The organism is Lentilactobacillus parafarraginis DSM 18390 = JCM 14109, assembly GCF_001435895.1.
Taxonomy (GTDB): Bacteria; Bacillota; Bacilli; order Lactobacillales; family Lactobacillaceae; genus Lentilactobacillus; species Lentilactobacillus parafarraginis.
In genome coordinates this window covers 1-42,000 of the sequence record NZ_AZFZ01000022.1, presented here as the reverse complement: position 1 = coordinate 42,000, position 42,000 = coordinate 1, and the positions used below count along the sequence as shown (strand labels likewise).

At 47.2% G+C, this 42,000-nt stretch carries 33 protein-coding genes, 1 pseudogene and 1 other annotated feature; of the genes and pseudogenes, 18 read left to right on the top strand and 16 right to left on the bottom strand.

Annotated features, from left to right (window positions below):
* The first annotated feature begins 315 nt into the window (after window positions 1-315).
* Together FD47_RS06820 and FD47_RS06815 are read left to right on the top strand one after the other, a co-directional pair.
* Window positions 316-591, top strand: a complete 276-nt coding sequence (locus tag FD47_RS06820) for a type II toxin-antitoxin system mRNA interferase toxin, RelE/StbE family (RefSeq protein ID WP_225352820.1) — start codon at window positions 316-318, stop codon at window positions 589-591.
* A gap of 233 nt (window positions 592-824) precedes the next feature.
* Window positions 825-1,568, top strand: a complete 744-nt coding sequence (locus FD47_RS06815) for a sulfite exporter TauE/SafE family protein (protein WP_056980325.1) — start codon at window positions 825-827, stop codon at window positions 1,566-1,568.
* A gap of 82 nt (window positions 1,569-1,650) precedes the next feature.
* On the opposite strand, the gene purB is transcribed toward FD47_RS06815, so the two are convergent.
* Complete coding sequence (gene purB, locus FD47_RS06810; RefSeq protein WP_008211199.1) at window positions 1,651-2,946, bottom strand: adenylosuccinate lyase; 1,296 nt, start codon at window positions 2,944-2,946, stop codon at window positions 1,651-1,653.
* A gap of 228 nt (window positions 2,947-3,174) precedes the next feature.
* Between purB and FD47_RS06805 the strand changes: the two genes are divergently transcribed.
* The 3 genes from FD47_RS06805 to FD47_RS06795 all read left to right on the top strand — a co-directional run bounded on the left by FD47_RS06805 (window position 3,175) and on the right by FD47_RS06795 (window position 6,706).
* Window positions 3,175-4,458 carry an adenylosuccinate synthase gene (locus tag FD47_RS06805; protein WP_054734162.1) on the top strand — a complete coding sequence of 428 codons (1,284 nt, stop codon included), beginning with the start codon at window positions 3,175-3,177 and terminating at the stop codon, window positions 4,456-4,458.
* A gap of 159 nt (window positions 4,459-4,617) precedes the next feature.
* Window positions 4,618-5,589, top strand: coding sequence for a GMP reductase (locus tag FD47_RS06800; RefSeq protein WP_008211196.1), 972 nt, complete (start codon window positions 4,618-4,620; stop codon window positions 5,587-5,589).
* A 148-nt stretch (window positions 5,590-5,737) separates the two neighbouring features.
* Window positions 5,738-6,706, top strand: a complete 969-nt coding sequence (locus FD47_RS06795; RefSeq protein WP_054734160.1) for an aldo/keto reductase family protein — start codon at window positions 5,738-5,740, stop codon at window positions 6,704-6,706.
* A gap of 84 nt (window positions 6,707-6,790) precedes the next feature.
* Here the strand turns inward: FD47_RS06795 and FD47_RS06790 are convergent, their stop codons facing one another.
* Window positions 6,791-7,405 carry a hypothetical protein gene (locus FD47_RS06790; RefSeq protein WP_056980323.1) on the bottom strand — a complete coding sequence of 205 codons (615 nt, stop codon included), beginning with the start codon at window positions 7,403-7,405 and terminating at the stop codon, window positions 6,791-6,793.
* A 324-nt stretch (window positions 7,406-7,729) separates the two neighbouring features.
* Here FD47_RS06790 and FD47_RS06785 point away from each other — a divergent pair, with 324 nt between their 5' ends.
* Genes FD47_RS06785 through FD47_RS06775 form a run of 3 tightly spaced genes read left to right on the top strand, consistent with a single transcriptional unit; the run spans window position 7,730 to window position 12,287 of the window.
* Complete coding sequence (locus tag FD47_RS06785; RefSeq protein WP_054734170.1) at window positions 7,730-9,406, top strand: ABC transporter ATP-binding protein; 1,677 nt, start codon at window positions 7,730-7,732, stop codon at window positions 9,404-9,406.
* The gene (locus tag FD47_RS06780; RefSeq protein ID WP_404820075.1) at window positions 9,406-11,313 is read left to right on the top strand and encodes an ABC transporter ATP-binding protein; all 1,908 of its coding nucleotides are present in this window, start codon (window positions 9,406-9,408) and stop codon (window positions 11,311-11,313) included. The genes FD47_RS06785 and FD47_RS06780 overlap by 1 nt, the downstream gene beginning before the upstream one ends.
* A gap of 14 nt (window positions 11,314-11,327) precedes the next feature.
* Window positions 11,328-12,287, top strand: a complete 960-nt coding sequence (locus FD47_RS06775; protein ID WP_056980321.1) for a hypothetical protein — start codon at window positions 11,328-11,330, stop codon at window positions 12,285-12,287.
* A 287-nt stretch (window positions 12,288-12,574) separates the two neighbouring features.
* Here the strand turns inward: FD47_RS06775 and apf are convergent, their stop codons facing one another.
* Entirely contained in the window at window positions 12,575-13,198 is a 624-nt protein-coding gene (apf, locus tag FD47_RS06770; RefSeq protein WP_054734156.1) for an aggregation-promoting factor, read from the bottom strand.
* Window positions 13,199-13,629: 431 nt separating this feature from the next.
* Window positions 13,630-14,187: a GNAT family N-acetyltransferase gene (locus FD47_RS06765; protein ID WP_056980319.1), complete on the bottom strand. Its 558-nt coding sequence runs from the start codon at window positions 14,185-14,187 to the stop codon at window positions 13,630-13,632.
* Between the two features lie 141 nt (window positions 14,188-14,328).
* Between FD47_RS06765 and FD47_RS06760 the strand changes: the two genes are divergently transcribed.
* Complete coding sequence (locus FD47_RS06760; protein ID WP_054734151.1) at window positions 14,329-14,718, top strand: hypothetical protein; 390 nt, start codon at window positions 14,329-14,331, stop codon at window positions 14,716-14,718.
* Between the two features lie 216 nt (window positions 14,719-14,934).
* Here the strand turns inward: FD47_RS06760 and trxA are convergent, their stop codons facing one another.
* The 4 genes from trxA to FD47_RS06740 form a co-directional block, all read right to left on the bottom strand.
* Window positions 14,935-15,258 carry a thioredoxin gene (gene trxA, locus FD47_RS06755; RefSeq protein WP_056980317.1) on the bottom strand — a complete coding sequence of 108 codons (324 nt, stop codon included), beginning with the start codon at window positions 15,256-15,258 and terminating at the stop codon, window positions 14,935-14,937.
* A complete protein-coding gene (locus FD47_RS06750; protein ID WP_054734165.1) occupies window positions 15,233-15,994 on the bottom strand; it encodes a TerC family protein in 762 nt (253 codons plus the stop codon). The genes trxA and FD47_RS06750 overlap by 26 nt, the downstream gene beginning before the upstream one ends.
* 185 nt (window positions 15,995-16,179) lie before the next feature.
* Complete coding sequence (locus FD47_RS06745) at window positions 16,180-16,797, bottom strand: glycoside hydrolase family 73 protein (RefSeq protein ID WP_056980315.1); 618 nt, start codon at window positions 16,795-16,797, stop codon at window positions 16,180-16,182.
* A 16-nt stretch (window positions 16,798-16,813) separates the two neighbouring features.
* A complete protein-coding gene (locus FD47_RS06740) occupies window positions 16,814-17,794 on the bottom strand; it encodes a linear amide C-N hydrolase (protein ID WP_054734148.1) in 981 nt (326 codons plus the stop codon).
* Window positions 17,795-17,955: 161 nt separating this feature from the next.
* Here FD47_RS06740 and FD47_RS06735 point away from each other — a divergent pair, with 161 nt between their 5' ends.
* The 3 genes from FD47_RS06735 to FD47_RS06725 all read left to right on the top strand — a co-directional run bounded on the left by FD47_RS06735 (window position 17,956) and on the right by FD47_RS06725 (window position 22,771).
* Entirely contained in the window at window positions 17,956-20,664 is a 2,709-nt protein-coding gene (locus tag FD47_RS06735) for an MMPL family transporter (RefSeq protein WP_056980313.1), read from the top strand.
* A gap of 318 nt (window positions 20,665-20,982) precedes the next feature.
* The gene (locus tag FD47_RS06730) at window positions 20,983-21,453 is read left to right on the top strand and encodes a C40 family peptidase (RefSeq protein ID WP_008211179.1); all 471 of its coding nucleotides are present in this window, start codon (window positions 20,983-20,985) and stop codon (window positions 21,451-21,453) included.
* Between the two features lie 193 nt (window positions 21,454-21,646).
* Window positions 21,647-22,771, top strand: a complete 1,125-nt coding sequence (locus FD47_RS06725; protein WP_056980311.1) for an acyltransferase family protein — start codon at window positions 21,647-21,649, stop codon at window positions 22,769-22,771.
* Window positions 22,772-22,940: 169 nt separating this feature from the next.
* Here FD47_RS06725 and FD47_RS06720 read toward each other — a convergent pair whose 3' ends face one another.
* Both FD47_RS06720 and FD47_RS06715 read right to left on the bottom strand, forming a co-directional pair.
* Window positions 22,941-23,366, bottom strand: coding sequence for a GNAT family N-acetyltransferase (locus FD47_RS06720; RefSeq protein WP_056980309.1), 426 nt, complete (start codon window positions 23,364-23,366; stop codon window positions 22,941-22,943).
* 29 nt (window positions 23,367-23,395) lie between these two features.
* Entirely contained in the window at window positions 23,396-24,058 is a 663-nt protein-coding gene (locus FD47_RS06715; protein WP_054734142.1) for a histidine phosphatase family protein, read from the bottom strand.
* A 404-nt stretch (window positions 24,059-24,462) separates the two neighbouring features.
* On the opposite strand from FD47_RS06715, the gene FD47_RS06710 reads away from it, so the two are divergent.
* Entirely contained in the window at window positions 24,463-26,607 is a 2,145-nt protein-coding gene (locus FD47_RS06710; RefSeq protein WP_056980308.1) for an LTA synthase family protein, read from the top strand.
* Between the two features lie 17 nt (window positions 26,608-26,624).
* Complete coding sequence (locus FD47_RS06705; RefSeq protein WP_054734139.1) at window positions 26,625-27,407, top strand: potassium channel family protein; 783 nt, start codon at window positions 26,625-26,627, stop codon at window positions 27,405-27,407.
* Between the two features lie 134 nt (window positions 27,408-27,541).
* On the opposite strand, the gene FD47_RS06700 is transcribed toward FD47_RS06705, so the two are convergent.
* Together FD47_RS06700 and FD47_RS06695 are read right to left on the bottom strand one after the other, a co-directional pair.
* The gene (locus FD47_RS06700) at window positions 27,542-28,561 is read right to left on the bottom strand and encodes an NAD(P)/FAD-dependent oxidoreductase (protein WP_056980306.1); all 1,020 of its coding nucleotides are present in this window, start codon (window positions 28,559-28,561) and stop codon (window positions 27,542-27,544) included.
* Between the two features lie 2 nt (window positions 28,562-28,563).
* Window positions 28,564-29,682, bottom strand: coding sequence for a PrsW family intramembrane metalloprotease (locus tag FD47_RS06695; RefSeq protein WP_054734133.1), 1,119 nt, complete (start codon window positions 29,680-29,682; stop codon window positions 28,564-28,566).
* 150 nt (window positions 29,683-29,832) lie between these two features.
* On the opposite strand from FD47_RS06695, the gene FD47_RS06690 reads away from it, so the two are divergent.
* Both FD47_RS06690 and FD47_RS06685 read left to right on the top strand, forming a co-directional pair.
* On the top strand, window positions 29,833-30,789 hold the full coding sequence (locus FD47_RS06690; RefSeq protein ID WP_040537562.1) for a nucleoside hydrolase: 957 nt from the start codon (window positions 29,833-29,835) through the stop codon (window positions 30,787-30,789).
* Between the two features lie 189 nt (window positions 30,790-30,978).
* Window positions 30,979-34,302, top strand: coding sequence for a S8 family serine peptidase (locus FD47_RS06685; protein ID WP_225425012.1), 3,324 nt, complete (start codon window positions 30,979-30,981; stop codon window positions 34,300-34,302).
* Window positions 34,303-34,414: 112 nt separating this feature from the next.
* On the opposite strand, the gene FD47_RS06680 is transcribed toward FD47_RS06685, so the two are convergent.
* The 3 genes from FD47_RS06680 to spx form a co-directional block, all read right to left on the bottom strand.
* The gene (locus tag FD47_RS06680) at window positions 34,415-35,410 is read right to left on the bottom strand and encodes a ketopantoate reductase family protein (RefSeq protein ID WP_054734123.1); all 996 of its coding nucleotides are present in this window, start codon (window positions 35,408-35,410) and stop codon (window positions 34,415-34,417) included.
* Between the two features lie 76 nt (window positions 35,411-35,486).
* Window positions 35,487-35,722: a binding site (T-box leader), on the bottom strand.
* Window positions 35,723-35,787: 65 nt separating this feature from the next.
* Entirely contained in the window at window positions 35,788-36,588 is an 801-nt protein-coding gene (locus tag FD47_RS06675; RefSeq protein ID WP_056980327.1) for a Cof-type HAD-IIB family hydrolase, read from the bottom strand.
* A 285-nt stretch (window positions 36,589-36,873) separates the two neighbouring features.
* A complete protein-coding gene (gene spx / locus FD47_RS06670; protein ID WP_008211526.1) occupies window positions 36,874-37,269 on the bottom strand; it encodes a transcriptional regulator Spx in 396 nt (131 codons plus the stop codon).
* Window positions 37,270-37,475: 206 nt separating this feature from the next.
* On the opposite strand from spx, the gene FD47_RS06665 reads away from it, so the two are divergent.
* Together FD47_RS06665 and FD47_RS06660 are read left to right on the top strand one after the other, a co-directional pair.
* A complete protein-coding gene (locus FD47_RS06665) occupies window positions 37,476-39,428 on the top strand; it encodes a cation:proton antiporter (protein WP_056980304.1) in 1,953 nt (650 codons plus the stop codon).
* Between the two features lie 65 nt (window positions 39,429-39,493).
* Window positions 39,494-41,050 carry a bifunctional metallophosphatase/5'-nucleotidase gene (locus FD47_RS06660; protein ID WP_056980302.1) on the top strand — a complete coding sequence of 519 codons (1,557 nt, stop codon included), beginning with the start codon at window positions 39,494-39,496 and terminating at the stop codon, window positions 41,048-41,050.
* Between the two features lie 397 nt (window positions 41,051-41,447).
* Here the strand turns inward: FD47_RS06660 and FD47_RS06655 are convergent.
* Window positions 41,448-41,552, bottom strand: a pseudogene (locus FD47_RS06655) (putative holin-like toxin); the annotation flags it as partial.
* Between the last annotated feature and the right edge of the window lie 448 nt (window positions 41,553-42,000).

Genomic DNA, 42,000 nt, shown 5'->3' with positions numbered 1-42,000 from the left:
CGCTTTTAGAGATCTCAAACAGTTTCTAAGGGAGCAGTCCAAAAAATCACAAAATGTTCACACTTTCGTCCTTTTTTGGTTAAATTTATCCTGTATATTAAGAAGCATAGAGAAAGGAGCTAAGCTAACTTGTTAGCGAGGTTCATTCTCCTTAAAAATTGTAATAAGTTAACCCCCATTAATTTGTTACTTTTCATATTCATATTCCCCTCAGAATATTGATACAACAAGCCAAGGCTCCCCCAGCCTTGGCTTGTTTGATGCGTTCAATTTGGATTTGGCATGTGATAAGGTATTAATAACCCCCTTTAGGAAGTGAGTCAAACGAAGTACACACCGAAATACCAATCGCGCTTCAAAAAGCACTACCAGAACATGATCCGCGCCAATCGTTATTCAGAAGCAGAATTCAAAGCCGTTGAAAACGTCCTATTAAGCGGTGCCCATCCTGATGAGCGCTACGACGATCACGTGATTAAGAGCCGCAAGCCGCAGCGAGCCCTATTTATCAAGGGCAGCTGGCTGTTAATTTATGAATATCAAGATCATACGGTTCGCTTTTTAGATACCGGTCGTCACGGCGAAATTTGACGGCAAATCCATCGTTTTGTACTAAAATTAAAAGCAGCCATCAGATGAGTGGTCGGGCAATCATTTCCCGAATCATCTGATGGCTGCTTTTTGGGTCTGAATTAGTTAGTTGACGACGGTTCCTGTAGGGGCCTGAATAGCCGCCTATTCCATTTTTTGGTGTTAGGATAAAGTTATTATTGGTACGCCCAGACATCACTAACCCAGCTTGACCGTTGATAGGGGGGACGAAAATGGCTTCAATAATTTATTTAGTACTCATGAGTCTTCTTGCCGGCATTTTAACCGGAATTGTTGGCATGGCCGCCCTCACCCTTTACCCGGTGCTACTGTCAGTTGGGGTTCCACCAATTACCGCCAACGCCACAATCACCGTGGCCCAAGTGGGTGGCGGCATCGGGACCGTGTTGGCATCACTTCGGGAACTGCGGCATCACTGGCGCCAAGCCATTCAAATTGCCATTCTCAACACAATTGGTGGTGTCTTGGGAGCGACCATCCTGATTCATAGTTCGAATACCGGCTTTAAGAAGGTCGTTCCGGTATTTATCATGCTGGCTGGGGTCATGATCTTAACCCCAAGGCGTAAAAATCAGCAGCCTGTCAATAATACTTTGATCAGCTTTCTAAGTTGGCTGGGTGTTTTTCTGGTGGGAATCTATACCGGCTTTTTCGGTGCGGGGGCCGGGTTATTGATGATTGCGGTCCTTTCAAAAATCATTGATGATAAATACACCATCTACAATGCCATGCGCAACTTTGCGTCGTTTACTAATAACGTCGTGTCGGCCACCATGTTCATTTTGACGATTCCGATTGCCTGGGCGGTGATCATCCCCCTGCTCATCGGTCTGTTTACCGGCGGCTACATCGGACCAATTATTGTCCGATATATTCCGTCAAAGGTAATCAAAACGGCCGTTGGCATTTTTGCGATCGGATTAGCACTGGTTTTGGGGTACCAAGCTTATTTCTAACCATCAAGATTACTTATCAAAAAAGAGCGTCTCCCATTTTGCGGGGACGCTCCTTCTCGTTATTTCAAATTTATTTGCTTGATTATTCTAAACCCACCCGGGCAAAGATTTCATCCACGTGGCGAATATGATAGTGGTAATCAAATGCATCGGCAATTTGGTCTTCCGACAAGGCATCGGTAATTTTCTTGGTACCTTCAACCAAATCACGGAACTGAATACCCTCATCCCATGACTTCTTAGTTAATGGTTGAACCAGGTCATAGGCCTGTTCCCGGGTCATCCCGGAATCAATTAGCTTGAGCATCACCCGCTGGCTGTAAATCAACCCATAAGTGATTCCCATATTTTTCTTCATTCGTTCTGGGAAGACGGTGAGGCGTTCCAATATTCTGGAGAAGCGGTGCAGCATGTAGTCCAGTAAAATCAGCGTGTCGGGAATAATAATCCGTTCAGCTGATGAATGGGAAATATCCCGTTCGTGCCACAATGGCACGTCTTCATAGGCGGTAATCATGTGGCCGCGGACAACCCGAGCCAGTCCGCAAATATTTTCCGAACCAATCGGATTCTTCTTGTGGGGCATTGCTGAGGATCCCTTTTGACCGGCGTCAAAGTGTTCCTCAACTTCATGAATTTCCGAACGTTGTAAGCCGCGAATTTCGGTGGCAAACTCTTCCAAACTGGTGGCAATCAATGCCAAAGTTGAAATGTAGTCCGCGTGCAAGTCCCGTGGCAGAATTTGGCTGGTAATTTCCTGGGCGTGCAGCCCAAGGGAATCACAAACGTACTGTTCAACAAACGGTGGCACGTTGGCAAATGTCCCCACGGCTCCGGAAATTTGACCAGCTTCCAATTCTTTGGAAGCCGTGGCAAATCGGCGCTTATTACGGTTCATTTCGGAATACCACCGGGCTAATTTCAAACCAAAGGTCGTGGGTTCGGCTTGAACGCCGTGAGTACGGCCAATCATGACCGTATCCTTGTACTTCTTAGCCTGTTTGGCAATCACGTCGATAAAGTGGTCAATATCCTTTTTAATGATGGCGTTGGCCTGCTTGATGCGCACGCCGTATGCCGTATCAACAACGTCGGTACTGGTGACACCATAGTGGACCCACTTTTTCTCAGGTCCCAATGATTCGGAAACGTCCCGGGTAAACGCAACGATGTCGTGATGGGTGACGGCTTCAATTTCGGCAATCCGATCCTTATCAAAGGTCGCGTTCTTCTTAATCTTCTCAACGTCCTCGGCTGGGATCTTGCCAAGTTTGGACCAAGCCTCGTCAATGGCAATTTCAACTTTCAGCCAGGCAGCGTACTGATTATCAAGTGACCAAATATGGCTCATTTCTGGTAAAGAATATCTATCTATCATAATGGTTCCTTTCCACTAAATATTAACAACCCCATTTTATCATATTGTTCATGTTTTGGCCATATTCTTTCTATTATAGTGGCCTTTTGTTCGCTTTTAATTTTAAAGTCGAACGATTGAAATATCCCGGTTTAAAATCATTAACATTTTTGGTTGACATTCCCATGCAAGTTGGTAGAATTAAAAATGCTGGGTTGATTCCCAGCAATAAAATTTAGAGGTGTTCATATGTCATCTATTGTGGTTGTTGGAAGCCAATGGGGTGACGAAGGAAAGGGTAAGATTACCGATTTCTTCGGTCAAGACGCCGACATTACCGCTCGCTATCAAGGCGGCGACAATGCTGGTCACACCATTGTATTGAATGGCAAAAGTTATCATTTACAGCTGATTCCTTCCGGGATTTTTGATCAGGAAAAATACAGCGTAATTGGTAACGGCGTTGTCGTGAACCCAAAGTCATTGATCAGCGAAATTGATCAATTGAAGAAGGACGGAATCAGCACCGAAAACTTGCGGATTTCCAACCGGGCTCACGTCATCATGCCTTACCATATCCTTCTTGACGGATTGCAGGAACAGAAAAAGGATTCCAAGATTGGGACAACCAATAAGGGAATCGGTCCTGCATATATGGATAAGTACGAACGAATCGGAATTAGAATTGCTGATTTAATCGACAAGGACAGCTTCGAAGAAAAGCTTCGCAGCAACCTAAAGATTAAAAATGAACTATTAATCAAAATTTACGATGCGAAACCACTGGCATTTGAACCGATCTTCAATGAATACAAGGAATACGCTGATCGGATTCGCCCTTACGTAATCGACGCTTCCTATTTAATTAACAACGCATTGGATGACAACAAGCATGTTTTGTTTGAAGGTGCTCAGGGCGTGATGCTGGACGTTGACCACGGGACTTACCCGTTTGTTACATCATCCAACCCGACTGCAAGTGGTGCCGCTGTTGGTACTGGAATTGGTCCTAACCGGATTGATAACGTCATTGGTGTCTGCAAAGCCTACACATCCCGAGTTGGCGAAGGTCCTTTCCCAACTGAATTGAAGGATGCAACTGGTGACCACATTCGCGAGGTCGGTCATGAATACGGCGTCGTTACCAAGCGGCCCCGCCGAATCGGCTGGTTTGACAGTGTTGTCTTACGGCATTCGGCCCGCGTGTCCGGCTTCACCCATTTATCACTCAACTGTCTGGACATTTTGACCGGGATTAAGACCCTCAAAATCTGCACCGCTTACAAACTTGACGACAAAGAAATTGATGATTACCCGGCAACTTTGAAGGAACTCAACAAGTGCCAAGCCGTTTACGAAGAATTACCCGGCTGGGATGAAGATATCACCAAGGCAAAGACCCTGGCTGATCTTCCTGAAAACGCTCGGAACTACATCAAACGGATTTCAGAATTGGTTCACGTGCCGCTAGCCACCTTCTCGGTTGGCCCAGACCGTGAACAAACCAATGTGGTTGCCCAAGTTTGGAAGTAACAAAAAGCTGCAAGGCACGTTTTACTATGCTTACTAAAAGATAGTGTATAATAGTTAGGGATTGGCGTTCACTGTTGCCGATCCCAGTTCAAATCGCATCTGGGAACTTCTTGCGGTTTGGATCACTGACCCCGCTCATATTTCGGAGGTAAACTAATAATGGAAGTTTTTGATTACGAAGATATTCAACTGATCCCCAACAAATGTATCATCAAGAGTCGTTCTGACGCTGACACATCAATCAAATTTGGCCCCCGGACGTTCAAGATCCCGGTGGTTCCCGCCAACATGGAAACCGTGATTAATGACGACCTGGCTATCTGGCTGGCTCAAAACGGTTATTTCTATATTATGCACCGTTTCCAACCAGAAAAGCGTGAAGGCTTCATCAAGATGATGCACGAAAAGGATCTCTACGCATCAATCAGTGTCGGCATCAAAGACGATGAATACAAGTTCATCGATCAACTGGTTGCCGATAACCAAAAGCCGGAGTACATCACCATTGACGTTGCTCATGGTCATTCAGATTTTGTCATTCAGATGATTCACTACATTAAAGACAAGCTGCCCGACAGCTTCCTGATTGCCGGGAACCTTGGCACCCCGGAAGCCGTTCGGGAAATCGAAAACGCTGGTGCCGATGCTACTAAAATCGGCATTGGTCCGGGTAAAGCCTGCATCACCAAGCTCAAGACCGGTTTCGGAACTGGCGGTTGGCAATTAGCCGCCCTGCGTCTCTGCTCAAAGGCCGCTAGAAAGCCAATGATCGCTGACGGTGGCATTCGTTTCAACGGCGATATCGCCAAATCCGTTCGTTTCGGCGCTTCAATGGTCATGATTGGGTCTCTCTTGGCCGGTCACGAGCAATCTCCTGGTAACGTCATCAGTATTGATGGCAAGAAGTACAAACAATACTGGGGTTCCGCATCCGAAAAGCAAAAGGGTGCTTACCGTAACGTTGAGGGCCGCCAAATGTTGGTCCCTTACCGTGGTGAAATTTCCGATACCCTGTTTGAAATGCAGCAGGATCTTCAATCATCAATTTCGTATGCCGGTGGTAAAGAATTGAAAGATATTCGCACGGTCGACTATGTCGTTGTTAAAAACTCGATTATGAATGGTGACTAACCAAAATTAAACCGTAAACTAGCAATCAACTCCAACGGGTTGATTGCTTTTTTCTGTTCCAAGCAACGGCCAAATAATTAGTTGACCTCAAGTGCACTCGAAGTTGTACGATAACATTGTAGTTAATTTCTAAAAAGGAGTAACCAACATGAAATATCGTCAACTTGGTAAACAAGGACTGCGAGTCAGTGAACTGGCACTTGGAAGCTGGATGACCGACGTTAGTAATGCCGATAAACAGGACTTAGCCGACCAAAGCTTAAAGTTAGCGTTTGAAAAGGGTATCAATTTTTTTGACTGTGCCGACGCTTACAGCGGTGGTGCTGCCGAACGTTTCTTAGGTCGAGCCCTCAAGGAGTTCCCCAGAAAGGAAATCGTCCTTTCCAGTAAGGTCTACTTTCCAACTGGTCCGGGTGTGAACGACCGCGGCCTATCCCGCAAACACATCATGGAATCGATTGATCAATCCCTTACCAACCTGCAGACTGACTATCTCGATTTATACTTCTGCCATCGATTTGACCCCAACACGCCATTGGAAGAAACCCTCACCGCGTTAAGTGATTTGGTCGATCAGGGCAAGATTCTCTATTACGGTGTCAGTGAGTGGCGACCGGTCCAAATCTTGGAAGCCCAATTAGTGATCCAAAAGCTTGGTCTGCACCCGCTGTCAGTTGTTCAACCCCAATATAATATGTTTGACCGGTACATTGAGCATGAATTGATGGACGTTTGCGGCAAATACGGTTTAGGCATCGTGCCCTTCTCGCCCCTGTCACAGGGCCTGCTAACCGGCAAATATCGCAAGGGCCAACCAATTCCGGCTGGTTCACGGGCAACCTATCAGGATCAAATCCAGGCACTGTTAACCGACGACAATCTTGATAAGGTGGAAGCCCTCATTAAGATGGCCGCCGAACTGGATACCGATTTGGCAACCTTTGCATTGGCTTGGGACTTACGTGATCCCCGGATCAGCAGTTTGATTACGGGTGCCAGCAAGCCTTCCCAACTGAAGAACAATTTGAAAGCCATCGATTTAACCATCCCCGATGATTATTTCGAACGCGTTGATCAACTATTCCACTTCAAAAAATTTGAAAGAAAAATTGGGTGATCTGATCACCTATCTTCCACAAAGGGCGTCTCAAACTGTGTGAACCGCACAGTAGAGACGCCCTTTTCGTGGCGATCAATCAATTTAATTATGCACCATATCCAAAACGGCGCCATTGGGATCAATTTCAAAACGCAAAATGACCTGCTTGCTGGCGGTTAACGGCAATCCATCGATATAGACTTCCCGGTGGGTGTCTTCGTGGAGTCGTTTGAAGCCCCCAACCTTAATGGCGGCATTCAGGCGCGCGGCTGCCTTACCATCGGCGGTCACCGGCCCGTTTGAAATTGTCTGAATTTCAATGCCTTCAGCAAGATGTTCAAAGTGAATCTGGTCGGCAGAAATATCGCCGAGATCGGTCTTCTTAATTGCCGCGTTAAACGCCGCCTCGTCAATAAACAACGGCTGCTTAATCCAAATCTTGAAGTCCTCGCCATCTCCTGCCGGCTGCCAGACCGCTTGCACAGGATACGGAACATACCCCTTGAAGTTTTTGACCGGAATGTCGGTTTCCGGTCCCCCACTGATCGTTTTGGCAACCGCGGCTGCTGCCCGGGCCAGCGAGAGAAACGATTCATCAGCGGTGTGATCCGTGGCATGGCCGGTTGCCGTGATATAACTGCGCTCCGTTAAATCAACAAAGCTCGGTGTCTCGCCGCGACTGTACTCGTCCGGCTCAAATGTTTCCCAATTAAACATCATTAACTCCCCCTTTTACTTGAACGTGACCTAATTTGATGTCAATATAGGCTCAAATCATGTCAAAAGCAACTAAATCGTTTGCGGTTCATGCGCTGGTGATTGACGATTTCAACGAATTATTGTAAGCTAAGTTAACAAAAGTATAAGAATATATAATATTCGTCAAAGAAAAGCTTTTATTTCGGCTTAAAAGGTGTAAACTAACGGGTGTTTATTATTTCCAAATTTCCAAACCAAACGGGAATCGAAAGGAGCAGGAATCTTGCTAAAATCGCAAAGGGGCGAATTTCCTACATTGCAGTCCTCGGGGCTGTCTTTTTTATGGCAATTCAGGTAGTCGCCACTCTGAATTTACCCAGTCTAACCTCTGACATTGTTAACAACGGGGTCGCGACTGGTGACATTGGGTACATCTGGAAGGTCGGCTTTAAGATGGTCGGCTTCTCGCTAATTAGTATCTTAGCGGCCATCTGTAACGTCTTTTTGGCGTCGACAACCTCCCAGACACTGGGTAAAAATCTTCGAAGCGACATCTATCGGAAAGTCATTAACTTTTCAAATGACGAGTACGATCAGATCGAAACTTCTTCATTGATTACCCGGACCACCAATGACGTGGTCCAGATTCAAAACGTCGGCATTATTATGTTACGAATGATGCTGATGGCGCCAATCATGTTAATCGGGGCCAGCTTTTTGGCCTACACCAAGGACCACCAGCTCACGACCGTCTTTCTGATTGTCTTACCAGTCATGGCGTTATTTATCGGGTTTCTTCTCTACTTTGCCGTGCCAATGTTTCGGGCTATGCAGACCAAGACCGATAAAATTAACCGAATCTTTCGTGAGGGACTGACCGGTGTCCGGGTAATTCGGGCTTTCCGGCAGGACCAATTTGAACAGGACCGTTTTGAAGATGCCAATAAGGATTACACGCAAAACGCGATTAACGTCAACGTCCTAATGGCGCTGGCTTTCCCAGTCATGACCATGATTATGAGCGGGACCAACATCGCGATTATTTGGTTTGGGGCTAAACTCATTGGGGCTCAATCCATGCAGGTCGGCAATCTGATTGCGTTTATGACTTATGCCATGCAAATTCTCATGAGTTTCATGATGCTGTCAATGGTCTTCATCTTCATCCCCCGGGCCCAGGCATCTGCCAAACGAATTCAAGAAGTTCTGAATCTGCACTCAACATTAAAGGTCAAGGAAAACCCGGCGACCTTCAATCCAGACGCGCCGACACATTCCTTGAAATTCGATCACGTCACCTATCGCTATCGCAACGCCGAAATGCCAGCCTTAACCGACATTGACTTTGAAGCTCATAGTGGCCAGACCGTCGCGATCATTGGCGGTACCGGATCTGGGAAGACGTCGCTGATCAACCTGATTCCACGGTTCTACGACGTTGAATCCGGCAAGGTTGAACTTGACGGGATTAACGTCAATGATATGGCTCTGGATAAGCTCCACGAAGCCGTTTCACTCGTGCCGCAAAAGGCGACCCTATTTACGGGAACCCTTCGTGACAACATGAAGTATGGCAAGGATGACGCCACCGATGACGAGATTTGGCACGCCTTGGACATTGCCCGGGCGCGGGACTTCGTTGAAGCCGATCCCGCCGGCCTCGATCTCCACGTTGAACAGGGTGGCGGCAACTTTTCCGGCGGCCAGCGCCAACGATTAGCCATTGCCAGAGCACTGGTCAAGCAGTCGGCCGTCTATATCTTTGACGATTCATTCTCAGCACTTGACTTTAAAACCGATGCTGAATTACGGGCCGAATTGCGCCAAGATGCCCACATTCAACAAAGCATCACGGTCATCGTTGCCCAACGAATCGCCACGGTTGCTGACGCTGACCTGATTTTAGTACTGGACAACGGGAAATTAGTTGGTAAGGGCACGCATGATGAGCTCCGCAAGACCAACAAGGTTTATCAAGAAATTATCAACTCACAAATTCGAAAGGAGGATGACAAGTAATGGCAAAGGAAAATGACGCTTCATCGGCGGATACCAACAACACCAATCAGCCACGCCCAATGGGTGGCGGCGGTCGGGGCGGTCCCCGTGGCGTGGTTGAAAAGCCGAAAAACTTCTGGAAAACCACTAACCGGCTGATGCGCTACATGTCGGATCGAATTATCGGTCTGATTTTGGTACTGATCTTTGCGATTACCAGTGTGATCTTCCAAATCCGGACGCCTAAAATTCTTGGCCAGGCGACCACCGAAATTTATAAGGGCGTCATGAAGGGGGCCGCCGAACAAAAGGCCGGCTTCAACCTCGGTAATCTGCCGATTAACTTTGATAAAATCGTTCACATCATCATTATTGTGGCGATTATGTATTTAGCATCGGCAATTTTCAGTTACGCCCAGCAGTACATTATGACGTTGATTTCACAACGAACCGTTTACAAACTGCGGCGTCAAATGAAGCAGAAAATGCGGCTAGTACCGATTCGCTACTACGACACCCACAGTAACGGCGATATCATGAGCCGGGCGGTCAATGATATGGATAACATTGCCAGCACTCTCCAGCAGAGTTTGACCCAGGCGGTTACCAGCTTGGTCACCTTTGTCGGAACGTTGTGGATGATGTTTTCAATCAGCTGGAAGCTGACGCTGATTGCATTCGTCACGATTCCGCTGAGTTTAATTGTCGTCGGCATCGTTGCCCCAAGATCCCAGAAGTTCTTTGCGGCCCAGCAGAAGAGCCTTGGCCTATTAAATAACCAGGTTGAGGAAAACTATGCCGGCCAAAACGTCCTCAAGAGTTTCAATAAGGAAAAGGACACCATCGCCAAGTTTGAAGTTCAAAATGAAAAGTATTATCAGTCCGCGTGGAAGGCCCAGTTCATTTCTGGCATTATCATGCCACTGATGATCTTTATGAACAACATTGGCTACGTGTTCGTTGCCATCATTGGGGGAATTCAGGTTGCTCACGGCAACATCACCCTGGGTAACGTGCAGGCTTTTCTGCAGTACACCAACCAGTTCTCTCAACCAATTTCTCAGTTAGCCAACCTGATGAACACCATTCAGTCAACGATTGCGTCAGCTGAACGGGTCTTTGCCGTCATTGACGAGGAAGAAATGAAGGATACTAAGAAGAATCGGCCAGTGGAGAAAGATTCCGACAACATCGTTGCCCTCGAACACGTCCAATTCGGCTACGAGAACGAAGACCTGTTAATGACCGATTACAACCTGGCTGTTAAACCAGGCCAACAGGTGGCCATCGTTGGTCCGACCGGTGCCGGGAAAACCACGATTATTAATTTGCTGGAACGATTCTACGACGTTTCTGGGGGCGCCATTCGCGTTAAAGGCGTCGACACCCGCGACATTGATCGTGAAGAACTTCGCTCGCATTTCGCAATGGTTCTCCAGGACACCTGGCTGTTTACCGGAACGATCTACGATAACATTAAGTACGGTCGTGAAGACGCGACCCACGATGAGATCATCGAAGCCGCTAAGGCCGCTCACGTGGATGAGTTCGTTCGAAAGCTACCGAACGGCTACGACACTGTCTTAAACGAAGCGGCCTCCAATATTTCTCAGGGACAGCGGCAGCTGCTCACGATTGCCCGGGCGTTTGTTGCCAATCCAGAAATTTTGATTTTGGATGAGGCGACAAGTTCCGTTGATACCCGGACCGAAGTTCAGATTCAGCACGCCATGAGCGAACTGTTGAAGAACCGGACCAGTTTCGTGGTGGCTCACCGGCTTTCTACGATTCAAAATGCCGATAACATTATTGTGATGAACCACGGATCAGTGGTCGAAACCGGGACCCACAACGAGTTGTTGGCTAAGAACGGCTTCTATGCCGACCTGTACAATAGTCAGTTCTCAGACAATGTGTCATTTAATTAGGAGGCGCCACGAAAATGAAAAAGTTAGTTAAAATTGGAATGGCTGCCGCCCTGCTGGTTTTGGGACTGGCTGGCTGCGGCCGGCCAAATCTGGCGGTCGACCACCATCATTTGAATCCGGATGGTCTCGGCGTTGTCATTAAGGGTCAAAGCAAGCATCAATCAGTCAGCTACCAAGTCGATAACGGCAAAAAGCAGACTGAAAAGACCCACAACGGCACCTTTGCCCTCACCGTTCCTGCAAAGACAACCACCCAAAAAGTCGTTTTCACGGCCGGGGGGACCAAAAAAGCCGTCACGGTTGGCAAAGCCCAGTCAATTATCACCTACCCAAAGCTCCAGCAAAAGTATAATCAGGCGATCACGGCGATGGCGTTATCTCAATCTGACCGCCAAAAAGCCGTTACCATGCAAAAGCAAGCGGCCGCACTCAAGCAACAGCAACAACAATTGGTCGCAAAAATTACGGCTGACAAGAAAAAGCTTGCTGCTGGAGACACCAGCGCAGCCGCCGATTTAAAGGCCCAAGCGGCCAAGGGGGCCCAGTTAAAAGCTCAGGGCAAGAAGCTGCAAGCGGCCGGTGCCAGCGTTCAGGCAGCTATGAAACGGGCCAAGAGCAAGGTCAGCGACCAGCTGCTTCCAGCAAACGGCAAACCCGGCGTCCACAATTTAGTCACCACCAAGGACGTCACAATCCGAACCAATTTGGATCACAACCAGGTGGTCGGCGTTGCCCTTATGGTGCCGGTTTCCGCAATGAAGAATAAGCAACAGGCCAAGAAGTTCATCACCTCCTTCTCAGTTCTGGCCGACAGTGCAGGCGCTAACGCTAAGAAAATTATGAAGGACTTTCAGAAACAGGCCAAATCAAGTAAAACCAGCCAAACGACGAACAAAACGCTCCGTTCAAATGGCATTAGTTTCCAGATTGGCTATTCAGCGACAACGTTATATATCTATATGACCAAAAAGTAGCTGGTAATTCATCAATCGCGGGGTTGAGACAAGGGTATCGATTGTCTCAATCCTTTTCTTGTATATTCGGATATGCCATTGTCAAAGCAGGCGACCAATCCCGGTTGGCAGCCATCTGCGGCCACCTACCACGAAACTAACTCCTGTCCCCTACTGGTTAACCGGCCGGTGCGCTTAACGGATAGCTGCGAATCAACTCACTAAATTTCGACAAAAAAATCGGCCACCACATCACTGTGATGAACCGATTTTTTATTGACTGAATTTAAACTGGATTAAGTTAAATCTTAGTACCAGCCATTTGCTTGCCAGAATGACTTGGCAGCTGACCATGAGCCGTAACGGCTTGAAACGTACTGGTTAGCAACCTTTTCCTGGTTAGCAGCTGAATAGTCACCGTTAAGGTATGAAGCACTCAATTGGTACTTACCAACGTATTGACCGTTCCGTGCTGAGTATGAACCACCTGATTCATGAGAAGCGATCCAAGCTTTTGCTGAACCACCGTCTGATGCACCAGTTGATGCAGTTGAATAATTAGCATTGCTGTTGCTGCTAGTGTTTGTGTTAGCAGTTGTACTTGCGTAATTATTAGTTGATTGTTGTGCTTGGCTGTATTGTGGTTGAGTATATGATGATTGAGTCGTTGTAGTCTGTTGTGCTGGTTGCTGGGTTGATGTTGCTTGACTAGTTTGACTGCCATCAGGGATGTTCAACTGTTCGCCAACAACGATCACATTTGAACTGTTCAAGTTGTTTGCTTGGTTAATTGCATCGATGGAAACATTGTACTTCTGCGAGAGACCCCAAACGGTATCGCCTGATTGAACTGTCACAACAGTTGAAGCTGATGCATACGAGAAACCTGCGAAGAAAATACCAACAGCTGCTGCTGAAGTTGCGAGAATCATAGAGAATACTTTTTTCAAAATTACACACTCCTATAGAATACTTGTGTCTGTGTCTAGAATTTGCTGACCTCATCGATCAACAATGCATAGTTTATCCTTACGGTGTAACAACGGTGTAACAAACAAATAACACGCGTATTAAGCTTAACCAGCCGTGTGTAAATAATGTAATGGTTCGGTAATCTTTGTTAAATGCTCATTTATCGAGAATTGCCTCAACGGTCATCTCATCATAATCGTAACGCTTTCTTGATTTTGGCTTATGTTTCATTTCTCATCGTTCTCTCGGTAATCCGGGGGTGAAATTTTGTGTTTTTTGCGAAAAATCGGGCTAAATTTTGAAAATTAGCACAAAAAAAGCGGCTTTTCAGCCGTTTTTTATCAAAATAACGTCATATCTTTTAAGCATTTAGGCCCAAATTCTGGCAAAATTACGATTCAAGCCGCCGAATACCATAGAATTCTTCTGGATAATAGATTTTACCGCTCTTGTTAAACAGGCTGCCGTCAGCCAATGGTTTAATCAGATTGGCACTGATATCAACCGGCATTGTTGAGAAGATGTTGAAGTTTTCCGCCGCAACGTATCCCAGTTCATAGAAGAAGTCGGTATTATCAACCGCACTCACCGCTTCAAAGCCAGCCAGCTGGGCGCGGCTCTCAAGCTCGTAGATCAGTCCCTGACCAACGCCTTGATGCCGATACTTCTCGGGAACGGCGACTTCAACAATTGACACGATCTTGTGACGATGGTTAACTGAACGGATAGTGACTGGAATCATCAGGGCGTGCCCAATGATTTCATGGTGGTCCTTGGCAACCACTTCAAAGTTTTCGTGGAAATCATCATAAAACCGAAGCCGGTCAACCATGTCCACTTCATCACCATCACTGTTAGTCTCCTGATTGGCGTAACTTTCCGCAATGACTTTCCGAATGGCTGAATAGTCGTCCTTCTGTGCGGTTTCAACTGAAAAATTTGCTTTAATTTCAAAAACCTCCTATATAATAGAACTAACGTCTGTTCACCAGACAAAGTTCCTGCCCAAAATCCATCATCACATTTGAGATGCTTTGATAACATTATAAGGGACAATCGCATTAAAAAACAATGAGAAAGTTGGATAAATATGTCAACGAAAGTCAAATTAGCCATTCTTTGGCTCATTATTTACATCATTTTCGCCGTCGGTGCCCTTTATCTGGGAGTTCTCGCCCCAGCCAAAATCGGCATCACTTGGAGCATCTTTTGGTACATCGCCGCGGCCTTGATTGCCTATTACCTGTGGTTTAAAAATGTCGTGTATCAACGCGTCATGTACTATGCCCGGGCTTTGAAGCTCAGTCAGTCTGATTTACGAGCACTGATTCCCAACCTCAAGCAAAGCCAGGTTGTCCCGGATCCGAATCGCAAAAATTACTTTGCCCCAATCTTCAACTTTCCCCTCCAAGGGTTGGACATCCTCGACAAAAAGTTACGCCAACAGGCTTCCGAGCGGCAGATTCCGCCATTCAAATAGTGTCTAAAATAGCAGAGGCCGGGACAAAACTCAAAATTTTGTCCCGGCCTCACAGTTTATCCGAATGTTACCTAGCTGAATCATGGGCCAGAAAGCAGCTTCCGGCCGTATAAGGGGATTATCCAAATATCCAAGCCCAGGATATTCGGATAATCCCCTTATACTCTCAGTTTAGGAGGTATGTCCCACACTCTGCTATATTTTATAAATCACCATTTATTGAACTTCGGCTAACTTTTTGTCGAAGTAGGCCGCCAACTTGGCTTTCGGAAAAATACCGCTCACTTTCTCAGCGGCCCGGCCATTTTTAAAAATGACGAGGCTGGGCACGCTCATCACGTGGTAGCGTTCCGCAATTTCCTGATTGCCATCAACGTTCATCCGCCCGAAATGAATCCGATCACCATAGCTCTTTTCCAAATCTTCAAGAATCGGATCCAAGATCTTGCAGGGGCCGCACCACGGCGCCCAGAAATCGATGATGGTTAATGCATTGGCGGTTTCGGCAGTTAAGTTATCCTTCGTTATCTCGACGCTCATCTGTAGCCCTCCGATTTTTGCGAACGTAATGAATAATCAGCGTAATAATGACAGCGACGATCACAACGACCCCGAATAACGGGGCTGGGATCTCGATATCAATCATTGGAATCGACAGTAACAGCTTAATCGCAATAATGCCGATTAATACGTAAGCCATTGGCTGAAGTTCGGGGATCTTGCCCATTAACTTCATAATCACTTCAGCAACCCCCCGCATGGCGAGGATGCCAATCATCCCCCCAATTAAGACGATCACCGGGTTCGGCGAAATGGCCAAAGATGCCAGTACTGAGTCGACGGAGAAAACCACATCCATGAACTCAATTTGAATGACCACTGACCAAAACAGAGATCGCCCCCGCTTATTTTGGCTGGCAAGCTTGTGGGTTCGAACAACCCGCGTCTTTCTGAAGAAGCTGTACACCAGGTACAGTAGGTATGCAGACCCAATGACTTTAATTTCCCAAAAATGAATTAGGTAGGTGCCCAGGCCGATGATTAAAAATCGGAATAAGTAGGCGCCCCATAAGCCGTAAAACAGTGACTTTTCCCGCTGAATTTTCGTTGGCAGCGCCTGGGTTTGCGCCGCAAGGACGACGGCATTATCAACTGAAAGCAAACACTCAATCGTTACCAGCGACAAAATAATCAGCCAGTCACCGCCACTGGTAATGACGGTGCTCCAATTATGTGGATCAAAAAACGGACCATATAGGTCAGATACCCAATTCAACAATTTTAGCAAGACCTCCCAGATTAGTGGCCACCATCCGCCCCTTGATTCTCAAAACCGCTTATGGTGACCGTCTCGACGAAGCGGCATCCCATCACCATTAAAATCGGAATGGTACCACCGTCATTTTTCTCTGTACATTACCATATATTATTTTTAATCCAAGAGCAATAGGCAGGCATCAACTAATCGTCGTTGAGCGCTTTCAAATCGTATTTTCCCAGATGATATTTCACGATCAGCCGATTAAGTTTCGCCGCGTAATGCGGATCAGTCGCGTACCCATTTTCCTGAAGCAGGCGCGTGGTCGTTCGGTAACTCAGAAGATTGGTTCGCCGCACAAATTTACGGTGAACCAACCGGTTGTGATCGATGATCGCTGCGGCAACGCTGGGATACTTTCTGAATTGTGCCAAAACGCGAACTGATTTGCCATTTTCAACCTCCCGCGTATAAAACGTGACCGATTGGCCCTGATAGGTCCCCTTGACGCCAAAGGGATTATGGGCCTCGGAATAAAGATCTGACGTACCGAATTGTGACTCCAAAGCTGCTTGGGCGATCACCACACTGGGTAAAATTTGCCGGTTGCGCTGAAAGTTGCGAACGGCTGGAACCGCGATTGACCGAATAAAGGCATCCTTCTGTTTAATTGTCACGTGGACGCCGCCAGTTTGGGTCACCTCGGGGATTGCCCGCTTAGGCGTGGCCATGTTTCGCTGATGCCGAATTGTCAGGCCCGCCCCGATGACAATAACCGTCACCAATAGTAACAGGCTCGTCCAGCCGATTTTCTTCCACAAAGTTCACTCATCTCACTTAATTGAATTCCTGAAACGTCACTTCATTGGCAACGTCAAAGAAGATGGGTTCAGTCCGTTGAATCATATCGTCAGTCAGTTGGATCTTAACCACCGACTTTGCGTGGTACGGCTGGTAATAATAATTCCGGCTTTCGCACGCCACCGCTGCCCGGTACACCGAGTACGTTGGCTGGTGAGCTGAACTCTTGGGAACGTTGACCGAATCTAACAAATGCCAGCAGTTATCAAACGCTGCCGTCTCGTCATCAGGGAGGTCAATGCGCTCCTTTAAGTAGGCTGCCCGGATAAACCGGGATCCTGGCGAATACGATCCCGGCGGAATTGACTTACCGGAAACGTTGCCGGTCGTCACCCGCGGCGCATTCAGCGGCACCGTCCCATTTTCAAAAGCGGGGGTAAATTCCAAATACTTCTCGAGGCGGTTAATCTGGCGGTCAAAGTGATTGCTGTTGGTGAGAACCCCCAGGGGATTTTCAATGATTTCAATCGGCTGGGTTACCGGTTCAACCACCACAATTCGGCCGGTGGGGTCGCACGCCGCAAAGTGGAGTTCACTGTGCCCGTACTTCAATAAGCTATGAGTATCAGCCATCAGCTCAATATTTTCGATGTCATCGATAATTTCTTGGACCGAACGGTAGTTGGCAAGCAAATGAAAGGAAAGTTCAAACGGCGCTAAGTGCATCTTTCCGGGTGTCGGCTCTTCGACCAACTGGCTGCCATTGGTAAAGGTTAACTTCTGAACCGCCAGGCCGAATTCATTCACCCCGTCAGAGGCATCGATTCGCTGGCCGTGTTTTCCGCCGGAGCCCAGCAGCGCGTATTTCGTCACGTATTCCTGATTATCGAAAACGGATCGCCATTGGTAATGGCGGGGCGCAAAAAATGGCTTGGCACCGAGTCGCGGCCAGTCCATTGTCCGGGCAAGCACGTGGCTGCCGTCAATCTGACCAATTTGTAAAATGCTGGTACACACGAGACTTCACCTCTTCTATCTTCATTAAATCGTTTAGTTTCCATTATAATTGAGCTGCACGGCGATTTGCTATCGCAACCACCGTCATAAAATGGTAGAATTTTATTAAATGGGAAATAACTCTTATCGATTTTTTAGTACATATTACAGGGGACGACTTCATGCAGGGTATAATGTCAAAATTTCATCAAAATCGCGTGTTCACGCTGTTAGTATGGCTGATAATTGTCTTTATTGCAATTATTTCCGCTCCAAGTATAACTAATACATTACAGCGGTATAGTCAGCCAACTTTCAGCGCCAATTCACAGCCGCAAAAAGCGGCAAATTTACGCGATCAGTGGGGGTACCAGTTAGGCCATTCACAAACGATTAACATCGTCTATGAGAATCCAAGCGGAAAATTAACCTCAAAACAAAAGCAGACCATCCAGTCAACGATTGATGGTTTAAAAAAACATCAGTCTTACTATAGTATTAAACGCATCGTCACGCCAAGCACAAATGTGTCGGGGCAGGCGCAAATGCTGTCTAAGGACGGGTCAACCCAGGTCGTTTCGTTAGATATTAACCCGAAGAACGATCTGCGGATTCTCACCAGTGAGCTGGTGACCCAGGTTAAAGTTCCCGGGCTAAAATCGTTCGTTACCAGTCCGGAGATTGTCCGGGACGTCAATAACCAGACCACCGCGCAAGTCACAAAGATCGTATTAGTCGCGTTATTTATTGCGTCGATCTTGATTGTGGGCATCTACTTTAGGGCAATCTTAGCCGCTCTAATTTCGTTTATTACCTTATTTACGGCGTTCGTTACTTCTTACAGCATTTCACTAAACCTGGCCAGCCACTTTAACTGGGCCTTCACCCAGTACGTGCCGTTAGAAATTGGGCTGGCGGTACTGGTTCTGGGCACCATCTGGAATATCTACATTTTCCGAAAACTCAAGAGTGTCCTCACCGTTGAACGGGAACCGCGCGCCGCAACCAAACAAACCATTCAAGGATTGCGATTCCCAATCACGATCGTTGGCGGCGCTTTGACCATCCTATTTGGTCTGTGCGGCCTGGTTCACTTTGATGAAATTCAAGCACTCTGGGCTTTGGCAATTACCTACCCCGTCCTGATTTTGGCAACGCTCACCCTCAACGCCGTCTTCACGGCTGCATTGGGCGAAAGTATCTTCTGGCCAACGACAACTTTGAAGCCCGCCATGAAGGCTTCATATTGGAATAAAGCCACCGAATTTTCACTCTGGCAGCCAATTGCCGGCTTTTTGGTGGTTCTCTATATTACCCTGCCATTTATTTACTTCTACCACAATAGTCTCAACTTTTCGCCCATGACAAACCTGACGGAAACCAGTCAAGCTGTCAAAGGGGCCCGTGTTCTGCAGGCTCACTTTAGCGAGGGCAAACCAACCCCGGTCACCATCTATCTGAAAGCTGATAAACCGCTGACCAATGAGAAATCCCTTCAAAGTTTAGATGAGCTGACCACCAAGTTACAACATACGGCTGGCGTCAGCGATGTCTATTCGTTGACGCAGCCCGGCGGCATGCCAATTGAAAAGTACTACGTTGCCAATCAGCTGGAATCCATCGGCTTAAGCTCTAAACAGGCCACTGGCCAACTTTCCCAAGCATCCAACGGAATTACGTCCAACGCTAATAATTTGGATCTAAAATCCTTGAAACAACAGGTCAGGTCAATGGCTGCCCTGGTCAAGAAGAGTCACCAGATCGTTCAAAGCAGCAGCAGCCTGGCATCCCAGGTCAATAACGCCGCGGCGAATGCCGGGACCTCAGTTCAAGCCAACGCTTCAAAGAAGGTCCAGCGTTATCAGCGCCAGATTAATCAGTTGAACCAGTCACTCCAGAACGTTTCTTCCGGCGTAAGTCAGCTGGCCGCCGAAGGGCAGGTTATTCAAAATTACGGCGAGAACAGTTACAACAATCTTCAGAATTATAGTCAACAGATTAAGCAAATCCAGCAGGCGTTAAAGAAGGTCAACCGCCAAGTCACTTCGTCAACCAGCCAGTTAAATCACATTTATGATTATCTCAGCGGCTTACAGAAGTCCGGTGGCGCCAACGTCTACTACATTACCAAGGCCCAGCTTGCCGACACGGACTTTCAACAGACAATGCTGAATTACACCAGCCAGAACCAGAAGATTACCACCCTTCAAGTCGTCTTCAAGAACGCGCCGTCAAGTACGACGAATATTAAGCAGGTCAATCGACTTAAGCAGCAGATCAATCTTCAGCTGCGCGGCACCGCCCTTTCAGATGCTCAGGTTGCCATTACCGGTGAACCAGTCACCCAAGCCATGACGCAATCCAAAATGAGCCACCACTTTCTGACACTATTCCTGATTCTCATCATTGGCATTCTTGCGGCCGTCTTTACCGTCAGCCGGGCAATTCTTCAACCGCTTTACTGGACCGTGACGTTTGCCATGTCCGCGCTCACCGGCTTCCAGCTCACCTACCTGACGATGCATTTCATTGCTGGTATTAAGCAGTTTGACTGGCAAGTGCCAATTATGGCGGCCACGATTTTAGTCGCGTTTGGCGCCTGGCAAATCATCGCTCTTGGATTATCATACCGATATACCGAACTGTCACTTCTGGACTGGATTCGGCCAACCATGGCGAGTTACGGACAGATTGTCCGGTATATTCTGTTAGTCATCGTGATCCTGGCAATCGCGTTAACCTTTGGCGCGTCATTTGGCATGATCGAGGTCGCGCTGATCGTCATCTACACCGCAGCGGTCTTCTACCTCATCTTGCCAATGATTGTCTCATCGATGGGTAAATTAGCCGTGACCCTCCCGAATAAAAAGCACATTTTGAAGAATAAGTAGTCAATCCGCTCGCAAAATTGTTCACAAATTGTAACATTCACCGGAAATATTGGGAATAAACCCGTAAATTTTCGTTAAAATGCTTCATTCAAGTCGAAATTGTCACGAAACGTCTGAGAATCTCAGGCGTTTTTTTATTTATCCGGATAACTTTAATCCCACTATGGCAGTGTTTTCACCAGTACCTTTCAATAAGCCACCCACCAATGTTTCAGCCGGAAATCTTCTTTAACTGCATTGATAATTGTTTGTCACAGAAATGCAACACTAGATTGATAGAATTGTACTTGTAAATTGATAGGGAGTTGTTGAAAAATTATGAAATTACATAAGCAAATCATTTTAGTCGTCGTTGCATTCTTCGCATTACTAACCGCAGGATTCAGTACAGCCTCAGCAGCAAAGGCTGACGACGATGCCTCATATTCATCACTGTACACCGTCGCAAAGCAGAATCTCGGCAAGCCATATGTATGGGGTGCAACCGGACCTTCATCATTTGATTGCTCAGGCTTCACAAGTTACGTTTACAAGAAGGGCGCCGGTGTTAAGCTTCCCCGGACTGCTCAAGCACAATACAATGCCGAAAAGAAAGTTTCATACAGCAACCTCCAGAAGGGTGACTTGGTATTCTTCGGCGGCAGCACTTCATCAATCTCGCACGTTGGCATGTACATTGGCAACGGCAAGATGGTCGATGCTCAAAACCGTGGCGTGATCACTGAAAACGTTAAGGCCCCTTGGTGGCATTACGTTGGTGGCGTTCATGTAACTGACCTCGATGACTAGTCACTTAATCTAACCACAACTTAAATTAATATCGCGACAAACTAACTTTTTACTCAAAAGGCTGGGATCAGAATTGGTCCCAGCCTTTTATAATGCCCACAATTTGTGGCAGCGGCCGTAAATCAGTTAGCCACTTGTCAAATTTCACACAATTCAACTACAATTAACCTAATAACAAAACGGAGGGAGAACTATGGAAAAACCTGCTCAGCGCCCTGACATCGGTGACTACCTAAAATTGGTTTCCTGCTGCGCTGTGATGCTGCAGACCATTTTGGCGTTTGCACTCACAGAACATCCATCCGAAACTCACCAATTTGACATTGGCATCATTTATAACTTGATTAAATTCACGGCGCCCGCATTCATTTTCGCAATCCTGTTTACAACTTCTCGACTCACGATGACGCCCCAAATAACGTATGGAACCTATCTCAAACAGCAATGGCACGCCACCTTTGCGCCAACGATTCTGTGGACCGGCGTTTACTTGATTGTGACGCCCGAACTTCAGCAGGTCCGTCATTTCCACGACCTGCGCACATTTCTCTGGCAATTTATCAACGGCAACGCGGCCCCGCACCTCTGGTACAACACGATGATGATGCAATTTGTTATTTTGATGCCGGCATTCTGGTTTCTCGCTCACTGGATTCATCACCGGCGGGGCCGGGCCAGAATGGTTATCGGCATTACCACCGTCATTTATCTGAGCTGGCTGGTATTCTACGATCAGCAGGTCTTTCACGGCCCTCACATGCATAGCTGGTATTTACTCGACCGCGTCTTCATCAGTTTTCTTATTTATGGCGTTCTTGGCATGCTGGCCTGGGAATTCCGTCTGTCAGCCAACCGAATTTTTCGAGTTTGGTGGCCAATGATTTGCCTATTATTTTTAGGGAGCTTTTATTGGACCAACCAAGCCCTATTTAACTTTGGCTACCCGGTGCGGCTCACAAACGCTCCTTACTACAAGCCATCAATGATGATCTATGACTTAACGGTCATCACCTTAATCGCGGCGTTTGGCATCTTCCAAATTGATAATCAACCCAAGATTGCAAAAGTTGTCCATAACCTCGCGAATTATGCCTACAAGGCATTCCTGGGCAACGCTTTTTGGATCTACCTCCTATGGATGGGTCCCGGCCGCAGCCTGACAACCCGCCACCTTTGGATTGGCATTGGGCTCATTTACATTGGCACGTGGCTGTTATCATTTGGATCCGCATTCGGGTTGCATGTCATCTGGCAGCAAATTCGCCATCGCACTAAGGAAGCCGCCGCATCCCCGACTCATTTGCATGGTATTCATTAAAGCGTGTGGGACATAATCCCCTTATACGGCCGGAAGCTGCTTTCTGGCCCATGATTCAGCTAGGTAACATTCGGATAAACCGTGAGGCCGGGACAAAATTTGAGTTTTGTCCCGGCCTCTTATACGCTGGAAAGAGCGCCCCCTTTTGGGTTAGCCTTCAAATTTTAAATTATCGACTCAGCACCATATTAACGTGGCGAATGCCGACCTCCATGAAGGGCTGGCCGAATTGCTGAAAACCTAATGTTTGATATAAGCCCACGGCAGTTTGCTGGGCGCCGAGATAGAATCGGGTTTGGCCAGCGTACCGTTCATCATCCAGGATTGCCTGCAATACGTTTTTCGCGTATCCCCGGTGCCGGAACGCCGCCAACGTGGCAACCCTTTGAATATGAACCCCGTGGTCAGTCACCGTCGCACGGGCGGTCGCAACCGGTTGGTTCTGGACATAAGCAACGTAATGGGTGGCCTGCCCATCCGTACCATCAAACTCCAATTGAGGATCGATTCCCTGTTCGCCAACGAAAACGGCTTGGCGAATCGAACGGGCGTCCTGGTAGATATCGTTCAATGCGTCGGTTCGTTCGATTTTCAAATCCAATCACTTCTTAAGTCAGATTATGGTTATTGTTCGTTGTAGGCCGTGACCTTTACGTCATCGCCATCAAATTCCAGTTTGGTTAAACTGCCGTTTGCCGGTCGTTCCGTTACGTCAAACTGACCGTTGCCAAATCGTTCAACCAGGCTTAATAACGTATTTCCGTGACTGATCAGCAGAACGTTGTCGCCATCCTTAATTTGCGGGTTATTTTTGATCAAATCAAGCCCCTGATTAAGCCGGTCCCAATATTCAGTATTGTTTTCAGCTTGGTGGAACGGATCGGCGTCCTTGAGGTAGTCCTTAGCTTTGCCAATTGAATACTTTTCCACAATCGCTTTGAAGGTTGGTAGTCCATGAGGCGCCCCCGCGAGATACCATGCTTGGTCCATATCATTACCCTCAAAGTAACCGTAAAACTCTTCCCGGAAAAATGGGGAGGTTGTCGGTTCCTTATTAACGTCCGAAACCAGGTTCCGCTTCAGGATCTCTTTGGTGGTCACTTCAGCGCGGGTCGTGTCACTACAGTATGCCGCCACGAATTTAGTATTTTTTAATTTTTCACCGGTATCAACGGCATTCTGAACGCCCTTCTTTGTGAGGGGTGAATTGCTCCAGCCTTGGAGTTTATTATAAATATTAAAGTAGGTTTGACCGTGACGAACCATATACAAAGTAAATTTAGTCATGATGCCACATCCTTTGGATTGTTATATTTGTCTTGATTGCTTTAAGTATACCAAAGTTTGCCTGGGGGATAACCGCGACATTGACAAAACGTGCAAAAAAGGGCTAACCATCAATATTTAAGCCCAAGCCACAATCATTTCAAAAACCGGAATAATCGTGCGGTTCCCTGCTACCTAGCTGAAACGTGCAAAAAAGGGCTGACCATCAATATTTAAGCCCAAGCCACAATCATTCCAAAAACCGGAATAATCGTGGCTTGGGCTTAAATATCATGGTCAAAGCGCCCTTTTTTGCACTCTTATTCCTTAACTTTCCCCCAAATTCCCCATTTCCACCTTTATTTGTCGTTTTTTTCTGATACGATTAACAAGTATGATTATCTCAGACCTAAGGAGCTTGAATTTTGAAATACGTTCAATCAATCCTCGCAAAATGTAGTACTCGAATCGGTTTTCTCATTCTCTTGATAAGCTGTTTCTGGGCCAAAACGATGCTTGCCTACTTCGTTGACTTTAAACTCGGCGTCACCAATCCCTTTCAGTTCATCATCGTGGTGATTAATCCCCTGGCAACCACTTTTCTGCTAGTAGGAATCGCCCTCTACTTTAAAAAAAGCCGAACCTTCTACCCAATTGCCATTATTATTGATATTTTAAACACGGTTCTCCTCTACCTCAATGTGATCTATTTCAGGGAATTCACCGACTTCATGACCGTTAGCACCATGACCGGCTATTCCAAAGTCAATCAGGGCCTCAGCGGCAGTTCCATCGCCCTGACGAACTTTCACGATGTCTTCTACTGGATCGACTTAGTGGTCATTATCGCGCTACTCGTCACCAAAAAAATCAAGATTGATCACCGGCCGCTTAACCGGCGAATCGGTCTGGCCGTGACGTCATTTTCCCTGCTATTTTTCGCCATTAACCTTTCTCTGGGTGAAATGGACCGTCCACAATTACTAACCCGGACGTTTGACCGCACTTACATCGTTAAATACCTCGGTCTAGACGCCTTTACCGTTTATGACGGCCTCAAGTCGCAGCATAACAATGACTTACGGGCAACTGCCACCAAGTCGGAACTCGACGACGTGCTCAAGTTTACCCATTCGCACTACGCTAAACCAAATAAAAAATACTACGGTATCGCCAAGGGGAAGAATGTCATCATTCTTCATCTGGAAAGTTTCCAGCAGTTCCTCATCGGCAAAAAGATTAACGGCAAGGAAGTCACGCCGTTTCTAAATAAGCTTTATAAGAGCAAATCCTCCTACTCGTTTAGAAACTTCTTCCACCAGGTTGGCCAAGGAAAAACTTCGGACGCCGAAAACATGCTGGAAACCAGCACGTATGGCTTGCCACAGGGATCGCTCTTCGCCCAGCTTGGCAGCGACAACACCTTCCAGGCCGCCCCTGCCATTCTCAAACAGCGCCGCAATTACACCAGCGCCGTCTTCCACGGCAACGTTGCCAGCTTCTGGAACCGGAATAACGTTTATAAAGAAATGGGTTACCAATACTTCTTCGACGCCAGCTACTACGACACGTCAGGTGACCGCTCAATGGGCTACGGCTTGAAGGATAAGCTTTTGTTTAGAGATTCCGTCAAATACCTTCAGAACCTCCAGCAGCCATTCTACGCGAAGTATATTACCGTTACCAACCATTTTCCTTACGATCTTGATAAGGAAGATACAAGTCCTAATTTCAAGACGACCGATACCGGTGATGACGTGGTTGACAATTACTTTGTGACCGCCCATTACCTCGACCAGTCCATTCACGAATTTTACCGTTACTTGAAAAAGACTGGATTGCTGAAAAACTCAATGATCGTTCTGTATGGCGATCATTACGGCATTTCCGATTCTGAGAATAAGAACTTGGCGAAGGCTCTTGGCAAGAACCCTGATGACTGGACGGACTACGATAACGCCCAGCTCCAACGGGTGCCGCTCATCATCAATCTGCCGGGCACCAAGCACGGTTACGTTTCTAATAAGTACGCTGGCGAAATTGACGTCCTGCCGACGCTCATGCACCTTCTGGGGATCAGCACCAAACGCTACGTTCAATTTGGCACCGACATCTTCTCCAAGCAGCATGATCAGGTAGTCGCCTTCCGAAATCAGGACTGGGTCAGCCCAAGCTTCACGTCAGTTAGCGGCGATATCTATTCCAACAAAACCGGTCAGCTGATGAAGCTAACGAAACGCCAGAAGAAACAGGTTGATAAGGACAAGGCCCGCGTTGATAAGGAACTCTCCTTATCCGATTCCCTCAACGAAAAGAACCTGTTGCGCTTTTACCATCCAAAGGGGTTTGAAACCGTCGATCCGCGGAAGTATAATTACGCCAACGGTTATCAAAAGGAACGCGAGATTGCCGATAAACGCGGCAAGAAGTCAACCAGTCTCTATTCTAAACGGGGAAATACGATCAAAGACTACGTTACGAACGCACCGGAAATCCATCATAAGTCAACTGATTCCAACCGAATCAAGATTACCAACCCGGATGCAAGTAATAATGACAGCAGTCGTTAAACGGGGATGAATCAATCATGAAACAGCTTGATAAGTCGACAAACAAAATTTGGCTTCTGTGCTACAACGTGTTAATCGTGCTCCTGGCACTGGTTTCCTTTGGCCTGGTTATTTTAGCCGTTGTCAACGTCATCACGCTGCGCCACGGGATTTATCGACTGATCTTTTTCGGAATCTGGATCTGTTTTTTAATTGACTACCTTGTCCGCTTTAGGCTGGCAAAATCCAAAAAGAATTTTCTGATTTCCAATCTTTTTGACCTAATCGCCCTGATTCCCTCTCACCCAGTTTTTGCCCTTTTCCGGATTGCGCGGATCTTCGCCATCATCCGGGAATACAACCTTTTATGGAAGTTGGGCTGGTCCGGCAAATTTACCAACGGCCTTCATCGGTTCCTATACGATACCGGGTTCATTTACCTATTCTCCATCTCGCTGGTTATCCTGATCGGCAGTTCGCTGGTATTTGCTTCCTTCGAGCACACATCGCTCCAAGAGGCCCTCTGGTGGGCGATTACGACCGCGACCACTGTTGGTTACGGTGACGAAACGCCGCAAACGGCCGGCGGTAAAATTGTCGCCTCACTGCTCATGCTTGGCGGGATCGGTTTTATTGGTTTGTTAACCTCAACGATTACCGGCTTCTTCACCAACACTGACAAAGAAGACGAGCAGGAAAAAACGCTGAAGCGGCTGTCCCATCAAGTCGAACGCTTGTCAAAACAGGTGACTAACATGGAAAAACTGTTGCGGGAAGAAAAGGGTGAGGCCAGTCCCCGCCCGAAGAAAAAGCGAAAATGATCATTTATTTCTAAATTCACATCAAAAAATCAGATCCAGTCAGAAAGCTGATCGTGTCAGCTTCTAACTGGATCTGATTTTTAGTGACCTCATACTTTTCAAAATATAGCATTGTCAATATATACAACGCTTAATTAGTGGTGCATCGACGTACTGTGCAGCGGTCCCCGGCGGTCCGGATATAGCTGCTGCATGATGGTATTCACGGCAATCGGGGCTTCACCAAACGCGGTTGCAATCAACGGCTCCTTGCCTTCATAGCGGGAAACATCCCCGATCGCAAAGACGTTGGTCAACTCCGTCTTCCCAGTGGGGGCAACCTGAATCGTTCCCCGATTCAATTCTGGATGGACTGACCAGGCATTTAGGGCGCTATCTTGAGCGATGAACCCGTAGTTCACGACAATTTTATCAACGGTGAGCGTCATTTGATCGTCCGAGCGCATCTTTTTGGCCGTGATGGTGACCTGATCGTGGTCGGCGTGGTCCAATTTCTTAATCAAATAGGGGGTCACAGTTTCAATTGTTGATTGATTCAACAGGTCCACACTGTGCTCCATTGCCCGAAATTTATCCCGCCGGTGCAGCAGATAAACTTTTTTAGCAACCTTTTCCAGCAAGAGCGCCTCATCAATCGCGGAGTCCCCGCCGCCAGCAACCAGGACGGTTTGATTCTTAAACTGGTCAAGGTTTTTGACGCTGTAAAATAAATTGCGGTTTTCAAATTCCGCCCCGTTATCAACGGCTAGTTTTCGGGGATTAAACGCCCCCACGCCAGTCGCGATAATAATCGCCTTTGACTGGGTTGTCCCCTGGGCTGTTTGGATCAGGTAGCCATCCTCATTCTTTTGAATATCGGTAACGGTCTGATTTAACTTAATCACCGGCTTAACGGTTTTTAGCTGGGCTTCCAACTCAGTCACCAAGTTCCGGGCAATAATGTGCGGGTAGCCGCCGACATCTAATATTGTTTTTTCAGGATAGAGAGCGCTCACTTGGCCACCCAATTCCGAAAGGCTCTCAATAATTTGAACCTTTGCGTTTCTCAAACCGGCGTAAAAGCCCGCAAACATCCCGGCCGGGCCACCACCAATAATTGTGATATCATAACTTTCTTCGTTCAAAACCACGTCAGTTCCTCCTTTGGGGATCATGCTTACTTTTTATTGCGCCAATCCTTATTGGCAGGTCGGCGAACCGGCCGGCGCTTCTTTTCTCTTGGAATCACAATTCGCTGGCCTTGAAGGGTCTTCACTTCGCGCAGGCCGGCATCAATCATGATATATATTAAAAACCAACCAATCACAACGTCAAGGATTTCCTGCATAATGGACACGCTCAATCCGGTGTCCGGAATATCCCAGTCCCAGAAAGTGTGGAGCCCGATGGTGATTAACAGGAACACGTAAAATTTCGGCTTCGTAAAGAAATCCTTGATCGTAAACGGCTTCTTCCGGGTTTTCGCTAAAATAATCGCCCCACCGACAATCGCCGCCCAGATCGTATGGGTGCCAATTGCTTGAAAGCTCCTGGTAAAGATCGTCATGAGCCCGTACTGACTGATGTATCCCGAACTTTCAAAAACCGAGAACCCGGCACCCACCGCGGCCCCCACCAAGACGCCGTTAAATATGTAATTCAGTTTATACGAATTGATAAAGATAATGACGACCACGCACTTGGCCAGCTCTTCAACAATGCCGACAATCAAAGCCGACGCAATGCTGACATCCGTCCGAATCGGAAGCATCAAGTAAAAGGTCATCGTCACTAACAGCGACAGAATTCCCCCCACCAAAAAAGTGGTTAGGACTTGAAGCACCGAAATATTTTGGTAGACGTTAATCTCAAAAAACATCATCATTAACGAAAACGGCACCATTAAGGACCCGATAAAAATGAGTCCGGGAATGGCCTTATTGCTCTTAAAGAGAAACAGGAGTAGCATAAGCATCGCAAAACTAACGGCGAGGACGAGAAAAATTCGTGAAAAGAACCAGGGCTTTACCGGCCGACTGGACACCTTATGTAAACTCGGTGTCGTCGTGCGGGTCCCGACAATAAATAAGCGATCAGCTTCATCCTTGGAATGGCGCCGAAAAATTTCGGAAAACATTTTCGACAGATGAATCTCAACGGCACTATCTTGCTGATCGCCTCCCAGCCGCTTGGCAATGCTATCATCGAGGTTATCCAGGTTGTCGTAGTTTCTGCGAACCCCCGTCCATAGGAAAGCAAAGAAGTGGCGACCAATTTTTTTATTTTCCAGCTTCATCGGCTATCGATCTCCCAACGTTAATACTATTAAGGTTAACCGATGACCGGATGAGTTTCAAGCTCAGAATTGAGTTCTAAAAGATTTTCTAGTATGATTGGGTAAAGGGTTTTCATCATTGACAAAACAACATTTATGGAGGTAGTTTACATGGCCCAGAAAAAAATGATTCTTGATCTTGATACCGGTATCGATGACGCGATGGCAATTGCGTACGCCGTCGCCGATCCAACCGTGGATTTAATTGGCATTATCGGTTCATACGGCAACGTTTACGTTGAAGACGGTGTTCAAAATTCGCTCAAGATTCTCGAATTGTTGGGAGCAACCGATGTTCCTGTCTACCAAGGATTGGCACACTCTTCTGAATCGGATCACTTTGACCGCATGCCCGTTAGCGCGCAAATTCACGGCAACAACGGTATCGGCGAGGTCGATTTGCCGGCACCCAAACGGCCGGCCGAAACCGGTGATGCCATTGATTTCTTCATCAAAATGGTCAAGAAGTACGGCAAAGACTTAATCCTTGTGCCAACTGGTCCACTAACCAACCTCGATGCTGCCATCAAGAAGGCCCCGGAAATTGTTGACGAAATTGGTAATATTACCCTGATGGGCGGCGCGGTCACCGTTCCCGGCAACGTCACCAATGTCGCCGAAGCCAATATCCAACAAGATGCTTCTGCCGCCAACAACGTGTTTCAAAAGGCGCCCTTAACTCAAGTTGGTTTGGATGTGACCCTAAGAACCCTTCTAACTAAGAAGGAAACCCAGCAATGGCGGGATTTGGGAACTCAATCCGGTCGGGCCTTTGCCGACATTGTCGACTACTACATCAAAGCCTATGAGGTTACCAGCCCCGATCTTCACGGCTGCGCGCTTCACGATCCGTTTGCCGTTGGGGTTGCGATCAATCCTGATTTTGTCCAGACAATCAGCTTGAATATGTATGTCACAACTGACGATCAATATTATGGCCGAACAACTGGTGATCCAGCCAGATTATCCGATCCGAATCCAAACGTTAAGGTCGCCGTCAATGCCGACGTGGATGGTTACTTGAAGGCATTCATGGATCACACCCTCACGTTATTTAAACAGAACTAAACTAATTCAATAAACGATTAATCAGCAGCGAGGCAAAGCCACCTGAATGGGTGTCCTTTACCCCGCTGTTTGATTCCCCCAAAGCCATCCCCAACCATTTGCCAGGATCAAGTTGTATAATTTTAGTGATAGATTCATGCCATTCAGCACTTTTGGCAATTCGATCGTTATTTTTTGGGGGTTGATCTTATGAAACACATCTTTAAATCTTTTGGAGAAACCAAGCGTCATCCATTCATCATCGCAACCTTGCTGGCGATAAGTACCATTGGCTTATTCATGACTACTGAAATGACGGCAACTCAGGCGCAGTCAATTAAACAGCCAACCACTTTTTCGCAGCACAAACCGGCGAAAAAGCCAACTAAGACCAACCAAACGACCAGTTTTAATCAACAGAGACAGGCAGCTCTAACCAGAGGCAACGTTCCCACGCTTTGGTCCCAAGGCTACCAGGGTCAGGGAATGGTGATTGCCGTCATTGACTCTGGTATCCAGAATCATCCCGACCTGCGATTATCAAATAACCAAACCGCTAAAATTTCTAAGGCGGATGCCCAGCAGCTAATTGCCCAAAAGGGGTATGGCAAGTACATTAGTCCGAAAATCCCGTTTGCCTACGATTATGTCAACAATAACAATGATGACACGGCTGCTGATTCAACGTCCGGTTTCCATGGTGAAGAAGTTGGCGGCGTGGCGGCCGCTAACGGAATTGAGGCGAACCAAGCCAAGTACATGAAGGGCGTCGCGCCGCAAGCCCAGCTGTTAAACCTTAAGGTATTCGGTGGGTTTGCCGATGAGATTCCTAACGACGTCGCCCGCGCCATTCACGATGCGGTTGACCTCGGTGCCGACGTGATTAATTTGTCATTGGGCCTGGCCCAACCCCACCAGTCACTCACCGATGAAGAACAGGCAGCGGTCAAATACGCTACCGATCACGGCGTTTTCGTTTCGGTGGCCGGCAGTAATTACGGCCACGCTGGCAGTCTTGAAACCAACGCCAATGATCTCAGCGATTCCACCACAACCACCTATGAACCAGCGAATTCCGGGACAATCGCCGATCCTGGGGTTGCCAATTCCGCGATGACCGTCGGCTCTGCCAACACGAAAACGGGCAGTAAAAGTGCGATGAGTTCATTCTCGGCCTGGGGACCGACCCCGGAGTTTGCGTTCAAACCCGACATCACAGCGCCGGGTGATCACATCGCCACCATCGATGAAAATAAAACGTACACCTTTGACTCCGGCACCTCATTTGCGTCACCATACATCGCCGGATCAGCGGCTCTAGTCCTGCAAAAAATCCACAAAGACCAGCCAAATCTCAAGGGAGCCGCCTTAGTTAACGCGGCGAAAGTCGCTTTAATGAACGCCAGCCAACCCATGAACAACAGCCAGTTTCCCGGCGAGATTGTCTCACCGCGGCTTCAGGGGGCTGGTGTGGTCAACGTTGCCAACGCCGCTAATTTAAACGCGGCTGCCACCGATGCAGCCACCGGAAGTGGGGCCGTCGCCCTCAGACAAATCGGCCAAATCACCAACTTCTCACTTAACGTCACCAACCACGGCGCCATTCCCCAAACCTATCGGGTGGACACGACGACCGGTCCGGATACCGAGACGCGCAAAGCCGATAAGAATGGCATCGGCGTGGTGCACGACGTCAAGATTAACGGTGCTTCACTCACCGCTTCTCTGCCAACGATCACCGTTGATCCAGGCAAAACGGTCAAACTTGATTTTAAATTGGATCTCGGCAGCCAAGCAGCTCGTAATAAAATTGCCGAGGGCTATATTTCGCTCGTTAACTCTGACGCCAAGCAAAATTTGACCATCCCCTACGTGGGCTATTACGGCGACGCCACCACCGAACAAATCATTGATCAACCGGCCAACCAAACCGGCAGTGACTTTGGCGGCGGGTACATGATTGATAATCACAATACCCCCCTGGGCGTCAGCGACCGCACATCGCTGGCCAGCTACATTAATGCCGGCTCCCCAGAAACGGCTTCGAACCGCTGGGATGCGACGCCAGGCAAAGTTGATGACGACAAAATCGCCATCTCACCAAACGGCGACGGTAAGATGGACGTGGCTAATCCCTATGTCTTTGCCAAGCAAAGTTTGGCGAAGGTCCAAGCTGCCATTCTTAATTCCAAAGGGCAAGTTATCCGAGTTATCGATCAAGAAACCAACACCGATAAATCAATCCACGATTTAGGATCAGATGCCAACAATGATTTGGCCCTCTCAGTCTCGATGCGGCCGAATCCCACGGCATTAACCTGGAACGGGCAAGCATACGATCAGGCCACCGGTAAGATGAAGGTGGTCCCTGATGGCCGTTACCAATATCGAATTGAAACGACCAATTTCAATAACGGCGCTGACAAAGTCCAGGATTGGACGCTTCCAGTCCAAGTCGACACCAAGGCACCCAAAATTGTGAAGGCAACCTATCATTGCGGCCGCCTAACGGTTGGTTATCGTGACTCCGGGGTTGGCTTTACCAAACTGTCGGCAATGGCCGTTAAGGTCGGCAAAAAGGTCGCCGGTGTCAGTTTGAATAATTCTGGCCGCCAAAACCAGGGCGTCACCCATTACACCCTGTCTAAAACGCTGCAGAAAGCGCTCCAACACTCACCGAAGATTCATTTGGCGCTCTGGGACGTCGCCGGTAATCAAGCAACCAAAACGCTTAAACTGGCGAAGCCCGCCAAGGTTTATCAACCCTCAAAGACCGGCAAATCCGCAAAGGTGATGTGGACATTGATGACAACCGACCTCCCAGAAATGTTGAATCGGCAACCCTATGCCGTCACAACCCGATTTTCAGAGACCTCCGGCATTTCGTTTAAGAATCTGAAAGATAACAATTTTAACTATCTAAATGCCAACAGCAAAGCCTACAATCCGGCAACCCGGACCCTCACAATCAGTGGTAAGGTCACGAATCCTAAATCTAAACTGACGATTCTTAAATCGCCAAACCAAAATGCCGCCGAAAATCAGGTTCACATTGGGAAATCCGGCCAATTTAGTTACCAAATGCCCCTTGATCCGACTGGTCAACGGGGAATCGGCTACATTCTCAAGACTCCTAAGAAGGGCAAAGTTACCACGGCAAGGGGGACCCTGGAAGTCTTTACGGATATGACGCCGCCGACGTTGACGTTAACCAACCCTAATTTAGGGAGCCAAGCAACTTCCGATCAATCGCAGCTGACAACGGCGGCTGCCAGCTTCACCGTTCAGGGAACGGTGAACGATAACGTTGACGGTTACCGGCTCTATATCAATGGTAACAATGTCTTCCATGAACAAAACGATGCCGGCTTTGTCAATCACGATAATCCGCATGCATCAGCCAATCCTTACGGAGGACACGCGTTTAGTGAAACTTACTCGCTGTTACCCGGTCAAAACCACTTTACGGTAACCGCCGTCGATCTGGTCGGTAATACGGTGACAAAAACCTTTACCGTAACCCGGCAATCCTAATCCAACGAGCCTCACGAAGCCATAAGCATCTAAAAAACCGAAGATCCAGGCATCATTGCCTGAACCTCCGATTTTTATTTTATTGATTTTTTAGTGCGTGCCGGGCGCATTCTCACCCATTCACGACGCTTTTTTCTTCCTGATTCTTTTCTCGTTCAGCCTTTAATTCCTGCCGGTGAAATTCTGCCAAATGAACGGCTTGGGTGACAAATTGTTGGGTGTGAGCCACATAATCGTATTTCTTACCCAGCTTGGCAATATAACCATTGATATAGTCAACTTCGGTTGGCCGGTCCTTGGACATATCTTGATACATGGATGGGTAGTGAAGTGGCATGTCCACCTGACAATTATGTTCCAGGGATGCCAACATATCCGCCCGGCTTTCGACAAGGTGGATATCTGCTCGCCCACACACGTCATAAGCTTCGTCCAGCAGATCCTTAGCCATGGTATCGAACCCTGGGAAGCGGCCAAACTGGCCCATCTGCAATTCAAACATCGTGCAGATTGAGTTCATAACGGAATTGAAGACCACTTTTGTCATCAACGTTCCCGTGAAATCGTCGGTCATGGTCGGATGAAACTGTGCTTTATCCAGCTGCTTGAAGAGCTCCTGACACATGGCATCGGGCTTCTCGTTTAACGGGCACATATTCATCATGCCAGCGCCCCGCTTGCCCATAAAGTCAACCTCGCCAGGACCGGGAAGCACCGTGGCAACCAACGCGGTGCCGCCAATAATCTTGTCATCGGCGAAGTACCGCTGTAATTTCTCAACGTGCCCCATTCCGTTCATGCATGTAAAAGCGTACTGATGCGGTTTGAAGGCGTGGGCCATCCGTTTAAGATAGTCTGCGAGCTGCATCTGCTTGGTAAAGAAGACAAACATATCCGGATCGTCGTGGTATTCCTCCGGAGTGACCATCTTCACCGGCACCAGGTGGCGGCCCTTATGATCGCGCATGACGTAAACACCACCCTGAGCATGAACGGCATCCAAATGCGGCTGCCACATATCGACAAATGTCACGTCATTTCCCTGCTCAGCCAGCAGAACCCCGTAACGAAGACCCATTGCACCTGAACCAACCATTGCTAATTTCATATGTGTCCCTCCAAATAAACTTAACTAAGTACTTAACGACAACTGAAGCGATTAAAAAAACAGCGTCCTCGAATAACTCAAGGACGCTGTTTGCGCGGTACCACCTAATTTGTAGCTCAAAAAAGCTACCACTTTTCGCGGACGGTCAACTGACGATCCGCTAGCACAATAAGGTGTGCCCGCCACCGATTCTCTTAAACTCGAATCGGTTACTCAGAGGTGATTTTCAAATTATGAGCGGCTATTCCTTCGCACTTAACGGAATTCACTGAAGCCGGCCGATAATCCTACTTTCCTCGTCATCGTATTCTAATCGCTTTTTAATATGTTTCTAACTTAGTGCCGTTTACCGGAAATGTCAAGCAAATTTCAAAAAATTATCGAATGGAGAAATAACTCTTTAAGTATTGGCCAACGCCGTCGCTATCGTTATCAGTGGTGACAACGCTGCTGACGGCCTTAATTTCTTCCTTACCATTCTTCATGGCAACCCCAATTTCAGCATGGGTAATCATGCCGAGGTCGTTGTCCGAGTCCCCAAAAGCCATCAGCTGGTTGAAGTTCCAGCCAAAGTGTTTTAAAAGGGCCTTCAAGCCGACCGTCTTATCCATCTTGGGCGCAAGAAATTCCATAATTTGCGGTTGCGAACGAACGATGTGGTACTGTTGTCCCACCCGAACCGGCATGTCAATTCGAAATTCATCGAGGACTTCAGGCTTATCACACACAATTCCCTTTGAGTAAAGGTCATCTTCACCCAGGTCGGAAAATGATCGGGAAACAAATTCAATATTTCCCTTGAACTGCTGTTGATACATCGAATTCTTCAGGTCGGCAATTGAATAAACCCGGTCAAAATCGAGGATGTCCAGCGGCCCATTTGCTTGATTGGCATACTCAAAAAGCGGTTCGAAGCTGGCCTTGGTCATTCCCTGTTTAAACAGTTCCTGCTTGTCGTTATTATGAACGACCAGGGCACCATTAAAGGTAATTGTGCAATCATCTTCGCCGGTTAACCCAAGCTGCTCAATGTATGGCCAAATCGCGTTAATCGGGCGGCCAGTGCACAGAACAACCTTGATACCATCATGATGAATTTGCTTCAATACATTTTCGTTAACTTTGGAAATGTTCTTGTCGCTGGTCAGCAACGTCCCATCCAAATCCAACGCAACCATTTTTATCAAAGTAGTTCCTCCTTGCTTGTTATCATAGAATTAATTCTATGGAATAATCGTTCAAAATACAATCCCTTTTACAGTATCTTACAAATAATATCAGAAGTTCATCATTGTTATATCAGAATTGTTCCGGATCAATTGCCCGATGGTCATATTCATTACTGATTAAAACCGGTTATCAGTCCCATTCATTTGTGAAATTCACAAGAAAAAAAGAAGCTGAAAGGCAAACGCCCTCAGCTTCTAAATTCATCCGTATAACTTAATTGTTATTTTTAAACCTTAACTGATCTGAGATTCCAGTTCGCGAAGTTCTGCTTCCCGGACGCTACGAGGTAGAAATCTCCGAATTTCTTCCTCATTAAACCCAACCTCAAGTCGATGATCATCAAAAATTATTGGTCGTTTAATCAAATCTGGGTACTTAACTAATAAGTCGATCAGTTGAGATACTGAAAGATTATCAATGTCCAAGTTCAACTTCTTAAAGATATTGGACCTGGTAGAAATGATGTCTTCACTACCATTTTCAGTCAAACGTAAGATTTGCTTTACTTCATCGGCATTAAGAGGGTTGGAATTAATGTTGCGTTCTTTGAAGTCGATGTGATGACCCTTGAGCCATGCGCGAGCCTTTCGACTTGATGCACTGCTTTGTGCGACATATAGATTTAACAAAACAATCCCCCCCTAATTTGTAACAGAAGTGAAACTGAACAACATCCTTCGATTACAATATTAACACATGGACACTTTTTGTCAACACCGTTACTTACTTTTTGTAAACAAATTTGTGAAATTTTTGAGCTAACTACCTACGCCCGTTTACGATATAATGAAATCATTCATTATTAAATTTTTGCCATTATTTGGAGGGCTTTACTGTGGAAATCTTTTACTCAGTCGCATTGCTAATTGTCGCGGCGATCATCGCGAACATTCTCTATACCATCTTCCCAAGAATCCCGTTAACCTTTTATCAAATTGGCTGTGGCTTTTTGCTGACCCTACTGCCGCTCTTTCGAAATTACAGTCTTTACCCGGAATTCTTCATGGTTGGCATTATCGCGCCCCTCATGTTTAATGATGGCCGCACCATTGATACCGGCCAGATGACAAACGCCTTTGCGAAAATCATGTCAATGGCGGTTTACCTTGCCATTTTAACCACGATTGTGATTGGCACCATGACCCACGCCGTGATGGCAGCCATTCCACTGGCCCTGTGTCTGGCCTTAGCCGCAATTGTCACGCCAACCGACTCGCTGGCGCTGTCCTCAATTACAGAAAATGTCAGCCTGCCAAAGGCCGTTTCAGGCGCTTTAGGCGGTGAATCGCTCTTCAATGACGCATCCGGCATTGTGGTGTTAAGTTTGGCCCTTTCAGCTTATCAGACTGGAGATTTTTCGTTTTCCCAGGGGTTGCTGAGCTTCATCGTCAACTTCTTTGGGGGACTGCTGGTCGGCTTAATCGTCGGCTCCCTATTTGTCTCCCTCCAGTCCTTTCTGGTCGGGAAATCCATGGATACAGCCAGCGTCATTGTGCCGTTCAGTTTGATGATTCCGTTTGCAATCTACCTCATCTCTGAGGAATTAGGCTGCTCCGGAATTCTGGCCGTTGTTGCCGGTGGGCTAATCTACGGCATCAACCAGAGCCGCTTAAAGCTGATGGCAACTAACGTCCGCTTGGTGACTAACGCAACCTGGGGAATTCTCAGTAACCTGCTTAACGGCATTGTGTTCGTCCTGCTGGGCGTCACCCTCCCCACGGTGATCGTAGCAATTATTCCCCTATCGTCAACGTTGATTTTGGAATTGAGCGGACTGGCACTGCTCATCTACCTCACCATGGGGGTCGTGCGCTTTGCCTGGGCAAAACTCAACTTGGTCAAAATTCATGGCGATCGCCCCAGCACGTTCAAGGAAGCCTTCCTAATCGCTGTCGGCGGCGTTCATGGAACCATCACCCTTGCCATGGCCCTCTCGTTACCAGTCACGCTGGCTGGCCACGCCTTTCCCTATCGCGATCAACTCATCTTCGTGGCCACGGTGGTAATCCTTCTCAGTCTTATTATTCCAGCAATCGTCCTGCCAAGAATGCTGCCGGCCAAGCAGGTCCCCAACCAGGATTCCTTCAACCACCATCGCAGCAAAATGGTTGATTACAGTATCGCGCGAATCAAGGAGCTGCCAACCACCACCCTGGCCGATCGCAACTACGTCATTGATATGCTGACCAGCCAGAAGAAGAGCAAACGGGCGGACAAGAAAGCGGTCCGTGATTTGATGGCCCAAACCCATGACATCGAAATTCAGGCAACCACCGAAGTATTGAGTAATGATCACGTCCCCGAACAGTTTAGTAACGAACTGTCCCGCCGAATCGCCCTGCACACAACTCCTGGGAGGGGCTTTTGGAAACGGATCAAATTTATGATGCACCTTTGGCTGCCCAGAAAGCGCCGATTTTCAAACCGTCTCCCCGATAGTTTGAATCCGGCCAAGAACCCGCAATTAGTTCAAAAACGGGATAACTTCCGGAAGCAGATCGAGACGGCCGTTTATGAACGGGTCAACGCCTACCTTGACAGCATTGAAACCCCGGAAAATACCGCCACGGTCACGTTTGTCAGGACAGGTTATAATTTCCGCCACGCCCGTTTCGGCGCCGATGACAGTTCGGACGATCGGCAAAATCAATTGCTGATCCAAGCTTTCCAGTATGAATACACCTACGTTGCCGACGCGTTTAAAAACCAAAAGATCACCCGGCAGGTTTCTGATCAGCTCAATCAAAGCATCACCACCGATCAGATGGTCTACATGGCAGATAACTGACAATTTACAAAATGTTCGCAATTGATTATACTTGACGTTATACATTGTGTTTGCAGGTGAAAAAAATGAAAGTTACCTTATTAGCGACAAGCGACACTCATGGTTTCATAGAACCCACTAATTACGTGGATTCCAACGGTGATAAACCATTTGGGCTCGAAAAAGCAAGTTCAACAATTAAACGATATATGAATCAACACCCCGACGAAAAGATTATTCTGATCGACAACGGGGATTTTTTGCAAGGGTCGCCAATGGCGGACTATGTCGCAAAACGGGCGGGTCAAGCTGACAAGGATGCCTTCATTGCGGCGTATAACGACGTTGGCTACCAAATTGGTTCAATTGGCAACCACGAGTTTGACTACGGCCTGGACTATCTCAACTGGATTATGAAACATTCCGACCGTCAGTTTGTGTGTGCCAACATTGTCGACCACAACAACCAACCCCTGTTATCGCATCCCTACACGATTCTGAACGTTGCCGGGTTTAAAATCGGCTTTCTGGGTCTGACAACCACCAGTACAAAAAAATGGAAGAACGTCAATGATATGAATGACTTCAACCTGATTTCCGAGTTGGACGCGTGCAACCGTTACATGCCAGAACTCAGGGAAAAGACCGACGCGGTCATCGTCGTGTATCATGGCGGCTTTGAACGCGATCATACCGGCAACTGGAATGATATCAACCCTGGCGAAAACCGGGGCTATGATATTCTCAAAACGATTAGGGGAATCGATGGCATGATTTCCGGCCATCAGCACCGCAAAATTGCCAGCGAACTGTTCAACGTGCCGATTATTCAACCGGGTTCCCGTGGTGAATACGTTGGCAAGATTTCATTTGACATTTCCAATAAGGATCGCCGCATTACCCATGCTACTTCAGAGCTCCTAAGCGTGGGGGATAGTGACCCGGATCCACAAATCGCCAAGGTCGTGGCCGCCCTCTCCAAGAATTTACAGAAGTGGCTTGATAAACCCCTTTCTCGGATTGAAGGCAGCCTGACCTTTGACGACCCGTTCCAAGCACGAATTAAGGAATCAGCATTTATTGAATTTATTCAAAAAATTCAAATGGAGAAGATGGGCACCGACATTTCGGCAACCGCCCTCTACAACAACGAGGCTCACGGCTTTGAAAGCCCGATTACAATGCGCAACATCATCACCAACTACGTTTACCCCAACACACTGGTTAAATCACGTATTACCGGTGCGGACTTGCGGGCAGCATTGGAAGTCACGGCGGAGTACTTCGACGTCAAGCACGGCCAGGTTGTTGTTAACGAGCACTTCATGTTTCCAAAAGAACGGTTCTATAATTACGACATGTACGAAGGCATCGATTACACCTTAAACATTGCCAAGCCAGTCGGCCAGCGTGTCACCCGCTTAAAGTATAAGGGCGAAGACGTCACCGATGACCAGATCCTCTACATCACACTCAATCGCTACCGCGCAAACGGTGGCGGGCACTATCCCATGTATACCGGCGACAAGATCGTCGCGTCGTGTGATATGACGATTAGCCAAATTATTCTGGAGTATCTGTCAAAGCACCGGGTGGTTAAGGCGACCAATAACCATAACTTTAAGATTGAAGCGAAGAAATAGGTTACTGCTATTTTTTGGAAATGAAAGGTCCCAATTTTCAGATAGGAAGTTCTGAAAATTGGGACCTTTTACTTTTGAATCCATATTTAACCAACGTTTATAGCCTAATCAATGTGAGTAGTGAAGTGATTGAGTTGCGCGATGGGTTGACGAAGCAATTAAGGTTACAGGAACCACAAAAAGTACCTAAAGACTTCGTTAAACAAAATCCATAAATTACGCAGCCCAATTATAGACGAGATCGAAGCATGAACCGTTAGCCAGTTTTGTTAAGGCGTGCTATAATACCCATAGAAAAAGGAAGCCCCGCCGAAAACAGGGCTTCCCACGTAGAGCCGTTTAAGACGGTGGCATGACTTATGCGTTTATAACCGCTAGCTGGCCAGAGCTAAGGCGGTTATTTTTTTTGCTGACTTTTAATCAGCTCAACAATCAATGCGATTAAGGCTACGGTAAAAGTACCGAATGCCAGCATTAATTGTAAAGCGTCCGACACGGACACTTAGGCTACTCCTTTCGCTAGGAACTATGGGCTTTAAGGGTTTAACACCATAAGCACCACCTCCGATCGGAAATAGCCACCGCCTTAACTTCTCTACTCGATCCATTATACCGGATAAAACTTGATTTACCCATTTAGAATTAATTGAAAATTATTATGTTGGGGGCATCACTGTATCAAAGTTTTCTCAAGCATTTAAGTCGATAGTTATTTGTGAGCATTTTACGGAACGGACTGGTTCTAATCAGCTAGACACTTTTTTCAGATCGGTTAACTGGATATACTCCTTCCCAAGTAAACAAGCTTTAATTATTTGCTTGTCTACTCAAGAAGGGGTATATCCGGAAAAAATTGGCTGAAAGGCCATCATTATTTTCAAATCCTGAAAATTAAGGAAAAATAAGCAAAACAAAAGACAGGTACTGTACCCTGTCAAGTTGACACATTA

Bases quoted from the DNA above. Each gene is read 5' to 3' on its own strand.
- FD47_RS06815 (WP_056980325.1), top strand. From the start codon at position 825: ATGGCTTCAATAATTTATTTAGTACTCATGAGTCTTCTTGCCGGCATT.
- purB (WP_008211199.1), bottom strand. From the start codon at position 2,946: ATGATAGATAGATATTCTTTACCAGAAATGAGCCATATTTGGTCACTT.
- FD47_RS06805 (WP_054734162.1), top strand. From the start codon at position 3,175: ATGTCATCTATTGTGGTTGTTGGAAGCCAATGGGGTGACGAAGGAAAG.
- FD47_RS06800 (WP_008211196.1), top strand. From the start codon at position 4,618: ATGGAAGTTTTTGATTACGAAGATATTCAACTGATCCCCAACAAATGT.
- FD47_RS06795 (WP_054734160.1), top strand. From the start codon at position 5,738: ATGAAATATCGTCAACTTGGTAAACAAGGACTGCGAGTCAGTGAACTG.
- FD47_RS06790 (WP_056980323.1), bottom strand. From the start codon at position 7,405: ATGTTTAATTGGGAAACATTTGAGCCGGACGAGTACAGTCGCGGCGAG.
- FD47_RS06785 (WP_054734170.1), top strand. From the start codon at position 7,730: ATGGCAATTCAGGTAGTCGCCACTCTGAATTTACCCAGTCTAACCTCT.
- FD47_RS06780 (WP_404820075.1), top strand. From the start codon at position 9,406: ATGGCAAAGGAAAATGACGCTTCATCGGCGGATACCAACAACACCAAT.
- FD47_RS06775 (WP_056980321.1), top strand. From the start codon at position 11,328: ATGAAAAAGTTAGTTAAAATTGGAATGGCTGCCGCCCTGCTGGTTTTG.
- apf (WP_054734156.1), bottom strand. From the start codon at position 13,198: ATGATTCTCGCAACTTCAGCAGCAGCTGTTGGTATTTTCTTCGCAGGT.
- FD47_RS06760 (WP_054734151.1), top strand. From the start codon at position 14,329: ATGTCAACGAAAGTCAAATTAGCCATTCTTTGGCTCATTATTTACATC.
- trxA (WP_056980317.1), bottom strand. From the start codon at position 15,258: ATGAGCGTCGAGATAACGAAGGATAACTTAACTGCCGAAACCGCCAAT.
- FD47_RS06735 (WP_056980313.1), top strand. From the start codon at position 17,956: ATGCAGGGTATAATGTCAAAATTTCATCAAAATCGCGTGTTCACGCTG.
- FD47_RS06730 (WP_008211179.1), top strand. From the start codon at position 20,983: ATGAAATTACATAAGCAAATCATTTTAGTCGTCGTTGCATTCTTCGCA.
- FD47_RS06725 (WP_056980311.1), top strand. From the start codon at position 21,647: ATGGAAAAACCTGCTCAGCGCCCTGACATCGGTGACTACCTAAAATTG.
- FD47_RS06715 (WP_054734142.1), bottom strand. From the start codon at position 24,058: ATGACTAAATTTACTTTGTATATGGTTCGTCACGGTCAAACCTACTTT.
- FD47_RS06705 (WP_054734139.1), top strand. From the start codon at position 26,625: ATGAAACAGCTTGATAAGTCGACAAACAAAATTTGGCTTCTGTGCTAC.
- FD47_RS06700 (WP_056980306.1), bottom strand. From the start codon at position 28,561: ATGATCCCCAAAGGAGGAACTGACGTGGTTTTGAACGAAGAAAGTTAT.
- FD47_RS06695 (WP_054734133.1), bottom strand. From the start codon at position 29,682: ATGAAGCTGGAAAATAAAAAAATTGGTCGCCACTTCTTTGCTTTCCTA.
- FD47_RS06690 (WP_040537562.1), top strand. From the start codon at position 29,833: ATGGCCCAGAAAAAAATGATTCTTGATCTTGATACCGGTATCGATGAC.
- FD47_RS06685 (WP_225425012.1), top strand. From the start codon at position 30,979: ATGAAACACATCTTTAAATCTTTTGGAGAAACCAAGCGTCATCCATTC.
- FD47_RS06680 (WP_054734123.1), bottom strand. From the start codon at position 35,410: ATGAAATTAGCAATGGTTGGTTCAGGTGCAATGGGTCTTCGTTACGGG.
- FD47_RS06675 (WP_056980327.1), bottom strand. From the start codon at position 36,588: ATGGTTGCGTTGGATTTGGATGGGACGTTGCTGACCAGCGACAAGAAC.
- FD47_RS06660 (WP_056980302.1), top strand. From the start codon at position 39,494: ATGAAAGTTACCTTATTAGCGACAAGCGACACTCATGGTTTCATAGAA.